Source organism: Streptomyces sp. NPDC003284 (assembly GCF_053589675.1).
The window spans coordinates 55,986-112,242 of the sequence record NZ_JBSFSI010000019.1 but is presented as its reverse complement, the minus strand read 5'-3'; the positions used below and the strand labels follow the sequence as shown (position 1 = coordinate 112,242).

The window sequence follows — 56,257 nt, the reverse complement described above, 5'->3', positions numbered from 1 at the left end:
CTCGGCGACCGCGTGGCCCTGCTCGGCAGCGGCCGGCTCGTCGCCGTACGCGAGGTGCCGCGGCCGCGCGAGCGGGCGGCGCACGACGATCCGGCGCACACCGCGCTGCGGCGCGACGTCCTGTCCTCCCTCGGTACCTGAAAGGCCCTCTGGTGGAGATCCCCGCCCTCACCGACGCCCAAGAGCTGACCTGCGACGTCCTCGTCATCGGCGGCGGCACCGCCGGAACCATGGCGGCGCTGACCGCCGCCGAGCACGGCGCGGACGTCCTGCTGCTGGAGAAGGCGCACGTCCGGCACTCCGGCGCGCTCGCCATGGGCATGGACGGCGTCAACAACGCGGTCGTCCCCGGCCGCGCCGAACCCGACGACTACGTCGCCGAGATCACCCGCGCCAACGACGGCATCGTCGACCAGTCCACCGTCCGCCAGACCGCCACCCGCGGCTTCGCGATGGTGCGGCGGCTGGAGTCGTACGGGGTGAAGTTCGAGAAGGACGAGCACGGCGAGTACGCGGTCCGGCAGGTGCACCGCTCCGGCTCCTATGTGCTGCCGATGCCCGAGGGCAAGGACGTGAAGAAGGTCCTGTACCGGCAGCTCCGGCGGCGCGAGATGCGCGAGCGGATCCGGATCGAGAACCGGCTGATGCCGGTGCGCGTGCTCACCGCGGACGCGGGCGGAGAGCGGCGCGCGGTCGGCGCCGTCGCCTTCCACACCCGCACCGGCGCCTTCACCGTGGTCCGCGCGGGCGCCGTGATCCTGGCGACCGGCCCCTGCGGACGGCTCGGCCTGCCCGCCTCCGGCTACCTCTACGGCACCTACGAGAACCCGACCAACGCCGGTGACGGCTACGCCATGGCCTACCACGCGGGCGCCGAACTGACCGGCATCGAGTGCTTCCAGATCAACCCGCTGATCAAGGACTACAACGGCCCGGCCTGCGCCTACGTCGCCAACCCCTTCGGCGGCTACCAGGTCAACCGGCACGGCGAGCGGTTCGTCGACTCCGACTACTGGTCCGGGCAGATGATGGCCGAGTTCGCCGCCGAGGTGGCCTCCGACCGCGGTCCGGTCTATCTGAAGCTGAGCCATCTGCCCGAGGAGTCGGTGGCCGCGCTGGAGTCGATCCTGCACTCCACCGAACGCCCCACCCGGGGCACCTTCCACTCCGGGCGCGGCCACGACTACCGCACCCACGACGTGGAGATGCACATCTCCGAGATCGGCCTGTGCGGCGGCCACTCCGCCTCCGGGGTCCGCGTCGACGACCACGCCCGCACCACCGTCCCCGGGCTGTACGCCGCCGGTGATCTGGCCTGTGTGCCGCACAACTACATGATCGGCGCGTTCGTCTTCGGTGAGCTGGCGGGCGCCGACGCGGCCCGGTACCGGCCCTACGCGGGTGTGCTGCCGGAGGATCAGGTGCGCGAGGCGCACGAGCTGATCTACCGTCCGCTGCGCCACCCGGAGGGCCCGCCGCAGACCCAGGTCGAGTACAAGCTGCGCCGCTTCGTGAACGACTACGTGGCCCCGCCGAAGTCGGGGGCGCGGCTGTCGCTGGCGCTGGAGGCGTTCGAGCGGATGCGCGAGGACATCGCCGCGATGGGCGCGCGCACCCCGCACGAGCTGATGCGCTGCGCCGAGGTCACCTTCATCCGCGACTGCGCGGAGATGGCCGCCCGTGCCTCGCTGGCCCGCACGGAGTCCCGCTGGGGCCTCTACCACGAGCGCCTGGACCATCCGCGGCGCGACGACGACTCCTGGTTCCACCATCTCGATCTGCACAAGTCCCCCTTGGGTGCGATGGAGTTCACGGCCCGTCCGGTGGCTCCCTATCTGGTCCCGGTGGACGGCTACGCCCCGGTGGGCGGACCGTCCCGGCTCCTCGGCGAGGTCCGCGCCGAGGACGTCGCCACGGCCGGTGCCCGCGACACCGCGCCCGCCGCACCGCCCGCCCCGCTGCCTGCCGCGCCCGCAGTGCCCGCCGCGAGCGGGGCACCCGGGGCGCCGGACGCGTCCGGTGAGCCGGGCACGGGCGGCGGCTCGGCGCGGCTGCTGGAACTCGTCTCCCTGGCCGACGCGGAACCCGGTCTCGATGTCCTCACCCCCTATCTGGACGACCCGGACGCCGAGGTGCGGCGGGCCGCCGTCGGCGTGCTCACCGAGACCGTGCCGCCCGGGACCGGTCCGGCCCTGGCCGCCGCCCTGCGCGACGGCCACGGGAGCGTCCGCGCCGCCGCCGCGGCCTCGCTGCGCGAACTGGTCGAGACGCTGCCGCCCGACCCGGCGCTGCGCGAGGGCCTGACCGGGGCGCTGGCCGGGCCCGACCCGGTGGTCCGGGCCACCGCCCTCGACGTTCTGCGCGCCCTGCGGCTGGGCGACGCCGCGGTGTTCGCCGCCGCCCTCGCCGACCCGGACACCTCGGTGCGGATCGAGGCCGTGCGCGCCCTGGTCTCGGTCGACGCCGCCGAGGCGGTGGCCGGTGCGGCCGGTGATCCGTCCCGTGAGGTGCGGGTCGCGGTGGCCAAGGCGCTGGGCGGGCTCGGCGGCGGTCACCGCGCCGTGGCCGCGCTGGACCGGCTGACCGGGGACGCGGACGTGCTGGTGCGCGGTGCGGCGTTCGCCGCGGTGGCCGCCGCCGGGGTGCCTCCGGTGTTCGCCGCGCGTGCCGTGGCGGCGCTGGGCGACGGGGCCTGGCAGGTCCGGGCGGGCGCGGCGACCGCGCTGTCCGCGGCGGACGCCGGGACCGCCGTACCCGCCCTGGCCGGGGCCCTCGGCGACCCCAACGGGGACGTCCGCAAGGCCGCGGTCCTGGCGCTGACCCGGCACACCGCGTCGGCCTCGGCCCGAGCCGCCCTGGCCACGGCCACCGCCGACCCGGACGCGGATGTCAGGGCCTACGCGTCACGAGCGCTGTGACCCGCGGGCGGGGCCGGGCCGAGGCACCTCCCGGCCGGTCCCGCCCGGCCGGCTGTCTCCGGTCGTCCTCTGTCCGGTCGTCCTATATCCAGTCGTCGTCCGGCTCCGGCTCGGGCTCCGGGCCGAAGTCCGGCTCGGGCCCGGTGTCGGAGGAGAGGCCGGGAGCGGAAGCGGGGGCGGGACGGTCGCCGGACGGGGCCGACAGCGACTTCAGCACGCCGATGACGCCCTCCCCGTAGGTCGCGAGCTTCTTCTCGCCGACCCCGCCGACCGTGCCGAGCTGCGCCACCGAGTCCGGCCGGAGCATGACGATCTCGCGGAGGGTGGCGTCGTGGAAGATGACGTACGCGGGGACGCCCTGCTCGCGGGCCTGTTCGGCGCGCCAGGCGCGCAGCGCCTCGAAGGCGGGGAGCAGCTCCGCGGGCAGCTCCGCCACGGCGGCCTTGCCCTTGCCCCGCCCGGAGGACGAGGACGACGCGGAGCGCGCGGTGGCCGGCCGCTTCGGTTCCTTGCGCAGCGGCACCTTCCGGTCGGCGCGCAGCACCTCGCCGCTGGCCTCGGTCAGCACCAGCGTGCCGTACTCGCCCTCGACCGCGAGCAGTCCCTGCGCCAGCAGCTGGCGGACGACCCCGCGCCACTCGCCCTCGGCCAGCTCCGTGCCGATGCCGAAGACGGAGAGCTGGTCGTGGTCGAACTGGATCACCTTGCCGGTGCGCTTGCCCAGCAGGATGTCGATGATCTGCACGGCGCCGAACTTCTGCCCCCGCTCGCGCTGGAGCCGGACCACCGTGGAGAGCACCTTCTGGGCGGCGACCGTGCCGTCCCAGGTCTCCGGCGGGGTCAGGCAGGTGTCGCAGTTGCCGCAGCCGCTCGCGTCGGGGTCCTGGCCGAAGTAGGCGAGGAGGCGGCCGCGGCGGCAGCCGGCCGTCTCGCACAGGGCGAGCATCGAGTCCAGGTGGGCGGCGGCGCGGCGGCGGAAGGCCTCGTCGCCCTCGCCGGACTGGATCATCTTGCGCTGCTGGATGACGTCGTTCAGGCCGTAGGCCATCCAGGCGGTGGAGGGCAGGCCGTCGCGTCCGGCGCGGCCGGTCTCCTGGTAGTAGCCCTCGACGGACTTGGGCAGGTCGAGATGGGCGACGAAGCGGACGTCCGGCTTGTCGATGCCCATGCCGAAGGCGATGGTCGCGACCACGACGAGGCCGTCCTCGCGCAGGAAGCGGGCCTGGTGCGTGGCGCGGGTGCCCGCGTCGAGGCCCGCGTGGTAGGGCACCGCGCGGACGCCGTTGGCCGACAGGAACTCGGCGGTCTTCTCCACGGAGTTGCGCGAGAGGCAGTACACGATGCCCGCGTCGCCCTCGTGCTCCGCGCGCAGGAAGGCCAGGAGCTGCTTCTTGGGGTCGGCCTTGGGCACGATCCGGTACTGGATGTTGGGCCGGTCGAAGCTGGCCTCGAAGTGCCGGGCCCGCGGCATGTCCAGCCGCTGGGTGATCTCCTGGTGCGTGGCCCGGGTGGCGGTCGCGGTGAGCGCGATCCGGGGCACGTCGGGCCAGCGCTCGCCCAGCAGGGACAGCGACAGGTAGTCGGGGCGGAAGTCGTGGCCCCACTGGGAGACGCAGTGGGCCTCGTCGATGGCGAAGACGGAGATCTTGCCGCGGGAGAGCAGGTCGAGCGTGGCGTCCAGGCGCAGCCGCTCCGGTGCCAGATAGAGCAGGTCCAGCTCGCCCGCGAGGAACTCCGCCTCGACCGTGCGGCGCTCGTCGAAGTCCTGGGTGGAGTTGACGAAACCGGCGCGCACACCGAGCGCGCGCAGGGCGTCCACCTGGTCCTGCATCAGCGCGATCAGCGGGGAGACCACTATGCCCGTGCCGGGCCTGACCAGGGCGGGGATCTGGTAGCACAGCGACTTGCCGCCGCCGGTCGGCATGAGCACGACGGCGTCGCCGCCGGTGATCACATGCTCGATGACCGCTTCCTGCTCGCCCCGGAACGCCTCGTACCCGAAGACCCGGCGCAGCGTGGCCAGCGCCTCGCTGTCCGTCACTGCCATGTCGGTGACACCGCCTGTCCCACCCATCGTCTCGTCCCCCGCCCGTCGTCCCTCGACCACTTCCTCCACGATAGGGGGCGCCGCCGACAGCGATGGACTTATCCACAGGCCGGACCCGGGGCGCCGGTCAACGACACAGGACTCGTTCACACGTACGCAGGAGACCTGCCTGTTTCCGGCCGATAGTCTGAACGCACCGGCGAGACTCCGTCCCATGGGAGCACTGATGAGCGTCGAACCGAAGACGTCCAAGCCCACCTGGCCGACTCCGCCGGAAGGCGGATGGACCGCCGACGACCTGGACCGCCTCCCGAATCTGCCTCCGCATACGGAACTGATCGACGGGAGCCTGGTCTTCGTGAGTCCGCAGACCCTTTTCCACTCGCGTGCAGTGAGTTTCTTCGAGTGGCAACTGCAGTCCGTGGCACCTGAACAGGTCCAAGTAGTGCGCGAGCTCACCATCGAGATCGACCGACAGAATCGCCCTGAGCCGGATGTGGTCGTAGTACGCAGCGACGCCGTGGAGAACGCGAAGCAGACCCGGTTCCGGGCGGAGGCAGTCGTTCTTGCCATCGAGGTTGTCTCCGATGAATCCGTCTCCCGCGACCGCGAGACCAAGCCTCTCAAGTACGCCCGAGCGAAGATCCCCCACTACTGGAGAGTCGAGAACGAGAACGACCGCGCCGTCGTGCACGTCTTCGAGCTGGAGCCCACCACCGGTACGTACACGAGCACAGGCATCTTCCGTGAGCAGCTGAAGACGGACGTCCCGTTCACGATGGACCTCGACCTGACCGGGATCAAGACCCGCCACGGAGGCACCCGGTAACCCCTCCAGGCACAGCCGAGCGGCCCGGCTCCCCACACGGGGAGCCGGGCCGCTTCGTCGTGGCGCGGCGGGACTCAGCGCACGAACACCCCCGCCTGGTTCGCCAGGTCCAGGAAGTACTGGGGGGCGACGCCGAGGACGACCGTGACGGCGACGCCCACGGCGATGGCGGTCATGGTCAGGGGCGAGGGGACCGCGACGGTGGGGCCCTCGGGGTGGGGCTCGCTGAAGAACATGAGGACGATCACACGGATGTAGAAGAAGGCGGCGACCGCGGAGGAGATCACACCGATCACGACCAGCGGGGCCGCGCCGCCCTCCGCCGCCGCCTTGAAGACGGCGAACTTACCGGCGAAGCCGCTGGTCAGCGGGATACCGGCGAAGGCCAGCAGGAAGACGGCGAAGACGGCCGCCACCAGCGGGGAGCGCCGGCCGAGCCCGGCCCACTTGGACAGGTGCGTGGCCTCGCCGCCCGCGTCGCGGACCAGGGTGACCACGGCGAAGGCGCCGATCGTCACGAAGGAGTACGCGGCCAGATAGAAGAGGACGGAGGAGACGCCGTCCTTCGAGGTGGCGATGACACCCGCGAGGATGAAGCCCGCATGGGCGACCGACGAGTACGCCAGCAGCCGTTTGATGTCGGTCTGGGTGATCGCGACGATCGCACCGCCCAGCATGGTGATGATCGCCACGCCCCACATCACCGGCCGCCAGTCCCAGCGCAGCCCCGGCAGCACCACGTACAGCAGCCGCAGCAGCGCGCCGAACGCGGCCACCTTGGTCGCCGCGGCCATGAAGCCGGTGACCGGGGTCGGGGCGCCCTGGTAGACGTCGGGCGTCCACATGTGGAACGGCACGGCGCCGACCTTGAACAGCAGTCCCATCACGACCAGCGCGGTGCCGATCAGCAGCAGCGCGTCGTTCCCGGTGGTGTTGGCCAGGGCCGGGTCGACGGTGGGCACATTGCCCTCGACGACCTGCGCGATCGTCGTGTACGACACCGAGCCCGCGTACCCGTACAGCAGGGCGATGCCGAACAGGGTGAACGCCGAGGCGAACGCGCCGAGCAGGAAGTACTTGACCGCGGCCTCCTGCGACATCAGCCGCTTGCGGCGGGCCAGCGCGCACAGCAGGTACAGCGGGAGGGAGAAGACCTCCAGGGCCACGAACAGCGTCAGCAGGTCGTTGGCCGAGGGGAAGACCAGCAGGCCCGCGACCGCGAACAGCAGCAGCGGGAACACCTCGGTGGTGGTGAACCCGGCCTTCACCGCGGCCTTCTCGCCGTCACTGCCCGGCACGGCGGACGCCTGCGCGGCGAAGGAGTCGACGCGGTTGCCGTGCACCTCCGGGTCCAGGCGCCGCTCGGCGAAGGTGAACAGGCCGACCAGTCCGGCCAGCAGGATCGTGCCCTGGAGGAACAGGGACGGCCCGTCGACGGCGATGGCGCCCATGGCGGCGATGTGCGCCTTGGTGGTGCCGTAGCCGTCCGCCGCGAGCGCGACGACCGCGGCGAAGGCGGCGCACAGCGCGACGGCGGACACGAACACCTGCGCGTAGTACCGCGACTTGCGCGGGACGAACGCCTCGACCAGCACCCCGACGATCGCCGCGCCCACGACGATGAGGGTGGGCGACAGCTGCCCGTACTCGATCTTCGGCGCGCCGATCTTGGCGATCGGGTCGGCCGCGGTTGTCCACAGGCTGTGGACGGCTGCTGCGCTCACTTCGCCGCCTCCAGGTCGGGCTTGGGGTCGGTCTTGTGTACGTCGGACATGGTCTGCTTGACCGCCGGGTTCACGATGTTCGTCACGGGCTTGGGGTAGACGCCCAGGAAGACCAGCAGCACGATCAGCGGGGCCACGACCACCAGCTCACGCACCCTGAGGTCGGGCATCGCGGAGACCTCCGGCTTGACCGGGCCGGTCATCGTCCGCTGGTAGAGGACGAGCACGTACAGCGCGGCGAGCACGATGCCCAGGGTGGCGACGATGCCGATGGCCGGGTACCGGGTGAAGGTGCCGACCAGCACCAGGAACTCACTGACGAAGGGCGCGAGCCCCGGCAGCGAGAGGGTCGCGAGACCGCCGATCAGGAAGGTCCCGGCGAGCACCGGGGCGACCTTCTGCACCCCGCCGTAGTCGGCGATGAGCCGCGAGCCGCGCCGGGAGATCAGGAAGCCGGCGACCAGCAGCAGCGCGGCCGTGGAGATGCCGTGGTTGACCATGTAGAGCGTCGCGCCGGACTGGCCCTGGCTGGTCATCGCGAAGATGCCCATGATGATGAAGCCGAAGTGCGAGATCGACGCGTACGCCACCAGCCGCTTGATGTCCCGCTGGCCGACCGCCAGCAGCGCGCCGTAGATGATGCTGATCACGGCGAGGACGAGGATGACGGGCGTCGCCCACTTGCTGGCCTCCGGGAAGAGCTGGAGGCAGAAGCGGAGCATCGCGAAGGTGCCCACCTTGTCGACGACCGCCGTGATGAGGACGGCGACCGGGGCGGTGGACTCCCCCATCGCGTTGGGCAGCCAGGTGTGCAGCGGCCACAGCGGCGCCTTCACCGCGAAGGCGAAGAAGAAGCCGAGGAACAGCCAGCGCTCGGTGCCGGTCGCCATGTGCAGCGAACCGTTGGCGCGGGCCTCGGCGATCTCGGCCAGCGAGAAGTTCCCCGCGACCACGTACAGGCCGATCACCGCGGCCAGCATGATCAGGCCGCCGACCAGGTTGTAGAGGAGGAACTTCACCGCCGCGTACGACCGCTGGGTGGCGGCCGCCTGCTCGCCGTGCTCGTGGGCCCGGTCCCCGAAGCCGCCGATCAGGAAGTACAGCGGGATCAGCATGGCTTCGAAGAAGATGTAGAAGAGGAAGACGTCGGTGGCCTCGAAGGAGAGGATCACCATCGCCTCGACGGCCAGGATCAGGGCGAAGAAGCCCTGCGTGGGACGCCAGCGGCGGCTGCCGGTCTCCAGCGGGTCTGCGTCGTGCCAGCCCGCGAGGATCACGAACGGGATCAGCAGCGCGGTCAGCCCGACCAGCGCCACCCCGATGCCGTCCACGCCCAGTTCGTAGCGGACGCCGAAGGCCGCGATCCAGGAGTGGGACTCGGTGAGCTGGTAGCGGGCGCCGTCCGGGTCGAAGCGGACCAGGGTGGCGACGGCCAGCGCGAGCGTGCCCAGGGAGACGGCCAGGGCGAGCCATTTGGCGGCGGTGCGCCGGGCCGCCGGTACGGCGGCCGTGGCGACGGCCCCGACGGCCGGGAGCACCGCCGTCGCTGTCAGCAGAGGAAAGGACATCGGTATCAGACCGCCCTCATCAGCAGGGTCGCGGCGACCAGGAGGGCCGCACCGCCGAACATCGAGACCGCGTACGAGCGGGCGAAGCCGTTCTGGAGGCGGCGCAGCCGCCCGGACAGGCCGCCCACGGAGGCCGCCGTGCCGTTGACGACCCCGTCGACCAGGGTGTGGTCGACGTACACGAGCGACCGGGTGAGGTGTTCACCGCCGCGGACCAGGACGACGTGGTTGAAGTCGTCCTGGAGCAGGTCGCGGCGGGCGGCGCGGGTGAGCAGCGAGCCGCGCGGGGCCACCGCCGGGACCGGCTTGCGGCCGTACTGGGCCCAGGCGATGCCGACGCCGATCACCAGGCAGACCATGGTGGCGCCGGTGACGGCGGCGGCGCTGAGCGGCGAGTCGCCCTCGCTGTGCCCGGTGACCGGCTCCAGCCAGTGCAGGAAGCGGTCGCCGATGCTGAAGAACGCGCCGCCGAAGACCGACCCGAAGGCCAGCACGATCATCGGGACGGTCATGCTCTTCGGGGACTCGTGCGGATGCGGCTCGGCGTGCGCGCCGCGCTCCCCGGCCGCCGGTTCGGCGCCGGGCCCGGCGGGCGAGGCGGTGGCCCGGTGGCGCCAGCGCTCCTCGCCGAAGAACGTCATCAGCATCACGCGGGTCATGTAGAACGCGGTGATGGCCGCGCCCAGCAGGGCCGCGCCGCCGAGGATCCAGCCCTCGGTGCCGCCCTTGGCGAAGGCCGCCTCGATGATCTTGTCCTTGGAGAAGAAGCCGGACAGGCCCGGGAAGCCGATGATGGCGAGGTAGCCGAGGCCGAAGGTGATGAAGGTGACCGGCATGTACTTGCGCAGACCGCCGTACCTGCGCATGTCGACCTCGTCGTCCATGCCGTGCATGACGGAGCCCGCGCCGAGGAACAGCCCGGCCTTGAAGAAGCCGTGCGTCACCAGGTGCATGATCGCGAAGACATAGCCGATCGGGCCGAGCCCGGCGGCCAGCACCATGTAGCCGATCTGCGACATCGTCGAACCGGCCAGCGCCTTCTTGATGTCGTCCTTGGCGCAACCGACGATCGCACCGAAGAGCAGCGTGACCGCGCCGACCACGGTGACGGCGAGCTGCGCGTCGGGCGCGCCGTTGAAGATCGCGCCGGAACGGACGATCAGGTAGACGCCCGCGGTCACCATCGTGGCGGCGTGGATGAGGGCGGAGACCGGGGTCGGGCCCTCCATCGCGTCACCGAGCCAGGACTGAAGCGGCACCTGGGCGGACTTGCCGCAGGCCGCGAGCAGCAGCATCAGGCCGATCGCGGTGAGCTTGCCCTCGCTCGCGTCGCCCGCGCTGCCCAGCACCGGGCCGAAGGCGAAGGTGCCGAAGGTGGTGAACATCAGCATGATCGCGATCGACAGGCCCATGTCGCCGACGCGGTTGACCAGGAACGCCTTCTTGGCGGCGGTGGCCGCGCTGGGCTTGTGCTGCCAGAAGCCGATCAGCAGGTAGGAGGCGAGACCGACGCCCTCCCAGCCGACGTACAGCAGCAGGTAGTTGTCGGCGAGGACGAGCAGCAGCATCGCCGCGAGGAACAGGTTGAGATAGCCGAAGAAGCGGCGGCGCCGCTCGTCGTGCTCCATGTACCCGACGGAGTACAGGTGGATGAGCGAGCCGACGCCGGTGATCAGCAGGACGAACGTCATCGACAGCTGGTCGAGCCGGAAGGTGACGTCCGCCTGGAAACCGGCCACCGGGATCCAGCTGAACAGGTGCTGGACCACGGTGCGGTGTTCGGCGCCCTTGCCGAGCAGGTCGGCGAAGAGGACCAGGCCGATCACGAACGAGGCGCCGGCGAGCAGGGTGCCGATCCAGTGGCCGACGGCGTCCAGGCGCCGGCCGCCGACCAGCAGGACGGCCGCTCCGAGCAGGGGCGCCGCGATCAGCAGCGCAATCAGGTTCTCCACGATTCTTCCGACCCCTTACAGCTTCATCAGGCTGGCGTCGTCGACCGAGGCCGAGTGGCGGGAACGGAACAGCGACACGATGATCGCGAGTCCGACCACGACCTCCGCCGCGGCGACGACCATCGTGAAGAAGGCGATGATCTGGCCGTCGAGGTTGCCGTGCATCCGGGAGAAGACGACGAACGCGAGGTTGCAGGCGTTCAGCATCAGCTCGACGCACATGAAGACCACGATGGCGTTGCGGCGGATGAGGACGCCGGTGGCACCGATCGTGAACAGCAGGGCGGCGAGGTACAGGTAGTTGACGGGATTCACTTCGACGCCTCCTCGGGCCGCTTGAAGGCCGCCGAGCCGGTCTCGGTGCGCTCGAGGCGCTCCTCGGCCCGCTGCTCCAGCGCCTTGAGGTCGCCCAGCGCCTCGGCCGAGACGTCCCGGATCTGACCGCGCTCGCGCAGGGTCTTGCTGACCGTCAGCTCGGAGGGGGTGCCGTCGGGCAGCAGGCCCGCGATGTCCACGGCGTTGTGCCGGGCGTAGACGCCGGGGGCGGGCAGCGGCGGTACGTGCCTGCCCTCGCGCACACGCTGCTCGGACAGCTCGCGCTGGGTCCTGGCCCGCTCGGTGCGCTCGCGGTGGGTGAGCACCATGGCGCCGATGGTGGCGGTGATGAGCAGGGCGCCGGTGAGCTCGAACGCGAACACGTACCGGGTGAAGATCAGGGAGGCCAGGCCCTCCACATTGCCGCCGGCGTTGGCCTTGCCCGCGCCCGCGAAGTCCTTCAGGGAGGCGTTGGCGATCCCGGCGAACAGCAGGATGCCGAAGCCGAGGCCGCACAGCAGGGCCAGCCAGCGCTGGCCCTTGATGGTCTCCTTCAGGGAGTCGGCGGCGGTCACACCGACGAGCATCACCACGAACAGGAACAGCATCATGATCGCGCCGGTGTAGACGACGATCTGCACGATCCCGAGGAAGTAGGCGCCGTTGGCCAGGTAGAACACGGCCAGGACGATCATGGTGCCGGCCAGGCACAGGGCGCTGTGCACGGCCTTCCTCATGAAGACGGTGCACAGCGCGCCGATCACCGCGACGGTGCCGAGGACCCAGAACTGGAACGCCTCGCCGGTGGAGGTGGTGTAGGCGGCGAGCTCGGGGCTCATACGTCCACCTCCTCGTCCGCGGGCTGCTCGCCCTTGGAGACGGCCGGCTGGCGCACCGTGCCGGGCGCGGCCTCCGTCACCAGGCCCCGGTAGTAGTCCTGTTCGTCGGTGCCGGGGTAGATGGCGTGCGGGGTGTCGACCATGCCCTCGTCGAGACCGGCGAGCAGCTGCTCCTTGGTGTAGATGAGGTCGGCGCGGCTGGAGTCGGCCAGTTCGAACTCGTTGGTCATCGTCAGCGCGCGGGTGGGGCACGCCTCGATGCACAGCCCGCACAGGATGCAGCGGGCGTAGTTGATCTGGTAGACGCGGCCGTAGCGCTCGCCTGGGGAGTAGCGCTCCTCGTCGGTGTTGTCGGCGCCCTCCACGTAGATGGCGTCGGCGGGGCAGGCCCAGGCGCACAGCTCGCAGCCGACGCACTTCTCCAGGCCGTCCGGATGGCGGTTGAGCTGGTGCCGTCCGTGGAAGCGGGGAGCGGTGGTCTTCTTCTGCTCCGGGTACTGCTCGGTCAGCCGCTTCTTGAACATGGCCTTGAAGGTCACGCCGAAGCCGGCCACGGGGTTCTGGAAACCGGGGTCGGTCCCCTTGGGCTCGTCAGCCATCGGACGCCTCCTTTCCCTCCAGAGTTCCGTCACTGACAGTGTCGGTGCCACCACTGACAATCAGCTCGCGCTCACGGCGCGGGCGGCGGCGCGGCACGGGCGGCAGCTCTTGGCCGGGCAGCGGCGGCACCGGGAAGCCGCCCGCCATCGGGTCGAACCCGGGCGGCTGCGCGGCGCTCCGCTCCGCCTCCCCGCCCTTCTCGCGGAACAGGTCGGCGACGAAGGACAGCACCAGCAGGGCCAGGACGCCGCCGCCGACGTAGAGGGCGATGTCGGCGAAGTCGTAGTGCTCGTTCCTGAGGGTCCGTACGGTCGCGACGAGCATCAGCCAGACCACGGAGACCGGGATGAGGACCTTCCAGCCGAGCTTCATCAGCTGGTCGTAGCGCACGCGCGGGAGCGTGCCGCGCAGCCAGATGAAGAAGAACAGCAGCAGTTGCACCTTGATCACGAACCAGAGCAGCGGCCACCAGCCGTGGTTGGCGCCCTCCCAGAAGGTGCTGATCGGCCACGGGGCCCGCCAGCCGCCCAGGAACAGCGTCGTCGCCACGGCCGAGACCGTCACCATGTTCACGTACTCGGCGAGCATGAACATCGCGAACTTGATCGAGGAGTACTCGGTGTTGAAGCCGCCGACCAGGTCGCCCTCGGACTCCGGCATGTCGAACGGGGCGCGGTTGGTCTCCCCGACCATGGTGACGATGTAGAGGATGAAGGAGACCGGCAGCAGCAGGATGTACCAGCGGTCGTGCTGCTGTTCCACGATGGCCGAGGTGGACATCGACCCCGAGTAGAGGAACACCGAGGCGAACGCGGCGCCCATGGCGATCTCGTAGGAGATCATCTGCGCGCAGGAGCGCAGACCGCCCAGGAGCGGGTAGGTGGAGCCGGAGCTCCAGCCCGCCAGGACGATGCCGTAGATGCCGACCGAGGCGACCGCCAGGATGAACAGCATGGCGATCGGCAGGTCGGTCAGCTGCATCGCGGTGCGGTGGCCGAAGACCGACACCTCGTTGCCCGCGGGTCCGAAGGGGATCACGGCGATCGCCATGAAGGCGGGGATGGCGGCGACGACCGGCGCGAGGACGTAGACGACCTTGTCGGCGCGTTTGACGACGACGTCTTCCTTGAGCATCAGCTTGATGCCGTCGGCCAGCGACTGGAGCATGCCCCAGGGGCCGTGCCGGTTGGGGCCGATGCGCAGCTGCATCCAGGCGACGACCTTGCGCTCCCACACGATGGAGAACAGCACGGTCACCATCAGGAAGGCGAAGCAGAACACCGCCTTGACGACGACCAGCCACCACGGGTCGGTGCCGAACATCGACAGGTTCTCTGCGGCGAGGGACGGGTTCACGCCTCCACCTCCTCAAGGGCCCCGGCCGCGCGGGGCGCCGGGCCGATACGGACGAGGGAGCCGGGCTGCGCCCCGGTGTCGGCGGCGACGCCGGCCCCGGCGGAGTTCAGCGGGAGCCACACCACCCGGTCGGGCATCTCGGTGACCTCCAGCGGGAACGCGGTCGTGCCGGCCGGGCCGGTCACGGCGAGCAGATCGCCGTCCGCGACGCCCGCCTCGGCGGCCGTGGCGGCCGACACGCGCGCGTGTGCGGCGTGCCGGGTCCCGGCGAGCGCGTCGTCGCCCTCCTGGAGGAGGCCCTGGTCGAGCAGGAGCCGGTGCCCGGCGAGCACCGCCTCCCCGGCGGCGGGCCGGGGCAGTACGCCGCCGCTCTCGCGGGGTTCGGCGGCGCGCGGGCCGCTCCAGGTGCCCAGCCGGTCCAGCTCGGCGTGTGCGGTGCGCAGGTCCGGCAGGCCCAGGTGGACGTCCATGGCGTCGGCCAGCATCTGGAGCACCCGCAGATCGGTCGGGGCGAGGCGGCGGGTCATCTGCTCGGGCTTGAGCGCGGCCTCGAAGAAGCGCACCCGGCCCTCCCAGTTGAGGAAGCTGCCCGCCTTCTCGGCGACCGCCGCGACCGGCAGGACCACGTCGGCGTGCTCGGTGACCTCGCCGGTCCGCAGCTCCAGCGAGACCAGGAACCCGGCCTCGGCCAGGGCGGCACGCGCGCGTGCCGGGTCGGGCAGGTCGGCGACCTCCACCCCGGCGACCAGCAGCGCCTGGAGTTCGCCGTCCGCGGCGGCGGCCAGGATCTGGCCGGTGTCGCGGCCGTAGCGGTGCGGGAGGGCGGCGACGCCCCACAGGGCGGCGACCTCGTCCCGCGCGCGCGGGTCGGTGGCCGGGCGGCCGCCCGGCAGCAGCGACGGCAGCGCGCCCGCCTCGATCGCGCCGCGCTCCCCGGCCCGGCGCGGGATCCACACCAGGCGGGCGCCGGTCGCGGTGGCGGCCCGGACGGCGGCGGTGAGGCCGCCCGCGACGGCGGCCAGCCGTTCGCCGACGACGATGACCGCACCCTCGGCGCGCAGCGCCTCGGCGGCCCGGCTCCCGTCGCCCTCCAGGCCGACGCCGCCCGCCAGCGCGTCCAGCCACTCGGTCTCGGTACCGGGCGCGGCCGGCAGCAGGGTGCCGCCCGCCTTCTCCAGGCCGCGGGTGGCGTGCGTGGCCAGCGAGAACACCCGCTGCCCGTGCCCCCGCCACGCCTTGCGCAGCCGCAGGAAGACGCCCGGCGCCTCCTCCTCGGACTCGAACCCGGCCAGCAGCACGGCCGGTGCCTGCTCCAGGGCGGTGTACGTGACGCCGGTGCCGTCGACGTCCCGGCCGTGCCCGGCGACGCGGGCGGCCAGGAAGTCGGCCTCCTCGCCGCTGTGCACGCGCGCGCGGAAGTCGATGTCGTTGGTGTCCAGGGCCACCCGCGCGAACTTGCTGTACGCGTAGGCGTCCTCGACGGTGAGCCGACCGCCGGTGAGGACACCGGTGCGGCCGCGCGAGGCGAGCAGCCCCTGGGCGGCGATCTCCAGGGCCTCCGGCCAGGAAGCGGCGACCAGTTCGCCCTCGGGGCTGCGCACCAGCGGGGTGGTCAGCCGGTCCTTGAGCTGCGCGTAGCGGAACCCGAAGCGGCCCTTGTCGCAGGTCCACTCCTCGTTGACCTCGGGGTCGTTCGCGGCGAGCCGCCGCATGACCTTGCCCCGCCGGTGGTCGGTGCGGGTGGCGCAGCCGCCCGCGCAGTGCTCGCACACCGAGTGCGAGGAGACCAGGTCGAAGGGGCGCGAGCGGAAGCGGTACGCGGCCGAGGTGAGCGCGCCGACCGGGCAGATCTGGATGGTGTTGCCGGAGAAGTACGACTCGAACGGGTCGCCCTCGCCGGTGCCGACCTGCTGGAGCGCGCCGCGCTCGATCAGTTCGATCATCGGGTCGCCGGCGATCTGGTTGGAGAAGCGGGTGCAGCGGGCGCACAGCACGCACCGCTCGCGGTCCAGCAGCACCTGCGCGGAGATCGGCACCGGCTTCTCGTACGTCCGCTTCTTCCCCTCGAAGCGGGAGTCGGCGTTGCCGTGCGACACGGCCTGGTTCTGTAGCGGGCACTCGCCGCCCTTGTCGCAGACCGGGCAGTCCAGCGGGTGGTTGATGAGCAGCAGCTCCATCACGCCGTGCTGGGCCTTCTCGGCGACCGGCGAGGTCAGCTGGGTCTTGACCACCATGCCGTCGGTGCAGGTGATGGTGCAGGACGCCATGGGCTTGCGCTGGCCCTCGACCTCGACGATGCACTGGCGGCAGGCGCCGGCCGGGTCGAGCAGCGGGTGGTCGCAGAACCGGGGGATCTCGATGCCGAGCTGTTCGGCGGCCCGGATGACCAGGGTGCCCTTGGGCACGCTGATCTCGACGCCGTCGATCGTCAGTGTCACGAGGTCGTCCGGCGGGGGTGCCGCCGCGCCGCCCGAGGAGGGGGCGTTGGTGGTCACGGTCATGCGAGCACCTCCGTGTGCTGGTCCGCCCAGACCGTGGACCGGGCGGGGTCGAAGGGGCAGCCGCGGCCCGTGATGTGCTCCTCGTACTCCGCGCGGAAGTACTTCAGGGAGGAGAAGATGGGGGAGGCCGCGCCGTCGCCGAGGGCGCAGAAGGACTTGCCGTTGATGTTGTCGGCGATGTCGTTCAGCTTGTCGAGGTCGGCCATGACGCCCTTGCCGGCCTCGATGTCCCGCAGCAGCTGCACGAGCCAGTACGTGCCCTCGCGGCAGGGTGTGCACTTGCCGCAGGACTCGTGGGCGTAGAACTCGGTCCACCGGGTGACGGCCCGCACCACGCAGGTCGTCTCGTCGAAGCACTGGAGCGCCTTGGTGCCGAGCATGGACCCGGCGGCGCCGACGCCCTCGTAGTCGAGGGGGACGTCGAGGTGCTCCTCGGTGAACATGGGGGTGGAGGAGCCGCCCGGGGTCCAGAACTTCAGCCGGTGCCCGGGGCGCATCCCGCCGCTCATGTCCAGGAGCTGGCGCAGCGTGATGCCGAGCGGGGCCTCGTACTGGCCGGGGCTCGCGACATGGCCGCTGAGCGAGTAGAGCGTGAAGCCCGGGGACTTCTCGCTGCCCATCGAGCGGAACCACTCCTTGCCCTGGTTCATGATGGCGGGAACCGAGGCGATGGATTCGACGTTGTTCACGACAGTGGGGCACGCGTACAGGCCCGCGACGGCCGGGAAGGGGGGACGCAGCCGCGGCTGTCCGCGGCGGCCTTCGAGCGAGTCCAGCAGCGCGGTCTCCTCGCCGCAGATGTACGCGCCCGCGCCCGCGTGCACGGTGATGTCGAGGTCGAGTCCGCTGCCCAGGACGTCCGTCCCGAGGTAGCCGGCCGCGTACGCCTCGCGCACGGCGGAGTGCAGCCGCCGCAGCACGGGGACGACCTCGCCGCGCAGATAGATGAAGGCGTGCGACGACCTGATGGCGTGGCAGGCGATGACGATGCCCTCGATCAGGCTGTGCGGGTTGGCGTACAGGAGCGGGATGTCCTTGCAGGTGCCCGGCTCCGACTCGTCGGCGTTGACGACGAGGTAGTGCGGCTTGCCGTCGCCCTGCGGGATGAACTGCCATTTCATCCCGGTCGGGAAGCCCGCGCCGCCGCGGCCGCGCAGTCCGGACTCCTTGACGTAGGCGATCACGTCGTCCGGGGACATGGCGAGCGCCTTGCGCAGTCCTTCGTAGCCCTCGTGGCGCCGGTAGACGTCCAGCGTCCAGGAGCGGTCCTCGTCCCAGAAGGCGGAGAGCACGGGGGCGAGCAGCTTCTCGGGGCTGGCGCCGCCGCCGGCCTCCGGCTGGGCCGCGCCTCCCTGCGATGTGGACACGGTCATCACTCCCCCTCCTCGGCGGCGGGTCCCGCGGGGTGCGAAGGATCGGAGGCCGAGGTCTGCTGCGGTGCGTCGTGCGAGCTGAGGTGCTCGGTCGGCGACGGCTCGTGCACGGTGTCGCGCTGCGCGTCCTGCGGGCCGCCCTCGCGGGGGTGGACCACGCGCGCGGGCGCGCTCTCGCCCCGGGCCAGGCGCAGCCCGGTCAGCGAGGCGGGTCCGGCGCTGCCGCCGGCGTCGGTGGCGCCCTCGCGCTCGTCGGGGAAACCGGCCAGGATCCGGGCGGTCTCCTTGAAGGTGCACATCGGGGCGCCGCGGGTGGGGGTGACGGGCCGGCCCGCGCGCAGGTCGTCGACCAGGCGCTTGACGCTCTCGGGCGTCTGGTTGTCGAAGAACTCCCAGTTGACCATCACGACCGGGGCGAAGTCGCAGGCCGCGTTGCACTCGATGTGCTCCAGGGTGACCTTGCCGTCGTCGGTGGTCCCGCCGTTGCCGACGCCCAGGTGCTCCTGGAGCGTCTCGAAGAGGGCGTCGCCGCCCATCACCGCGCACAGGGTGTTGGTGCAGACGCCGACCTGGTAGTCGCCGGAGGGTCCGCGCCGGTACATGGTGTAGAAGGTGGCGACCGCGGTGACCTCGGCGGTGGTCAGGCCGAGGACGTCCGCGCAGAACCGCATCCCGGTGCGCGTGACGTGGCCCTCCTCGGACTGCACGAGGTGCAGCAGCGGCAGCAGCGCGGAGCGCGAGTCGGGGTAGCGGGCGATGATCTCGCGGGCGTCGGCCTCCAGCCGGGCGCGGACGTCGTCCGGGTAGGCGGGCGCGGGCAGTTCGGGCATGCCCAGGCTGACGCCCCGCTCGGAAGAAGAGGTGGTCACCGGTCGACGCCTCCCATCACGGGGTCGATGGACGCGACGGCGACGATGACGTCGGCGACCTGGCCGCCCTCGCACATCGCCGCCATGGCCTGAAGGTTGGTGAAGGACGGGTCGCGGAAGTGGACCCGGAAGGGGCGGGTGCCGCCGTCGGAGACGACATGCACGCCCAGCTCGCCCTTGGGCGACTCGACCGCCGTGTACACCTGTCCGGCCGGGACCCGGAAGCCCTCGGTGACCAGCTTGAAGTGGTGGATCAGGGCCTCCATGGAGGTGCCCATGATCTTCTTGATGTGGTCGAGGGAGTTGCCGAGTCCGTCCGGTCCCAGGGCGAGCTGGGCGGGCCAGGCGATCTTCTTGTCGGCGACCATGACCGGTCCCGGCTCCAGCCGGTCCAGGCACTGCTCGACGATCCTGAGCGACTGGCGCATCTCCTCCAGGCGGATCAGGAAGCGGCCGTAGGCGTCGCAGGAGTCGGCGGTCGGGACGTCGAAGTCGTACGTCTCGTAGCCGCAGTACGGCTGGGTCTTGCGCAGGTCGTGCGGCAGGCCGGTGGAGCGCAGGATGGGGCCGGTGGCGCCCAGGGCCATGCAGCCGGCCAGGTCGAGGTAGCCGACGTCCTGCATCCGGGCCTTGAAGATGGGGTTCCCGGTGGCGAGCTTGTCGTACTCCGGGAGGTTCTTCCGCATCTTCTTCACGAACTCGCGGATCTGGTCCACCGCGCCGGGCGGCAGGTCCTGGGCGAGTCCGCCGGGGCGGATGTACGCGTGGTTCATCCGGAGGCCGGTGATCAGCTCGTAGATGTCGAGGATCAGCTCGCGGTCGCGGAAGCCGTAGATCATGATGGTGGTGGCGCCCAGCTCCATGCCGCCGGTGGCGATGCACACCAGGTGGGAGGAGAGCCGGTTCAGCTCCATCAGGAGCACGCGGATGATCGTGGCCCGGTCGGTGATCTGGTCCTCGATGCCGAGGAGCTTCTCGACGCCGAGGCAGTAGGCCGTCTCGTTGAAGAAGGACGTCAGGTAGTCCATGCGCGTGACGAAGGTGGTGCCCTGCGTCCACGTGCGGAATTCGAGGTTCTTCTCGATGCCGGTGTGCAGGTAGCCGATGCCGCAGCGGGCCTCGGTGACCGTCTCGCCGTCGATCTCCAGGATGAGGCGCAGCACTCCGTGGGTGGAGGGGTGCTGGGGGCCCATGTTGACGACGATGCGCTCGTCGTCGGCGCGGGCCGCGGACTGGACGACCTCGTCCCAGTCGCCGCCGGTGACCGTGTAGACGGTGCCTTCCGTGGTCTCCCTCGGGGAGGCGTGCGAAGTGCTCACGAGTACGACCTCCGCTGGTCCGGAGCCGGGATCTGGGCGCCCTTGTACTCGACGGGGATGCCGCCGAGGGGGTAGTCCTTGCGCTGCGGGTGGCCCGGCCAGTCGTCCGGCATCATGATCCGCGTCAGGGCGGGGTGGCCGTCGAAGACGATGCCGAAGAAGTCGTACGTCTCGCGCTCGTGCCAGTCGTTGGTCGGGTAGACGGGCACCAGCGACGGGATGTGCCGGTCGGCGTCGGGGGCGCTGACCTCCAGCCGGATCAGCCGGTTGTGGGTGATCGAGCGCAGGTGGTAGACGGCGTGCAGCTCGCGGCCCTTGTCGTGCGGGTAGTGGACGCCGCTGACGCCGGTGCACAGCTCGAAGCGCAGGGCGGGGTCGTCGCGCAGGGTGCGGGCGACGCGGACCAGGTGCTCGCGCTCGATGTGGAAGGTCAGCTCGCCGCGGTCGACGACCGTCTTCTCGATGGCGTTGTCCGGCAGCAGGCCCTGTTCCTCCAGGGCGCCCTCCAGCTCGTCGGCGACCTCGTCGAACCAGCCGCCGTAGGGGCGGGTGGCCGGTCCGGGCAGCCGCACCGAGCGGACCAGGCCGCCGTAGCCGGAGGTGTCGCCGCCGTTGTTCGCGCCGAACATGCCGCGCTGGACGCGGATCTCCTCGCCGCCCTCGCCGCGCTGGCCGGGGAGGTTGTCGGTGCCGAGATCCTTCTCGGGGTTCACGTCGCTCATCGCAGCAGCCCCTTCATCTCGATCGTGGGCAGTGCCTTGAGCGCCGCCTCCTCCGCCTCGCGGGCCGCCTCCTCGGCGTTCACGCCGAGCTTGGTGGTCTGGATCTTCTGGTGGAGCTTGAGGATCGCGTCCATCAGCATCTCGGGGCGGGGCGGGCAGCCGGGCAGGTAGATGTCGACGGGGACGATGTGGTCGACGCCCTGGACGATCGCGTAGTTGTTGAACATGCCGCCCGAGGAGGCGCAGACGCCCATGGAGATCACCCACTTGGGGTTGGGCATCTGGTCGTAGACCTGCCTGAGGACCGGCGCCATCTTCTGGCTGACCCGGCCGGCCACGATCATCAGGTCCGCCTGGCGGGGCGAACCGCGGAACACCTCCATGCCGAAGCGGGCCAGGTCGTAGCGGCCGGCTCCGGTGGTCATCATCTCGATCGCGCAGCAGGCGAGGCCGAAGGTGGCCGGGAAGACGGACGACTTACGCACCCAGCCCGCGGCCTGCTCCACGGTGGTCAGCAGGAAGCCGCTCGGCAGCTTTTCTTCGAGTCCCATGTCTTATATGGCCCCTCAGTCCCATTCCAGGCCGCCGCGCCGCCATACGTACGCGTACGCGACGAAGACGGTGAGCACGAAGAGCAGCATCTCCACGAGCCCGAAAACACCCAGGGCGTCGAAGGTGACGGCCCAGGGGTAGAGGAAGACGATCTCGATGTCGAAGACGATGAAGAGCATCGCCGTCAGGTAGTACTTGATGGGGAAGCGCCCGCCGCCGGCCGGCGTGGGGGTCGGCTCGATACCGCACTCGTAGGCCTCGAGTTTGGCGCGGTTGTACCGCTTCGGTCCGATCAGCGTGGCCATGACCACGGAGAAGATCGCAAAGCCTGCCCCGAGGGCTCCCAGTACGAGGATGGGCGCATACGCGTTCACCGCTCCTCGCTCCTCTCAGTCGGCACTGACTGCTGGCGGTCACTGGGCCGCACCTGCCTCGTCCGTCCCGCGAACCCCGCCTGTCCCGGCGAAGATCGGGAACATGTGAAGCAGGTCACAAGCCCAACTGGAGGGCATCCTATGCCCGACACTCTGTGATCTGCGACACGGGGTATTGCACCGGCTTTGTGATCTCCACCACCTGACGAAGGATCATGAAGCCGGATGAGGGGTGATCTTCGCACGCGAAGCACCTGAGTGATCACCACTGGTTACATTTTACCTCGTATTTGCAGGTCGGAAGGGGTCTGCATTATCAGATGAAGAGTGTCCGGCGCAAAGTGGCGACCGGCGTCAAGACCTTGATATAGGGCTGCTTTTCACACATCAGAGGGAGCCCGGAACGGGAAGTGGACACGTTCACCCGTTCACAAGCGACGCGTGGTGCCTGTGGGGACGCTGTGGCTCGTGTGGCAGATGGGGCCGACGTGGGCTCGGCGCGCGGACGCACGGCGGGGTGGTGACCGTTCCGTGACCTCCGCCACACCCGTGAGAGCTTCATGAGAACCGGGCTTGGCCAACGGTCGTTCCCGATGGTAGGCGCGGGGCAATTCGGGCGTAACTGCGAAAGAGCATGATCACAGGCATGATCATCTGTGCCCGCAATGTCCGTTACGGCGTCAATAAAGGGCGACACGCCCGGTGTTCGCAGGACCGGCACAGCAAATGTGGCGCACGCCACGTTTCTTGAAGAGTCCGAGGACCCCCTGATACCGGTTGTCCTCATGTCCCACACCGCTCACATACGCAGCCACCGGAAGCCCCGCCGCAGCGCGTCGACCATCGCGATGCGGGCCGGAGTTGCCGGTGGCGTCCTCGGCACCCTGGCAGTCGCCGGTGCGTCCGCCTCCACGGCGAGCGCCGCCGAGCCGGTCACCCAGACCCTCGAACTGCCCACGCTCACCGCCGACCTGGCCAGCCAGATCGCCCAGTCCGCGGACGCCACGCAGCAGGCCGCCGCGCACTACCAGCTCCTGGCCGAGCGCGACTCCGCCGCCGCGAACGCCGCGAAGCAGGCCAAGTCGGACCTCGCGCAGGCCAAGAAGAAGGCCGAGGCCGCGAAGAAGAAGGCCGCCGAGGAGGCCGCCGCCCGCAAGGAGGCCGCCGAGCGCGCCGCGCGCGACAGCGCCCGCCCCACCCTCACCACCCAGTCGGGCACCGGCACCTCCACCGGTTCCGGCAGCAGCACCGGCGCCACCACGGGCACCGGCACCTCCACCGGCTCGTCCACCGCGACGGGTTCGGCCGCCAGCATCGTCTCGTTCGTGAAGTCCCAGGTCGGCAAGGCGTACGTCCCCGGCGCCACCGGCCCCTCCGCCTACGACTGCTCCGGCCTGGTGCAGACCGCCTTCAAGCAGGTCAACATCAGCCTGCCGCGCGTCTCCCAGGACCAGTCGATGGCCGGCACCCAGGTGTCGCTCTCCAACCTCCAGCCGGGCGACATCCTGTACTGGGGCGGCCGCGGCAGCGCGTACCACGTGGCCGTGTACGTCGGCGGCGGTATGTTCGTCGGAGCGCAGAACTCGTCCACGGGCGTCGTGGAGAGGCCGCTGTCGTACGACCCGCCCACCGGGGCCGTCCGGGTGCTCTGAGGCACCGCACAGCGCCGTACGGGGTGAAGGGCCGCAGCCGCTCGGGGGCAGCGGCCCTTCCGGCGCGGCCGGTTCGCCCGATTCACCCCGGATGATCACAAAGGTGCGCCCCGAATCCGGGGGCGCCCGCACACGGCTGAGGCTGGCTCAGGAATGAGCCGGCCTCGTCGTCGTTCCGGGCCCTCGCCGGGCCCCCGGGGGTCACGCCTTGGGCGCCACCCGGCTCAGGCCGTTGATGATGCGGTCCATCGCGTCGCCGCCGGTCGGGTCGGTGAGGTTGGCCAGGAGCTTGAGGGTGAACTTCATCAGCATCGGGTGGGTCAGACCGCGCTGCGCGGCGATCTGCATGACCTTCGGGTTGCCGATGAGCTTCACGAAGGCGCGGCCCAGCGTGTAGTAGCCGCCGTAGGTGTCCTTCAGGACGCGCGGGTAGCGCTGGAGGGCCAGTTCGCGCTGGGCGGGCGTGGCGCGCGAGTGCGCCTGGACGACGACCTCGGCGGCCAGCGCGCCGGACTCCATCGCGTAGGCGATGCCCTCGCCGTTGAACGGGTTGACCAGGCCGCCCGCGTCACCGACGAGCAGCAGGCCGCGCGTGTAGTGCGGCTGGCGGTTGAAGGCCATCGGCAGGGCGGCGCCGCGGATGGGGCCGGTCATGTTGTCCGGGGTGTAGCCCCAGTCCTCGGGCATGGAGGCGCACCACGCCTTCAGGATCTCCCGCCAGTCCAGCTCCTTGAAGGCGGCCGAGGTGTTGAGCACGCCGAGGCCGACGTTGGACGTGCCGTCGCCCATGCCGAAGATCCAGCCGTAGCCGGGCAGCAGGCGGTCCTGCGCGCCGCGCCGGTCCCACAGTTCGAGCCAGGACTCCAGGTAGTCGTCGTCGTGCCGGGGCGAGGTGAAGTAGGTGCGCACGGCGACACCCATCGGGCGGTCCTCGCGGCGGTGCAGGCCCATCGCCAGGGAGAGCCGGGTGGAGTTGCCGTCGGCGGCGACCACGAGCGGCGCGTGGAAGATGACCTCGCGCTTGTCCTCGCCCAGCTTGGCCGTCACCCCGGTGATGCGGCCGGTGCGGTCGTCCACGACCGGACCCGAGACGTTGCACCGCTCGTAGAGCCGGGCGCCCGCCTTCTGCGCCTGCCGGGCGAGCTGCTCGTCGAAGTCGTCGCGCTTGCGCACGAGTCCGTAGTCCGGGAAGGAGGCCAGGTCGGGCCAGTCGAGCTGGAGCCGGACGCCGCCGCCGATGATGCGCAGGCCCTTGTTGCGCAGCCAGCCCGCCTCCTCGGAGATGTCGATGCCCATGGCGACGAGCTGTTTGACGGCGCGCGGGGTGAGCCCGTCGCCGCAGACCTTCTCGCGCGGGAACGCCGTCTTCTCCAGCAGGAGGACGTCGAGACCGGCCTTGGCGAGGTGGTACGCGGTGGTGGAACCGGCCGGTCCCGCGCCCACGACGATGACGTCCGCGGTGTTCCCGGAGAGGGGATCGGAGAGAGACTCGGTCACGACGGTCACGGCGGGATCTCCCCAGGTTCGAAATCTGCGTGCCGACCGGCACTGGACATGGGCAGTCTATGCAGCGGCACTGATCACCCGGCTGAAGGGCCTGTCCCCGTGAACCGAGCACTGCCCGTCGTACGGCTGCGTGTCCCCACCGACGAGGACGCGCACACCTGGCACCGCCTCTTCGACGACCCGGACGTCATGGAGTTCCACGGCGGCCGGTCCGCCGAGCCGTCCGTCTACGAGGAACTGACCGCCCGCCAGCGCCGCCACGACGCCGAACACGGCTTCTGCCTGTGGACGGTCCTCGACGCGTCCGGCCGTCCGGTCGGCTTCACCGGCGCCCAGCCCTGGCCGCACGCCTGGGGCCCGGCGGGCGAGGTCGAGATCGGCTGGCGCCTGGGGCGGGAGCACTGGGGCCGCGGGTACGTCACGGCGGCGGCCCGGCTGACCCTCCAGCGGCTGCGGGCGGCCGGACTGCCGGGCGTGGTCGCCATGGTCGACCGCCGCAACACCCGCTCCATAGCGGTCACCCGGCGCCTGGGCATGCGGCACGCCGAGACGTTCTTCACCCCGCAGACCCGGCGCATCGGCCACTGCTACCGGCTGCCGCTGGGCCCCGAGGACGCCTTCTGTGACGTAGAGTAACCGAATATCACGGAAAGACACAAAAACCTTCCGGCCGCGGTGTCCGGCGGTTACGCTGCCGGTATCGCTGGGGGGTGACGCCGTGTACCCGACTCCCAAGTCACCACAAGTGCGCGTGCCGCGCCTGGTCGGTCTGATGGCCGTCGACGCGCACGAGACCGCGCGGGCCCGCGGCCTGCTCCTGGTCGCGCCCGACCGTCCCGACTTCCCGCGCCCCGCCGTCGACCACGTCGTACGCCAGTACCCGCAGCCCGGCGCGGAACTGCCCCGCGACGCGCGGGTGTACGTGTGGTTCGACTTCGGGCCGGGCGAGGGCGGCGGCGGGGTACGCGAGCCGCGCGTGCCCGAGCCGCCGCCGGGCGGCGCGCGCCGCGCCCTGGACGAGCCGGGCGACCCGGACGGACCGGACGGCTCCGGCGACCCCTGCGCCGTCGCCGGGCTCAGTCCTTGAAACCGCGGTGCAGTGTCACGATCCCGCCGGTGAGGTTGCGCCAGGCCACCTTCGACCAGCCCGCCTCGCGCAGCCGTCCGGCCAGCGCGGGCTGGTCGGGCCAGGCCCGGATCGACTCGGCGAGATAGACGTACGCGTCCGGGCTGGACGACACCGCGCGCGCGACCGGCGGCAGCGCCCGCATCAGGTACTCGGTGTAGAGCGTCCGCAAGGGCGCCCAGGTCGGGTGCGAGAACTCGCAGATCACCACGCGTCCGCCGGGGCGGGTCACGCGGTGCATCTCGCGCAGCGCCGCGTCGAAGTCCTGGACGTTGCGCAGCCCGAAGGAGATCGTCACCGCGTCGAACGTGTCGTCCTTGAACGGCAGCCGGGTCGCGTCCCCCGCGGTGAACGGCATCCAGCTGTGCCGCTGCTTGCCCACCTGGAGCATGCCCAGCGAGAAGTCGCACGGGACGACGTAGGCGCCGGCGCGGGTGAAGGGCAGCGAGGAGGTGGCCGTACCGGCGGCGAGGTCCAGGATCTTCTGCGCCGGGCGCGCGTCGACGGCCCGTGCGACCTCCTTGCGCCAGCGCCGGTCCTGTCCCAGGGACAGCACGTCGTTGGTCAGGTCGTACCGTTCCGCCACGTCGTCGAACATCGAGGCGACTTCGTGCGGCTGCTTCTCCAGGGATGCGCGGGTCACCCGGCCATTGTTGCAGCCGCCCGCACGGGACCTACAGCTCGCCCCGCGCAGCGGCCCCCACGAACCGGGAGAACACCTCCGGCGCCACGGCGAGGTGCCCTCCGGCCGGGTTCTTGCTGTCGCGCAGGGCGATGTGGGCGGTGAGGTGCGCGTATTCGACGCACTCACCGCCGGTGTTACCGCTGTAGGAGGACTTACGCCACCGGATCGCCGACAGGTTCAGATCCGAGCCCATACTGTTCCTCCATCACGCGCTTGATCAGCTTCGCTGAATCCTCCTCGGAGAGGGCAGCGGCCTGCAAGCTAGCGTAACGGCGGGCGCCTTCGCGAACGGTATCCGCATCGGCGGTCATGTGCCCGGAGATGAGGTCCTCGGTGTACACGAGTTCGTGGTCGTTGGTGAACCTCAACGCGGTGAACGATCCAGCCAGACTCGCGTGTTGACCGACGGAGTTGGGCAGCACCTGGATCTGCACCCAGGGGCGTTCCGCGTACTCCAGGAGGTGGGCCAGTTGCTCTCGCATGACCTCGGCGCCCCCGATGGGGCGATGCAGCACGGCTTCGTCCAGAACCACCAGCGCCAAGGGCGGTCTGCCGGCCTCCAGGATCCGCTGCCGCTCCATGCGTCCGGCAAGCAGTTCCTCGACGCGTTTCGCATCGCCGGTTTCCAGCACAGCGCGGGCGTACCCAGATGTCTGCAAAAGCCCGTACACCAGTTGCGCCTGGTACGTGGAGATGTATGTCGCCTTCGCTTCCATCTCCGCGAACGGTTGGAACCATGTGGGCAACTGGTTGCGCAGCACCAAGCTCACCAGCCGCGAGAACATGCCGTCCGTGTTGAACGCGGCATCCACCCGTGCCGAGAAGTCCCGTGTCGGCACCTTCAGGGCCGTTTCGACCTGGCCTACCAGCGAACCCGTGCAGAAGATCGACTCGCCGAGTTCGTTCAGGGTCATCTTCGCCGCCTCGCGCAGGCGGCGCAGCTCGGCGCCGTAGTAGTCCAACGGCGACGCGCTGGGGTCCAGTTGTTTGACGTTCGCCATGCGGCATCCGCTCCTCTCGCTCCGTTGCCGAGAGTAAGCGCGCTGTCGCTGATCCGTAGGGTCAACAACCGAAATCGTATTTATGCCCGCCGGTGGACGAGACGGCCGCCCACGACGGTCGCCAGGCAGTCCCCGTCCGCCCCGAGGACGGCGAAGTCCGCACGGGCGCCGGGAGCCAGGGCCGGGGCGGCGGAGCCGACGAGGATCCCGGACCGCTGCACCGCCGTCCGTACCGGCGCCCGCGTGAACGGTCCCGCCACCGCCGTCACCCCGCGCGCCAGCATCCGCTGGAGCCCGCGCCGGGCGCTCGCGCCCCAGCGGGGGTCGGGCATGCCCTCGGGGCCCACGGGCAGCGGCTCGGTGCCCAGTTCGTCCGCCTCGCGCGGGTCGGGCCAGTACAGCGTCTCCAGGAGGCGCGCCGCGTCCGGTTCGTACCGGCCGGGGACGGGCGTCCCGGCCCACTCGCGGACGCGGGCCCGCTCGCCGTACGCGGCGCGCAGCTCCTCGTACGGGCCGAGGGCCGCGATCCGGGCGCCGTCGACCGCGACGCAGCGGGACGCGTCCGCCGACGAGCGGTGGAGGGTGAGCATCAGTCGGCGGCGAGCAGCTTCAGCTCCGGGTGGGCGGTGCCGCCCGCGAGGGCCGTGGAGGAGATGTGGGACATCACGCGGTCGTCGACGGGGTCGTTCGCCGGGTCGTCGTGCACGACCAGGTGCTCGTAGGTCGTCGCGCGCTGCGCGGGCACCCGGCCGGCCCGGCGGATCAGCTCGATGATCTCCATGCGGTTGGAGCGGTGCTTGGCACCGGCGGAGGAGACGACGTTCTCCTCCAGCATGATCGAGCCGAGGTCGTCGGCGCCGTAGTGCAGGGTGAGCTGGCCGACGTCCTTGCCGGTGGTCAGCCAGGACCCCTGGATGTGCATGACGTTGTCCAGGAACAGCCGGGCGATGGCGATCATCCGCAGGTACTCGAAGAGCGTGGCCTGCGTACGGCCCTTCAGGTGGTTGTTCTCGGGCTGGTAGGTGTACGGGATGAAGGCGCGGAAGCCGCCGGTGCGGTCCTGCACGTCCCGGATCATCCGCAGGTGCTCGATGCGCTCGGCGTTGGTCTCGCCGGTGCCCATCAGCATGGTGGAGGTGGACTCCACGCCCAGGCGGTGCGCGGTCTCCATGATCTCCAGCCAGCGCTCGCCGGACTCCTTGAGCGGCGCGATGGCCTTGCGGGGGCGCTCGGGGAGCAGTTCGGCGCCGGCGCCCGCGAAGGAGTCGAGACCGGCCTCGTGGATGCGGGTGATCGCCTCCTCCACGGAGACCTTGCTGATACGGGCCATGTGCTCGACCTCGCTCGCCCCCAGGCTGTGGATGACGAGCTGCGGGAACTCCCGCTTGATGGCCGCGAAGTGCTTCTCGTAGTACTCGACGCCGTAGTCCGGGTGGTGGCCGCCCTGGAACATGATCTGCGTGCCGCCCAGCTCGACGGTCTCCGCGCAGCGGCGCAGGATGTCGTCGAGGTCGCGGGTCCAGCCCTTGGCGGTGTCCTTGGGAGCCGCGTAGAAGGCGCAGAACTTGCACGCCGTGACGCACACGTTCGTGTAGTTGATGTTCCGCTCGATGATGTACGTCGCGATGTGCTCCGTACCGGCGTACCTGCGGCGGCGCACGGCGTCGGCGGCGGAGCCCAGCGCGTGCAGCGGCGCGTCCCGGTAGAGGGAGAGCGCTTCCTCCGGGGTGATCCGTCCGCCCGCGGCGGCACGGTCGAGGACGGACTGAAGGTCGGCCTTCTCGGTCACCGGCGTCCCTTTCGCAGAGGAGCTGAGGAGCTTGAGGATTCGTGAGGATTGTGGATCGGACGGACCGAAACAGCCTACGCCAGCGCCGTCCGCGGGCCGACGCCAGGCCGTACGGCCGCGTCAGTCCACCCGTTCAAGACGCGCCTTGGGGTTGCCCGCCTGCGGGTCGACGGACCGGAAGCGCAGCGCGTCGGTGCCGTCCGGGCTCAGGCGGACCTCGTGGGCGTCGGGGACGCAGTGCGAGGGGTTGCCTGCCTTGCCGCGGCCGGTGGCCACGAGTTCCCTGGCGGTGACCGACTTGAGGGTGAGGACGTCGACGCAGCCGCCGCCGAGGGGGTCGGTCTGGGTGACCGAGCCGATCACCTTCGCGGAATCGGCCCGCTGGATCACGACCGTGAAGGTGCCGCCGGGGAGGTCCTGGCCGAGGGCGCTGACCGTGCCGGTGCCGCGCCAGGTGCCGACGTAGACCTCGGGCACGGCGCCGGAGGCGGGCGCGGGCGTACGGCCGGGGGTCGGGGTGGCGGCGCTTCCGGCGCTGTCGCCCTTGTGGCCGCCGCGGAACTGGTCCAGCACCAGCACCCCGGTGGTCGTCGCCACGGCCAGCGCCCCGGCGACCGCCAGCACCACACTGCAACTCAGCTTCCGCCCGCGACCGCCGCCGCCGGGTCCGGTCCCGGCCGCCACGCTGACGGAGAACCGGCCGGGGCGGGCCGGGCCGTCCGGCGTCCCGCCCTCCGGGAGCGGCGGGACGCCGTCACGGGGCGCGGGGACGGCGGGCGGGGTGCCGGGGCGGACGCCCGGCATCACGGGCGGCGGGCCGAACACCCCGGTGACGGCCGGGGGTTCAGGCGCCGGGGGGACGGAGGACGCGGACACGGGCGGCGCGGTGACCGTTCCGGGCGCGGGGCCCTCGGAGGCGTACGCGGGCGCCGTGAAGGCGATCGGGCCCGAGGGCCGGTCCGGGGCGGGCTCCAGGTTCAGCAGGTGTACGGCGCCACGGCTGACCTGTTCGACCAGGGGGCCGGGGAGCCAGCCCCCGGCGACGAGGCGGGCCGCGCCCCCGGGGGCGAGGCGGCGGGCGATCTCGCCGGGCGCGGGCCGGGCGGCGGGGTCCTTGGCGAGGCAGGCGCGGGCCAGCTCGCGCAGGTCCGCGTCGGCCAGGGCGTCCAGCTCGGGTTCCTCGTGGACGACCTTGTAGAGCAGCGCCGCCGAGGAGTCCCCCGGGAACGGGGACGCGCCCATCGCGCCGTACGCGAGGACCGCGCCCAGCGAGAAGACGTCCGCCGCGCCGGTGACGGCCTTGCCGAGGATCTGCTCGGGCGCCATGTAGCCGGGTGACCCGATGGAGACGCCGGTGGAGGTCAGGGAGGCGGTGCCGTCGGTGGCGCGGGCGATGCCGAAGTCGATCAGCACCGGGCCGTCGAGGGTGAGCAGCACGTTGGACGGCTTGACGTCCCGGTGCACCAGGCCCAGATCGTGCACCGCGGCCAGCGCCTCCGCGAGGCCCGCGGCCAGCACCCGCGCGGTGTGGGCGGGCAGCGGGCCGCCGTGCGCGACGGCGGCGGCCAGGGAGGGTCCGGCCGCGTAGGCGGTGGCCACCCAGGGCACGGCCGCCTCGGGGTCGGCGTCCAGGACGGGCGCGGTCCAGGCGCCGCCGACCCGGCGCGCGGCGGAGACCTCGCGCCGGAAGCGGGCGCGGAACTCCTCGTCGAGCGCGAAGTGCGGGTGCACGATCTTCACCGCGACCGTGCGGCCGCCGGGACTGCGGCCCAGATAGACGCGGCCCATGCCACCGGAGCCCAGCCGGCCGAGCAGCCGGTAGGGCCCCACGGCAGCGGGCTCGTCGTGTGCGAGCGGCTGCATGGCGGTCCCCTCCCCCGTGTCCCCGTGGCCCACGTGGCACCCGTGGCCCCCGCGTGCCGGACTCCGGCCTTGTCGGCAGGGTCCTCGCCAGCAGAGTAGTGCCGGGAGCCGGGTCGCGGGCGGGGCCGGATGTCAGAGGTCCAGCAGGTCGACCTTCACGTCCGCGGGGAAGCCCGTCGTGGGGCCGACCCGGCGGGCGAACTCCGCGACCGCCTTGAGCTGCGGGGCGCCGAAGCTGAAGTCGAGGGTGGTGAAGTAGCTCTCCAGGACCGGCTCGTCGAAGGACTCCCAGCGGGCCGCCTGCTCGGCGACCTTGTGGACCTCCTCCAGGGAGAGGTCGCGGGAGGCGAGGAACGCCTCGTGCACCTTGCGGGTGATGCGCGGCTCGCGCTCGGCGTAGTCGCGGCGCGCGGCCCAGACGGCGAAGACGAACGGCAGGCCCGTCCACTCCTTCCACAGCCGGCCGAGGTCGTGCACGTCGAGGCCGTAGCGGGGGCCGTCGTGCAGGTTGGCGCGCAGCGCCGCGTCGCCGATGAGGACCGCCGCGTCCGCCTCCTGCATCATCAGGCTCAGGTCGGGCGGGCAGGTGTAGTAGTCCGGGCGCACGCCGTACCGCTCGGCCAGGAGCAGCTGGGCCAGGCGCACCGAGGTGCGGGAGGTGGAGCCGAGCGCCACCCGGGCGCCGTCGAGCCGGTCGAGCGGGACCTGCGAGACGATCACACAGGACATCACCGGGCCGTCGCAGCCCACGGCGATGTCGGGAAAGGCCAGCAGATCGTCCGCGTTCCTGAGGAACTCCACGAGGGTGATCGGGGCGATGTCCAGCTCGCCGCGGACGAGCTGCTCGCTGAGCTTGTCCGGGGTGTCCTTGCGGAGATCGAAATCGAGGAGCGTGCCCGTTCTCGCGAGCCCCCAGTACAGGGGCAGGCAGTTGAGGAACTGGATGTGGCCGACACGCGGCCGGGTGCGAGAATTGTCCACATCGCGAGACTAGACCCTGGTCGCCCGGGTGCTGCCGCCGCCCCCTCGGCCGCCGGGGCGCGGGGGCCCGCCCGGGGGGCGGTTCACCCGGTCGGCCCTGCCGTCATCTGCCGTCCACCGGGCGTTTGCGTCCGTCTGTGTCAACCTCTGACCAGAGCTTTCAAACATCCGGGTGACGTGATCTTGGCCTCTATTGCGTTCGGGGGCCCGCATGCTAGGCTCGCCATCAAGTTGCAGTTTTGGTTTCCCTTGCAGTACAGAGCCTGCGGAGCATGTAACCGCGGGCTCTGGTCGTTTTCAGACGTATGCAGTTGTGCGGCGATATCGTTTTCACATTTGCAGGTTCTGGAGCAGGGCGACCCTTTGAGCCCAAGGAGGGCTTATGGCTACCGGAACCGTGAAGTGGTTCAACGCCGAAAAGGGCTTTGGCTTCATTGCCCAGGAAGGCGGCGGCCCCGACGTCTTCGTTCACTACTCCGCGATCAACGCCACCGGTTTCCGCTCTCTCGAAGAGAACCAGCAGGTGTCCTTCGACGTCACCCAGGGCCCGAAGGGCCCGCAGGCGGAGAACGTCACCCCGGTCTGAGCGTCGCGCGCGCAGTAACCGTTCTGATTGCAGTACCCAAGGAGCCCCACGCCATCCGGCGACGGGGCTCCTGCCCTTTTCTGCTCTTTCCCGCCCCGGCGCGCTCCGCCCGGGGCGGGTCGGCACCCGCCGCACCCCGCCTCGGGTCCGGATCCCCGCGAGGTGGGACGGGTTGCCGCCCTGGGCCCCGCAAAGATCGTCGTACGCGGACAGGGCCCAGTCAATCCTGGGAATGTCTGCCCATCTCCAAGCAATCCCTTGGGTGTTGGCCCTCTGCCGGGCTAGCTTGTCCGCGTGACTCTCGATGATCTGCGGGTGTTCGTCGCCGTGTGCCGGGCGGGCAACCTCAGCGCCGTGGCCCGTGACCTCGGCTGCACCCAGTCGGCAGTGAGCCAGCACGTGAAACGGCTGGAGCGGGAGGCCGGCGTCAGCCTGCTGGAACGCCAGCCGCGCGGGGTCGCGCCCACCGAGGCCGGACGGATCCTGCGGACGGCCGCGGCCGAGTCGCTGGCCGGTCTCGACGGCGCGCTGCGGCGGCTGCGGGATCTCACCGAGGGGGAGACCGGCTCGGTGCGGATCGCGACCGGCGCGACGACCGTACGGCACTTCATGGCGGACGCGGTCGTCGCCTTCCGCCGCCGGTATCCCAAGGTCAACCTGGAGTTCTTCACGGAGAGTTCGAGCCGGGGCTGCTTCGACGCGCTCGGCGGCGGCGAGCTGGACCTCGCCTGGGTCACGCTGGGCGCGCCGGTGCGCGGCATCGAGCAGCGCGGTGTCCTCGACCTGCCGTGGGTGCTCGCGCTGCGCGCCGAGGATCCGCTGGCCGCCCGTACGTCCGTGGACGCGGCCGAGCTGCGGGAGCTGCGGCTGATCCGGCTCCCGCCGAACTCCACCTCCGCCGCCCACCTCGACGCCGCCTGCGCCGAGCTGGGCGTCCGCTTCGGCTCCGACACCAGCGTCGCCGACTGGGACACCGCGTTCCTCCTCGCCGAGCTGGGCGTGGGCCGCGCGGTCGTCCCCGCCCTCCCCGGCCACACCACCCCCTCCAGCCCCCTCCGCCTCATCCCCGTCCCCGCCCTCCGCCCCCTCACCGTCGGCTGGGCGGTCCGCCGCTGGGACGCCCTGTCCCCGCTGGCCCGCGCTTTCGCGGAGACGGTGATGGAGTGCTGCCGCGGGCTGGAGGGGGCACCGGGGGCGGGGGCGACGCCCGGTGCGGGAGCGGGAGTCCTGGGCGGAGGCGTCCCGGGTGCGAGGGCACCGCGTGCGGGCGCGGCGGGAGCGGGAGCAGTGGGCGCGGGAGGCCCGGGTGGTGCGCCGGGCTCCGGGGCGGGGCCGGATCCGGTGCCGCGCAGGCCCGTTGGGCCGCCGCGGCCGTTCGCGCCTCCGGCGCCGGCCGTGCCGCCGGTACCCGTCGTGCCGCCTGGGCCTTCGGCGGTCCCGGACACGCCGGAGGAGCCGTACGGTCCGGACGGCCCGCACGACCCGGAGGCTCCGTACAGGCAGCCCGGCCCGGTCACCCCGGTCGGTTCGGGCTCTCCGGACGCCGCCCAGGCCCCGTAGCCCCGCCTCCCCGGTCCCGTAGCCCGCCGGTCAGCTCTCGTACAACGCCTCCACCTCGTGGGCGAAGTCGCGCAGGACGGCCTGGCGGCGGAGTTTCAGGGTGGGGGTGAGGTGGCCGGCGGACTGGGTGAAGTCGGTGGGGAGGACGGTGAAGCGGCGGATGGACTCGGGGCGGGAGACGAGGCGGTTGGCCTCGTCGACCGCGCGCTGGAGGACGGCCGTCAGGGCGGGGTCGTGCGTGAGGAGTTCGGGCGGCACCGGATGCCGGCCGTTCATCCGGCACCAGTGGGTGATGCCCTCCGGGTCGAGGGTGATCAGCGCGGCGACGTAGGGGCGGCCGTCGCCGAGCACCAGGCACTGGGAGATCAGCGGGTGCGCGCGCAGCCAGTTCTCCAGGGGCGCCGGGGCCACGTTCTTGCCGCCCGCGGTGATCAGGATCTCCTTCTTGCGCCCGGTGATGGTCAGATACCCCTCGTCGTCCAGGCGCCCGATGTCCCCCGTCGCGAACCAGCCGTCGCGGGTCGCCGGGACCACTCCCCCGGCGTTCGGGTCCCAGTACCCCCGGAACACCTGCCCGCCGGCGAGCAGCACCTCGCCGTCCGCCGCGATCCGGACCCCGGTGCCGGGCAGCGGCCACCCCACCGTGCCGAGGCGGGGCCGGTGCGGCGGCGTCACCGTGGCCGCGCCGGTCGTCTCGGTCAGGCCGTAGCCCTCGTAGATCTCCAGGCCCGCCCCGGTGAAGAAGGCGGCCAACGGGCGGCCCAGCGGGGAGCCGCCGCAGATGACGTGCCGCAGCCGCCCGCCGAGGGCGGCGCGGAGGCGGCGGTAGACGAGCGGGTCGTAGCAGGCGCGCGCGGCCCGCAGGGACCGGCTCGGCCCCGGCCCCGTGCCGAGCCTGCGCGCCTCCGCCGCCTCGCCCCAGCGGCGCGCCACCGCCGCCGCCCGGTCGAAGACCGCCGCCCGGCCGCCGCGCTCGGCCGTCGCCCGCGCGGTGTGGTGGATCTTCTCCAGCATGTACGGGATGGCCAGCAGGAACGTCGGCCGGAAACTCGCCAGATCGGCCAGCAGATCGGGCGCGGCCAGGCTCGGCGCATGCCCCAGGCGCACCCCGGCGCGGACGCAGGCGACGGCCACCATGCGGCCGAAGACATGGGAGAGCGGCAGGAAGAGGAGTGTGGAGGGCTCCTCGGCCTGGCTCCTGGTCGCCTCGCTCCTGGCCGCGCCGCTCCTGGCCGCCCCGTCCCGGCCGTCCTCGCCCCGGAAGACCGGGTGGAGGAGTTCGATCGCGTTGTCGACCTCGGCGAGGAAGTTGCCGTGGGTCAGCACGCAGCCCTTGGGGCGGCCCGTGGTGCCCGAGGTGTAGACGAGGGTGGCCGGTGTGCCGGGGCCGAGGACACCCCGGCGTACGTCGGTCTCCTGGTCCGGCACGGACGCCTCGCCCCGTTCGGCCAGCCGGTCCAGATGGCCGTGGTCGAGGACCCACAGATGGCGCAGTCCCGGCAGCCGGTCGCGCTCCGGGCCGAGGGCGGCGGCCTGCCCCGCCGTCTCGGTCACCAGGGCCGCCGCGCCCGAGTCGTGCAGGATCCAGCGGATCTGGAAGAGGGAGGAGGTCGGGTAGACGGGGACGGTGACCAGCCCCGCGGCCCAGGCGGCGAAGTCGAGCAGCGTCCACTCGTAGCGCGTGCGCGCCAGCACCGCGATCCGGTCGCCCGGCGCCAGGCCCTCCGCGATCAGCCCCTTGGCCAGCGCCCGCACCTCGGCGGCGAACCCGCGCGCCGTGACGTCGTGCCAGCCGCCGTCCGCCGTACGGCGGCTGAGGACGCGGCGCTCGGGGTCGGCGGCGGCGTTCTCGAAGGGCAGGTCGGCGAGCGATCCGTGGGTCACCCGGGCCACCAGCGGCGGCACGTACGCCTCGCGCACGACGCCGTCCGCCCACCGCACCAGCGGCACGACGGACCCGGTGTCGCCGGGAGTGCCGGGGATATCGGGGATACCCGGGCCCCCGCCGCCGTACGGGCTGCGGACGGCCGGGACGTAGCCGTCCGGGCCGGGCCCGTGCCGCTGTCCGGGCCCGTGCCGCTGTCCGGGGCCGTCGGGCGGCCACGGCGAGGAGGCGGAGGAGGCGTACGAGAGAGGCATGGCGGCTCCTGGGTCCGGCCCCGGCGGCTCGGGCGAGGCGGCTGGTTCGGCTCAGGCGGTTCGGCTCAAGTGGCTCGGCTCAGGCGGTTCGGCTCAGGCGGGTCTGTGCAAGTGGCTCGGCTCAAGTGGTCCCGCTCGGGCGGGTGCCCGGGGCTCAGGCGCGTTCCAGGATCGCCGTCACACCCTGGCCGCCGGCCGCGCAGACGGAGATCAGGCCGCGCGCGGGCCCCTCGCGCTCGGCGAGCAGACGGGCCAGGGTCGCCACGATGCGGGCGCCGGTCGCGGCGAAGGGGTGCCCGGTGGCGAGGGAGGACCCGGCGACGTTGAGGCGGGCGTGGTCGACCGGGGCCAGCCCGCGCTTCTCCCAGGCCGCCAGGGTGGCCAGGACCTGGGAGGCGAACGCCTCGTGGATCTCGACCAGGTCGAAGTCCTCGATGCCGAGCCCGGCGCGCTCCAGCATGCGCGGGACGGCGTACGCCGGTGCCATCAGCAGCCCGTCCTCGCCCTCGGCGACATCACCGTGGACGAAGTCGACGGCGGCCGTCTCGTACGCCGTCAGGTGGGCGAGGGGTTCCAGGCCGCGGGCGCGCGCCCACTCCTCGGACGCCAGCAGGACCGTGGCCGCGCCGTCCGTCAGGGGCGTGGAGTTGCCCGCGGTCATCGTCGCGCCGGGCCGGTCCAGGCCGAACACCGGCTTGAGCGCGGCGAGTTTCTCCACCGTGGAGCCGGGACGCAGGTTCTGGTCGCGCTCCAGGCCGCGGAAGGGGACCACGAGATCCGCGAAGAAGCCCCGGTCGTAGGCGGCGGCGAGCCGCTGGTGGCTGGCGGCCGCCAGCGCGTCCTGCGCCGCGCGGCCGATGCCCCAGGCGCGGGCGGTCACGGCGGCGTGCTCGCCCATGGACAGGCCGGTGCGCGGCTCGGCGTTGCGCGGGATGTCGGGCACCAGGTGGCGGGGCCGTATCCCGGCGAGGGCCTTGAGCCGGGCGGCGGTCGTCCGGGCGCGGCGGGCGGCAAGCAGGATGCGGCGCAGCTCGTCGTTGACGCCCAGCGGCGCGTCGCTCGCCGTGTCCGCGCCGCCCGCGACCGCCGACTCGGTCTGGCCCAGCGCGATCTTGTTGGCGGCGGCGATCACCGCCTGGAGGCCGGTGCCGCACGCCTGCTGGATGTCGTAGGCGGGGGTGCGCGCATCCAGCCGCGAGCCGAGGACGGTCTCGCGGGCGAGGTTGAAGTCGCGGCTGTGCTTGAGGACCGCCCCGGCCACGAACTCGCCCACCGCGCCCGGCTCCTGGAGCCCGTACCGCTCGACGAGGCCGTCCAGCGCGGCGGTCAGCATCTCCTGGTCGGAAGCGGTGGCGTACGGGCCGTCGGAGCGGGCGAAGGGGATGCGCGCACCGCCGACGACCACCACCCGCCGGATGCCGCGCGACTCGGTCCGAAGAGGACTCATCTCGACCTGCTCCTCACCCGTGACGTAGTATTACCCCCGGTAACCTTACTCCACAGTAAGCACTTGCGACCCGTGGGAGACGGCACATGGCCGACCGTTATCTGCGCTTCACCGGCACCGCGCCCGGCCGCTTCCTGACCCGGCGTCTGGGGCTGCCCCAGCCCGCGCCGCTGCGCCGCTGGTCAGCCGGGCACCCCGCGCTCGACGGCCCGCTGCTGCACCTGACGGCCGGGACGTCCGCGCTGGATCTGGGCCCGGTGCTCGCCCGCACCGGCCTGCCCCTCGGCGACCGCGATCCGGCGGCCGTGGTCCTGGACGCGACCGGCGTCCGGGACGTCGACGGGCTCGGCGCGGTGCACGTCGCCCTCCACCCGGTGGTCCGCACGCTCGCCGCGAGCGGGCGCGTGGTCGTCCTCGGCGCCCCGCTCGACCCGGACGACCACCACCAGGCCGCCGCCCAGCAGGCGCTGGAGGGCTTCACCCGCTCGCTCGGCAAGGAGATCGGCCGGGGCCGGACCGTCAACCTCGTCCGGCTCACCGACGCCGGAGCCGCCGGGACCACCCTGGACTTCCTGCTCTCCCCCAGGTCGGCGTACGTCAGCGGCCAGGTGGTCCACGTCGCCGGGCCGGACGCGGGCGGCCCCCGCGACGAGCGGACCGCCGGTGAACCGGGGCAGCCGCTCGCCGGGCGCACCGCCCTCGTCACCGGCGGCGCGCGCGGCATCGGCGCGGCCGTCGCCGAGACCCTCGCCCGGGACGGCGCCGAGGTCGTCGTCCTGGACGTCCCGGCCGCCGAGGCCGACGCCCGCGCGGTCGCCGGCCGCCTCGGCGGCACCGCCCTCGCCCTGGACATCACCGCCGCCGACGCGGGCGAGCGGATCGCCGCCGCGCTGCCCGACGGCCTCGACATACTGATCCACAACGCGGGCATCACCCGCGACCGGCGCCTGGTCAACATGTCCGCCGAACGCTGGGGCCAGGTCCTGGACGTCAACCTGGCGAGCGTGCTGCGCACCACCGACGCGCTGCTCGCGGCCGGCACCCTGCGCCCCGGCGGCCGGATCGTGGCCACCGCCTCCATCGCGGGCCTGGCCGGGAACGCGGGCCAGACCAACTACGGCGCCTCCAAGGCGGGCGTCGCCGGACTGGTCCGCGCCCTCGCACCGCACGCGCGCGAGCGGCACGGGGTCACGGTGAACGCGGTCGCGCCCGGCTTCATCGAGACGAAGATGACCGCCGCCGTCCCGCTGTTCATCCGCGAGGCGGGCCGCCGGATGAACTCCCTCGCCCAGGGCGGTCTGCCCGTCGACGTCGCCGAGACCACCGCCTGGCTCGCCCACCCGGGCTCCGGCGCGGTCAACGGCCAGGTCGTCCGCGTGTGCGGGCAGAGCCTGCTGGGGGCGTGACGCCGCCATGGCCCGCACCGCACCCGAGGAGCGCCCCGCACCGCAGGAGCGCCCCGCCGTCCTCCTCACCCGCGCCCCCGCCCTCGGCCCGCTGCTCGCGCGCGGCGCGCTGCGCTCCCCCTTCCGGCGGCCCCGGTCCGACGCGCCTGTGCCGCGCACCCGGCTCGTGCTGCCGTCCGCCCGCGCCGACCTGGCCCGGCTGGCGGCCTACGAGCGGGTGTGCGGCTTCCCGAGCGGCGCGGACGCGCTGCCGCTCACCTATCCGCACGTCCTCGGCTTCCCGCTCGCGATGCGCCTGATGAGCGGCGGCGGCTTCCCGCTGCCGCTGCTCGGTCTTGTGCACACCTCGATCGCCCTCACCCGGCACACCGCCCTGCGCGCCACCGAGGCGTACGAACTCTCCGTGCACATCGCGGGCCTGACGCCCCATCGGCGCGGCACCGAGGCCGTCGTCGTCACCGCGCTGCGCGCCGGGGGCGCGGCGGTGTGGGAGTCCACCAGCACCTATCTGTCCCGCCACCGCACGGCCGGGACCACCGGTGAGCCCGGCCGGTCCGCTCCGGAGGCGGCCCCGCCGCCCGCCGTGGCCGAGTGGCGGCTGCCCGCCGATCTCGGACGGCGCTACGGTGCCGCCTCCGGCGACCGCAACCCGATCCATCTGCACCCGCTCACCGCCCGTCTGTTCGGCTTCCCCCGGCCCATCGCCCACGGCATGTGGACCGTGGCGCGCTGCCTGGCCGCCCACGGGGTCCCCGAGGCCGTCTCGGTCCGGGCCGCGTTCAGGGCGCCGGTGCTCCTGCCGGGCACGGTGGTGTACGCGGCCGACGACCGGGGCCGCTTCGCGCTGCGCGCGCCGGAGGGGGCGGCGGGCGGGGCAGCGGGTGGGACACCGGACGGGGCGGCGGGGCGGGTGCATCTCGTGGGCGAGGTGGCGGCGCCGGGCGGCTGAGCACGGCGGCCGAGCACGGCGGCCGAGCACGGCGGCCGAGCACGGCCCCGCGCCGGTGGGCCCCGCGTCCGTGGGGGCCCGCGCCCGTGGGGGCCCGCGTCAGGCCCCCGGCGCGGGCGGGGTCCAGGGGCGGCCCTCCATGAGGTTGCCGAGGCCCGCCCAGGCGAAGTTCATCAGGGTGGTGGCGGCCTGGCGGGCCGTGACGCCCGGGGTGGTGTTGGCCCAGGCGGCGAGCGACTCGGCGGCGCCGACCAGGGCCTCGGCGAGTCCGGCGGCCTCGTGCTCGGGCAGCCGGCCGGGGCCGCCCTCCGCCTCCCCGGCGCAGGCGGCGGCCCGTGCCGCCTCGGCGATCAGCTGCTGGACGAAGGTGACGATCTCCGTGCGCATCGCGGCGGTCTCGGCGGCGAACGGCTCGCCGTGGGTACGCGCCTGGAGGTGCAGCACCGCCCAGCCGTCCGGGTGCCGCGCGGTGTGCGTGAAGAAGGCCCGCAGCCCCTCCCAGAGCTGCCGGTCGGCGGGCAGACCGAGGCGGGCACCGGCCCGGACGGCGGCGGTCAGCGCGGCGGCCTCGCGGCGGATGCAGGCGCTGAAGAGGTCGTCCTTGGAGTTCAGATACAGATAGACCAACGGCTTGGAGACGCCCGCCAGTTCGGCGATCTCGTCCATGGAGGCGGCCCGGTAGCCACGCCTGCCGAAGATGCGCACGGCGGCGTCGAGCATCTGCTGTTCACGAACCGCGCGCGGCATCCGCTTGGTCTTCACGGCACCCATGGCGGCAAGCCTACGGTTCGCCCGGCCGCCCGCCGACCCGTCGGCCGGGCGGGGCCCCGGCGCGCAGGCGGGTCCGGAGGGTCAGGACGCCTTGGAGGTGCCCCGCGCCTCTTCCCCGGCCAGTTCCTCTTCGAGCGCGCTGGCCTGCATGTTCGCCTTCATCCGGTCGACGCGCGCGACGACCTGCTCGGAGGCCCGGTCACGCTCCTTGCGCAGCACGACGAAGCTGATCGGCGCCGAGAGCACCAGGGCGAGCAGAGGGATCCACAGGCCGTTGGAGCCGTTGCGGCCGCTCGGCACGATGCCGACGTACACGAGACCCCAGGCGACCACGAGGCAGCCCGCGAAGATACCGAGGCGCATCAGCGTGTAGCGGAGCATCCCAAACCACTCTTCCGTTCCGAACAAGGCCAAAGGGCACCGTCCAGTGAAGCACGCTGGGGGCCCGTTCCCGTAGGCGGGTCGCGCGGGCGCACGAAGCCTCAGGTCAGCGGCATGAGCATGATCACTTCATCGCGGTCGTCGTCCGGCGCGACCCGGGTGGCGCCGGGGATCCGGCCGACCTCCTTGTAGCCGCAGGAGGCGTAGAACCGCTCCAGCCCCTGGCCGCCCCGGCAGCTGAGCCGGAGCGCCTCGATGCCCCCGAGCCCGCGGGCCGCGTCCGCCGCGGCGGCCAGCAGCTCGCGGCCGTACCCCTTGCCCTGGTGGCGGGGGTGGACCATCACCGTGTAGAGCCACAGCCAGTGGGCGGAGAGGGCGTCCCGGTTGAGGGTCAGGAACGCCGTCGCCGCGACCCGGCCCGCCTCGTCGCGCCCCACCAGCAGCCGGGACCGGCCCTCGGCCATCGCCACGAACTGCTTCACCAGCTCCGGCCGGATCGCCTCCCGCGAGGCGGGCGCCACGAAGCCGACCGCGCCGCCCGCGTCCGTGACGTCCGCCCAGAGGTCGAGAATGCCGTCGCGCAGAGCGCGGTCGACGGAGGGATCCAGGGTGAAGGTAAGAGGCATAGTGCAAGACTACCTATTACCATCTGGGAGAGGAAGGGCCGTCGTCCCAGCGGCCCGGGGCACCGCCGAGGGATGGGGCACCGGGCGCCCGGGGCGTCCGTGGATCTCGTGTTCGAGGAGGGTGCCGCGCACCTGGGTCACCCCGCAGGGGGCGATGCCCGCCTCGGCCGGCGCCGATCCCGCCCCGAACACGGTGCGGGTGGCATCCCGGTGCAGCGGGCAGCCCCGGGAGCGCGCCGCGGCGTCGCGCGGCGCGGCCGGATCCGCGCAGGCCTGGGCGAAGGGCGCGGCGGAGCAGGCGCCTCGGTCGTCTTCGCCCGCCGTCCGCCCCAGGGCGCCCACGAATGCCCACGAATGCCCACGAATGGGTCCGCCGAGCCCTCGTACCGGCCCTGCCGGGCGGATACGAGGACTCGGCGGTCGGCTCACCGCTCGCGGGCGGTCACACCCGCATGGGCTGCGGCGACTCGCGGCGCCCGGCGTCCGGGCCGTCGTACTCGCGGATGATCTCGTAGCGCGTGTTGCGCTCGACCGGGCGGAAGCCCGCGTCGCGGATCAGCTCCAGCAGGTCGTCGCGGGTCAGCTTGTTCGGCGTGCCGAAGTTGTCCGCGTCGTGCGTGATCTTGTACTCGACGACCGAGCCGTCCATGTCGTCCGCGCCGTGCTGGAGGGCGAGCTGGGCGGTCTGCACGCCGTGCATCACCCAGAACACCTTCACGTGCGGCACGTTGTCGAACAGCAGCCGGGAGACGGCGAACGTCTTCAGCGCCTCGGCGCCGGTCGCCATCGTGGTCCGCGCCTGGAGGCGGTTGCGGACCTTGCCGTCCTTCATGTCCACGAAGTCGTGCTGGTAGCGCAGCGGGATGAAGACCTGGAAACCGCCGGTCTCGTCCTGGAGCTCGCGCAGCCGCAGCACGTGGTCCACCCGGTGGCGGGGCTCCTCGATGTGCCCGTAGAGCATGGTGCACGGGGTCTTCAGACCCTTCTCGTGCGCCAGCCGGTGGATGCGGGACCAGTCCTCCCAGTGGGTGCGGTGGTCCACGATGTGCTGCCGGACCTCCCAGTCGAAGATCTCCGCGCCGCCGCCGGTCAGCGACTCCAGACCGGCGTCGATCAGCTCGTCCAGGATCTCGCTCGCGCTCAGTCCGGAGATCGTCTCGAAGTGGTGGATCTCGGTGGCCGTGAACGCCTTCAGCGACACCCCGGGCAGCGCCGCCTTCAGCTCGCGCAGCGAGCGCGGGTAGTAGCGCCACGGCAGGTTCGGGTGCAGCCCGTTGACGATGTGCAGCTCGGTGAGGTTCTCCGCCTCCATGCCCTTGGCGAGCTTGACGGCCTCCTCGATGCGCATCGTGTACGCGTCCTTCTCGCCCGGCTTGCGCTGGAAGGAGCAGTAGGCGCAGGACGCGGTGCACACGTTCGTCATGTTGAGGTGGCGGTTGACGTTGAAGTGGACGACGTCGCCGTTCTTCCGCGTCCGCACCTCGTGCGCGAGCCCGCCGAGCCAGGCCAGGTCGTCCGACTCGTACAGCGCGATGCCGTCCTCGCGGGTCAGCCGCTCGCCGGAGCGGACCTTCTCCTCCAGCTCGCGCTTGAGCCCGACGTCCATACCCATACCTCTGCTACCTCTTCCTCTTCCTCCACCGACTCCTGCACACCGTACGCCCGGACCGGACACCCCGGCCGTCAGACCTCCTCGGGCAGCTCTCCCACCCGGTTCTCCCACTTCGTGGACAGCACGATGGTCGTACGGGTCCGGGAGACGCCCTTGGTGCCGGACAGCCGGCGGATGATCCTCTCCAGTCCGTCGACGTCCGTGGCGCGCACCTTGAGCATGAAGGAGTCGTCACCGGCGATGAACCAGCAGTCCTCGATCTCGGGCAGGTCCTTCAGCCGCTGCGCCACGTCCTCGTGGTCGGCCGCGTCCGAGAGGGAGATGCCGATCAGGGCGGTCACGCCCAGGCCGAGCGAGGCGGAGTCCACCGTCGCCCGGTAGCCGGTGATGACCCCGGCCGCCTCCAGCCGGTTGATGCGGTCGGTGACGCTCGGTCCCGACAGGCCGACGAGGCGCCCCAGCTCGGCGTAGGAGGCCCGGCCGTTCTCCCTCAGGGCCTGGATGAGCTGCCTGTCCACCGCGTCCATGCGATCGAAGCCTTCCGCTGAAAGAAGTTCCTGAAGTCCCAGTGATGCTGTTCTCAAGTGGTACGGGTACTGCTGCTAACGCCGGGCGCCGCCGCCGAGTTCGCCTTCCCAGCGGCGGTAGAGCCGGTGCGGCACGCCCACCGCGTCGAGGGCGCGGCCGGCGACGAAGTCCACCAGGTGCTGGATGTGGGTCGCACCGGCGTAGAAGGCGGGCGAGGCGGGCAGGACGGTGGCGCCCGCGTCGTCCAGGGCGACGAGCTGCCGCAGCGTCGGGCCGTTCAGCGGGGTCTCCCTGACGGCCACCACCAGCGGCCTGCGCTCCTTGAGGGTCACGCTCGCCGCCCGCTGGAGCAGGTCCTTCGACAGACCGAGCGCGACCCCGGCCACGCACGCCGTCGAGGCCGGCACGATCAGCATCCCGCGCGCGGGGTACGACCCCGAGGACGGCCCGGCCGCCAGGTCACCGGCGCCCCAGTGCCGCACGTCCGCGAGGTCCGCCTCGAAGGTGCCGGGCTTCCCGTCGGCCCCCAGCGCCAGCCACTCCCCCAGATCCTCCCGCCAGTGCGCGTCCCGGAAGGAGATGCCCGTCTCGTCGAGCAGGGTGAGCCGCGAGGCCCGGCTGACCACCAGGTCGACACTCTCCCCGGCGTCGATCAGCCCGCGCAGCACAGCAGCCGCGTACGGCGTACCGGACGCGCCGGAAACCCCCACGATCCAAGGCTCGCGCTGCGTTTTCCCTGCGTTCACATATCGAGCCTATCCGGCCGCCTGACATGGATGTCAGGCGGCCGTGCCGACGGACTACGGCCGCAGGCCCCGTACCAGGAGGTCGAGCAGTGCGAAGACGAACAGGCTGATGCCGATGAACCCGTTCGTCGAGAAGAACGCCCGGTTCAGGCGGGACAGGTCGTGGGGGCGGACGATGGTGTGTTCGTAGAGGAAGGCACCGGCGACGACGACCAGGCCGAGCCAGAAGAAGACGCCCGCGCCGGTGGCCAGGGCGAACCAGACGAACAGGGCCGTGGTGACGGTGTGGCAGGCGCGGGCGCCCCAGATCGCGGCCGGGATGCCGAAGCGGGCCGGGACCGAGCGGACGCCTACCTGCCGGTCGGTCTCGACGTCCTGGCAGGCGTAGATCAGGTCGAAGCCGCCGATCCAGATGCCGACGGCCAGGCCCAGGATCACCGCCTTCCACGACCACTCGCCGCTGATCGCCAGCCAGCCGCCGATCGGGCCCATCGCCTGGGCCAGGCCCAGGATGGCCTGCGGGAAGTTCGTGAACCGCTTGCCGTAGGGGTAGACGACCATCGGGACCACCGCGATGGGGGCGAGGGCCAGGCAGAGCGGGTTCAGCAGGGCGGCGGCGCCCAGGAAGACCGCCAGGGCGATCAGCGCGCCGGTCCAGGCGTGCCGTACGGACATCGCGCCGGTGACCAGCTCGCGGTGCGCGGTGCGCGGGTTGCGGGCGTCGATCTCCCGGTCGATGATCCGGTTCACCGCCATGGCGAAGGTGCGCAGCCCCACCATGCAGACGGTCACCAGGAGCAGCCGCGCCCAGTGGATGTTCTCGTCCCACTCGTACATCGCGGTGAGCGCGGCGATGTACGCGAAGGGCAGCGCGAAGACCGAGTGCTCGATCATGACCAGGCGCAGAAAGGCTTTCGTGCGTCCCGGCTGGGGCACCGCGGCGGCGGAGGCGCTCACAGGCCGTACTCCTTCCAGCGGCGGTCGACTCTCGCCGCCGTATCCGGGTCGGAGACCACCATCTCCGGCCAGCCGCCGTCGCGGGTGTACCCCTCCTGCGGCAGCTTCTTCGTGGCGTCGATGCCTGCCTTGCCGCCCCAGAACTGCTGGTAGGAGGCGTGGTCGAGGTGGTCGACGGGGCCTTCGACGACGGTGAGGTCACGGGCGTAGTCCGTGTTGCCCAGGGCCCGCCAGGCGACCTCGTGCAGATCGTGCACGTCGCAGTCGGCGTCGACGACCACGATCAGCTTGGTCAGCGACATCATGTGCGCCCCCCAGATGGCGTGCATCACCTTCTGGGCGTGCTTGGGGTACTTCTTGTCGATGGAGACGATCGCGCAGTTGTGGAAGCCGCCCGCCTCGGGCAGGTGGTAGTCCACGATGTCCGGCACGATGATCTTCAGCAGCGGCAGGAAGAAGCGCTCGGTGGCGCGGCCGAGCGGGCCGTCCTCCGTGGGGGGCCTGCCGACCACGATCGACTGGAGCAGCGGGCGCCTGCGCATCGTCACGCAGTCGATGGTGAGCGCCGGGAAGGGCTCCTGCGGGGTGTAGAAGCCGGTGTGGTCGCCGAAGGGGCCCTCCGGCAGCATCTCGCCCGGCTCCAGCCAGCCCTCCAGGACCACTTCGGCCTGGGCCGGGACCTGGAGCGGCACGGTCTTGCAGTCGACCATCTCGATCCGCCGGCCCGCGAGGAACCCGGCGAACAGGTACTCGTCGATGTCGCCGGGCAGCGGCGCGGTGGAGGCGTACGTCACGGCGGGCGGGCAGCCGAAGGCGATGGCGACCGGCAGCCGCTCGCCGCGCCGGGCCGCCACCTGGTAGTGGTTGCGGCTGTCCTTGTGGATCTGCCAGTGCATGCCGATGGTGCGCCGGTCGTGGCGCTGGAGCCGGTACAGGCCCAGGTTGCGGATGCCCGACTCCGGGTCCTTGGTGTGGGTCAGGCCGAGGTTGAAGAAGGAGCCGCCGTCCTGGGGCCAGGTGAACAGCGCGGGCAGCGCGTCGAGGTCGACGTCGTCGCCGCGCAGCACGACCTCCTGGACGGGCGCCTCCTTGACCTTGCGCGGCGGCACGTGCGCCATCGCGCCGAGCTTGCCGAACGCCTCGCGCACCCCCACGAAGCCGTGCGGCAGCTCGGGCCGCAGCAGCCCGCCGATCCGCTCGCTGATCTCGGCGTAGGACTTCAGGCCGAGCGCCTTCAGCAGCCTGCGGTCGGTGCCGAAGACGTTCATGGCGAGCGGCATCGCCGAGCCCTTCACGTTCTCGAAGAGCAGTGCGGGGCCGCCGGACTTCTGCACCCGGTCGACGATCTCACCGACCTCCAGATACGGGTCGACCTCGGCCTTGATGCGCTTGAGGTCGCCCTCGCGCTCCAGCGCCCTGAGCAGGGAGCGAAGATCGTCGTAAGCCATGGGGTCCAGTATCGCCGAGGCGGTCGCGCGTCCCGCGACCGCCCCGTGCCCGGCGGGGGCGTGGCGCCGTCCCGGTGCTCCGGCCGGAGCCGGTGCTAGCTCTTGGACCAGCGCTGGACCGAGGAGCCGGAGGAGCAGGCGGCGGTGTCCACGGTGCCGTTGGCGAGGACGGCGAGGCAGCGGCCGTTGTAGTCGCTCCTGAGGGTGCCGCCGGAGCCGTAGCGCCAGCTGATGTCCGCGTCGCTGCTGCCGTTGCGGGCGCAGGACATAGCCATGAGGCCGCCGGCCGGCAGGCTGGCGCTCAGACAGGCGCCGGTCGCCTTGTTGAAGAGCTGGACGCCGCCGGAGGCCGCGCTGCGGAACTCCCAGTCCGCGCGGGCGGACGTGCAGCTCTCCACGATCGCGCCGTAGCCGTAGGAGACGGACAGGCAGGTGCCGCTGGAGCCGTTGCGCAGGGTGAAGATGCCCGAGGCGGGCGGCTTGCCGGTGCTGCCGCCGGAGCCGCCGCTCGCACCGGAGCCGCCGCTTCCGCCCGAGCCCCCGCTCCCGCCCTTCCCGGAGCCGCCGCCCGAGGGCTTGGTGCTCCCGCCCCCGCCCCCGCCACCACCGCCGTTCCCGGAGCCGCCGCCCGCGCCGCCCGCGCCCTCCTTGCCGGTCGTGCCGCCGCCCCCGGCCTTGCCGCCGCCGCCCGGCTGCCCGTCCCGGCCGTCCGTGCCGTCCGTGCCGTCCGCGCCCTTCTCCCCCGGCTGCCCGGCCGCGCTGTCCCTGCCCTTGCCGTCGTCCTCGCCCTCGCCCTTGCCCTTCTTCGCGCCCTTGCCCGGCGACGCGGATCCGGACGGCGTCGCCGTCGCCCGAGCGGAGGCGCCGGAGGCGGACGGGCCGCCCGGTCCCGTGACCGACACCGAGACGGTGGGGGCGGCCTGCGCGCCGTCGCTGGTGGCGGCCGTGTAGGGCAGCAGTTGCAGGGCGAGGGTGGCGCCGGTCGCCGTGACCACGACCGGGACGAGCGCCAGCAGCACGCGCCGTCGGCCCCGGTGGGCCGGTTTGCGGTCCGGCGCGGTCTCCTTGCCGCCGGACCCGGAACCGGAACCGGTGCCCGCCCCGGAGTCCGAGCCGGGCCCGGCGCCCCCGCCACCGCCTGCGCCGCCCGCGCCGCCGCCCTCCCCCGCCGCCGCGACCGGCCCCCCGGCCGTGGTGGCGGACCGCGCGAGCTTCTCCAGCTCCGCCAGTTCCGCGCCCCGGGGCGGGGCCGCGGCGAACGCGGCCCGCTCGGCGAGCCGTTCCCCGGCGCCCTCGGGCCAGGCGGCCCGCTCGGGCAGGTCGCGCCCGCGCGACCGCTCCAGCAGCTCCGCCGCGGCCGGGCGGCCCTCGGGGTCCTTCTCCAGGCAGCTCGCCACCAGGTCCGCGAGGCCCGCGTCGACCGCGCGCAGACCGCTCAGGTCGGGCGCGTCGTGCACGATCCGGTAGAGCAGGTCGACCCCGGCGCCCTCGCCGAACGGGGAGTGCCCGGTCGCCGCGTACGCGAGCAGGGAGCCCAGCGCGAAGACGTCCGTGGCGCCGGTCAGCCGCCGGGCCCCGGACGCCTGTTCGGGTGACATGTAGGACGGGGTGCCGACGACCACGCCGGTGCGGGTCAGCCGGCTCTGCTCGGCGGCGCGGGCGACGCCGAAGTCGATGAGGGTGACGCCGTCGCCGGTGAGCATGACGTTGGACGGCTTGAGGTCGCGGTGCACCATGTCGGCGTCGTGCACCGCGGCGAGCCCGGCCGCCGCCTCGCGCAGCAGTAACCACAGGGCGTCGGCGCAGAGCGTGCCGTGCTCCTCGACGACCTCGCTGAGCGTGAGCCCGGGGATGTACGCGGTGGCCAGCCACGGCGGGCGGGCCTCGCGGTCGCTGGCCAGCAGCGGCGCGGTCACGTCGGCGGGCAGCCGGGCCAGGTTGTCCAGCTCCTGCCCGAACCGGCGCAGGAAGCCGGGGTCCTCGGCGAAGACCGAGGGCAGCACCTGCTTCACGGCGGCGTACTCCCCCTGGTGCACGCCCAGGTACACGCGGCCCATGCCGCCGGCGCCGAGCCGTCCGACCAGCGGGATCGCGCCGATCCGCCGCGGGTCCTCCTCCGACAGCGGCTCGGCCCCGCCGCCGCTCAGCTCCACCACGTCTCTCCCCGTCCGGCCCTCGGCAACAAGCGCTGTCAGTCTGCCGCCGCACCCCCCGGAATTGGAAGAGTTTTCTAGAAAGTTACACTGGAAACCATGAGCCCCAAGCAGCAGCGCGGGGAGGCCACCGCCGACCTGCTCCTGGACGCGGCGCTGCGCGTGTACGCGGTGACCGGCGACAACGGCCTGACCGTCACCGCGGTCACCGCTGCCAGCGGGGTGAGCATGGGCAGCCTGTACCACCACTTCGGCAGCATCGAGGGGCTGTCGACCGCGCTGCACACCCGCTGGAACTCCCGTCTGCTGGACGCCCTGCTGACGGCGCTGCTCCCCACCCGCACGCTGCACACCGGCGTCCGGGCGCTGGTGCGGGCGTATCTCGCCTTCATCCAGGAGCACCGGGACGCGGCGCTGTTCCTGCACTCCTCCGGGACGTCGCGGGACGCGATGCGCCACGGGCGGCAGGTGCACGAGACGCAGGAGGCGCGGCTGGCGGAGCTGGCGGGCTGGCTGGGGCCGCGCGTCGCCGCCGGGGAGATCGCGCCGCTGCCCGCGCCGCTGATCGAGGCGCTGGTGATGGGTCCGGTGGTGGCCACGGCGCGGCGCTGGCTGTCCGGGGCCGGCGAGGTCGACCTGGAGGAGGCGGTCCGGCTGCTGCCCGACCGCATCTGCCGCTCGCTGGCCCCCTGAACGGCCCCGGGCCGCGGCAGCCCCCGGGGCCGGGGCCGCGGACGCGCCGTTGCCGCAGCGCACCGGCTGCCCGCACAGTGGGTCCATGGACGAGGCCCAGGCACGCGCATGGCTCGGTACGGCGCTCGCCGAGGCGCGCGCCGGGCTCGCGGAGGGCGGCATCCCGGTCGGCGCGGCGCTCTACGCGGCCGACGGCACCCTGCTGGGGCGGGGCCGCAACCGGCGGGTGCAGGACGGCGACCCGTCGCTGCACGCGGAGACGGCCGCGTTCCGCGCCGCGGGGCGGCAGCGGTCCTACCGGGGCACGACGATGGTGACCACGCTCTCGCCCTGCTGGTACTGCTCCGGTCTGGTCCGCCAGTTCGGGATCGGCCGGGTCGTGGTCGGGGAGGCGGTCACCTTCCGCGGCGGGCACGAGTGGCTGGCGGAGCACGGCACGGAGACCGTGGTCCTCGACGACCCGGAGTGCGTGGAGCTGATGCGCGGCTTCGTGCGGGACCAGCCGGAGCTGTGGCGGGAGGACATCGGGGAGTGATCCTCCGGGGGGCTACTCCCCCGGCGCCAGCTTTTCGATGAGGTGTTCGAATCGGGTCCGCCAGGCCCGCTCCGAGGAGCCCTCGCCGCCGAACTCATGGGTGAAGCGGAGCACACAGCCGTCCGCGCCGTCCCGTTCCAGGTGGAAGCGGATCCGGCCGCCGTCCGCCAGGGTGTACTCGGCGACCCGGTCGACGTCCCAGGCGGTGACCTGGCCGCTGCCCAGGCCGCGCAGGCTGACCGCGCCGCCGAGCCGGGGTTCCAGCTCGTCGGCGGGGGTGAACCAGCCCGCGAGCCCGTCCGGGGTGGACAGCGCGGGCCAGACGGCCTCCATGGGCCGCGGGAAGCGGACCAGGAAGCCCAGGATGTGCGTGCTGCCGTGCGTCTGGCTGGTGCCCTGTTCGATGGAACCGCCGATGGAACCGGTCATACCGGCCGGGTTCCCCGCGGCGGCCGGTCAGACGCCCGCGTACGAGTGCTTGCCGCCGACGAAGATGTTCACGCCGTAGTAGTTGAACAGGTAGCAGGCGAACGCGATCAGCGCGATGTACGCCGCCTTGCGGCCCTTCCAGCCGGCCGTGGAGCGGGCGTGCAGATAGCAGGCGTAGGCGACCCAGGTGATGAAGGCCCAGGTCTCCTTGGGGTCCCAGCCCCAGTAGCGGCCCCAGGCCGACTCGGCCCAGATGGAGCCCGCGATGATCGTGAACGTCCACAGCGGGAAGACGGCCGCGTTGATCCGGTACGCGAACTTGTCCAGCGAGGCGGCGGCGGGCAGCCGCTCCAGCACCGACTTCGCGAAGGAGCCCGGCTCGCCGCCCGAGGCCAGCTTGTTCTCGTAGGAGTCCTTGAAGAGGTAGGCGAGCGTGCCGACCGCGCCGACGTACAGGGCCGCGCCGCAGAAGATCGCGGTGGAGACGTGGATGTACAGCCAGTACGAGTGCAGGGCCGGGACGAGCTGGTCGCTGGCCGTGTACAGGACGGTGACCGCGAGGCCCAGGTCCAGCAGGACCGTGGTGGTCAGGAACAGGCCGATCCAGCGCACGTTCTTCTTCAGGGCGAGCAGCGCGAGGTACACGCCGACCGCGACCGTGGAGAAGGTGATGTTGAACTCGTACATGTTGCCCCACGGCGCCCGCTCCACGGAGGCCGCGCGGGCGACGACGCCCGCCAGCTCCACCAGGAAGGCGAGCACGGTGAGCGAGACGGCGATCCGGCCGTACAGGTCGCCCTGCACGTCACCGCCGTGCGCGCCGGGCCCGTCGGGCACGTCGCGGGCGCCGGCGGCGGACCGCACGACGACCTGGGGGCGCTCCAGTACGGCGGTGCCCCCGGCGGACTTCACCGCCACGGCCGGGCCCGCGGCCCCGGCCGCCTTCTGGTCGCCGGCCGTCAGCGCGGCGGCCGTGCGGGCCACCTTGCTGCGGCTGCCGAAGAGCCATTCCGCGATGTAGGCGAGGAAGGCCAGGGTGTAGACGGCCATCGAGGAGTAGATCAGCGCGTTGCTGGTGTGCGCCAGGTTTTCGTTGGTCGCCGTGGCGAGCTCGGTTGCGGCGGCGAGAGTCACTTCTTCTCAGCCCCTTCGGCGGGTACGGGGGTGGCGGCGCTGCGCTCCGGGTCGGAGCCGGCGTCGGGCTGTGTGGGTGCCTTGTCGTGGACCAGGGCGGCCAGGGCGCCGATCTCCTCGGGGAGCTTCGCCGACTCGCTGCGGCCCAGACCGGCCACCTCGACGACCGTCACCCCGTCGGCGCCCGCCACCGCCCGCACCCAGACCCGGCGGCGCTGGATGAACAGCGATCCGGCCAGGCCGAAGATCGCGGCGACGGCTCCGGTCAGCGCCCAGCCGGTGCCCGGCTGCTGGACGATCTGGAAACCGGCCCACTCCTTGATGTCCTTGTCGAACGTGATGGAACCGGCGCCGCCGGGCAGCGTCAGCGTCTCGCCGGGCAGCAGGCGGCTCTTGAGGATGTTGCCCTTGGCGTCCTTGAACGGCTTCAGCTTCGGGTTCTTGGTGTCGAGCTGGTAGATGCTCTGCGGCGTGCCCGCGTCCACGCCCAGGTCGCCGTGGTAGGCGCCCAGCGACAGCACGGGGAACTGGAGCGCGGGGAACTGGGAGAACATCGTGCCCTTGCCGGCCCCGGCGAAGGTCGGCACGAAGAACGCGGCGAAGCCGAGCTGCTCGCTCTTGCCCTGCGCGTTCCGGTAGCCGTCCATCACCTTGATCGCGCCCTGCGAGGTGACGTTGGGGTCCAGCGGCAGCAGCGGCACGGCCTGGCGGTAGACCACCCGGCCCTTGCCGTCGCGCACGGTGACGGTGGGCGCGTAGCCGTGGCTGACCAGGTAGACCTTGGCGTCGTCGATCTCCAGCGGCTCGTTGACCTTGACGGTCCGGTGCCGCTCCTTGCCGTCCGCGCCGACGCTGTAGTCGATGTCCGCCTGGTAGGTGCGCGGGGTGCCCTTGTTGGGGCCGCTCGGCTCGTAGGTGCCGGTGAACTTCTTCAGGGTGAAGCTGAACGGGACGAGGTCGTCGTCGTCGAAGAGGTTCCCGGACTTGAAGTCGTCGTACTGGGTGAGGGTGTTGGCGAAGCCGTCGCCCTCGACGATCAGCTTGTTGCCCTCGGTCTTGAACAACTGGCCCCAGGCGAAGGCGATCAGCATCACGATCAGCGCGATGTGGAAGAGCAGGTTGCCCGCCTCGCGCAGATAGCCCTTCTCGGCGGCGACCGCGTCACCGGAGAGGTGGGCGCGGAAGCGGCGCTGCCGCAGCGTCCTCAGCGCGGCCTCGCGGACCTCCTCGGGCGCGGCGGAGGTGCGCCAGGTGGCGTACGCGGGCAGCCGGGTCAGCCGCTTGGGCGCGCCCGGCGGGCGGCTGCGGAGCTGGCCGGTGAACTGCCAGGTGCGCGGCACGATGCAGCCGATGAGGGAGACGAACAGCAGAATGTAGATCGCGGAGAACCACACCGAGCTGTAGACGTGGAACAGGCCGAGCCGGTCGTAGACGGGCCCGAGCGTGGTGTGGGCCTGGCGGAACGCCTCGACCTTCATCGCGTCGCTGCCGGTCTGCGGGATCAGCGAGCCGGGGATGGCGCCCAGGGAGAGCAGGAACAGCAGCAGCAGCGCGACCCGCATGGAGGTCAGCTGCCGCCAGAACCAGCGGACCCAGCCGACGGTCTCGCGGCCGGTCCAGGCGAGCCACCCGGCCGCACCGGGGGCGCGGCGGCCGCCGAAGGAGCCGGGCACGGCCGTCTCGGCGGGCGCGGTGGACAGCTGGGAACCGGCCGCGCCGAGGTCGTCCTCACCGGGGGGCGGCGCGGCCGGCTTCTCGTCGGCGCGCGTACCGGGTGTCGTCTTGCTCATGGATCAGATCCCCACAGTGAAGCCGCTGGACCAGGTCTGCATCTCCTGCACCAGCCGGTCCCAGGCGCCGGTGAGCAGCAGCACACCGGTCACGATCATCATCGTCCCGCCGAGGCGCAGCACCCACACATAGTGGCGCTTGACCCAGCCGAACGCCCCGAGGGCCTTGCGGAAGGCGATGGCGGTGAGCACGAACGGTATGCCGAGCCCCGCGCAGTAGGCGACGGTCAGCAGGGCGCCGCGCCCGGCGCTGGCCTGGTTGGAGGAGAGCGCCACCACGGAGGCCAGCGTCGGGCCGATGCACGGCGTCCAGCCGACGCCGAACAGGGCGCCGAGCAGGGGTGCGCCGACCAGGCCGGTGGCCGGCCGCCGGTGGAAGCGGAACTCACGCTGGGTCAGCCAGGGCATCAGGCCCATGAAGAAGACGCCCATGAGGATCATGAGCACACCCAGCACCTTGGATAGGGTCCCCTTGTACTCCTGGAGGGTCTGCCCGAAGAAGCCGAACATCGCACCGCCGCTGACGAACACGACGGTGAAGCCGAGCACGAACAGCGAGGCGCCCACGGCCATCCGGCCGCGCCGGGCCTCGGCCAGGTCGGTGCCGGTGACCCCGGTCACGTACGAGAGGTAGCCGGGGACGAGCGGCAGGACGCACGGCGAGAAGAAGGAGACGAGTCCGCCGAGGACGGCGACGGGCAGCGCGAGCAGCAGGGCCCCGCTGAAGACCGTCTGGTTGGGATCAGTGGCTGCGGCCAGTAGCACGGCGGCTCACTTCTCCGCGAGGACCGGGTCGAGCATCTTGCGCAGCTTCTCCTCGCTGAGCGCCTGGAGGGCGCGCGCCGCGATGTTCCCGTCCCGGTCGATGACCAGGGTGCTCGGGATGGCCTGCGGGTTGAGGGTGCCCTTCTTGAAGCGGAGCATCAGCTTGCCGGTGGGGTCGTACAGGCTCGGGTACGGCACCGCGAAGCTCTTCTCGAACTGCTGGGCCGGCTGGGTGCTGGTGTCGCGGGTGTTGATGCCGACGAACTGCACGCCCTTGGCGGCGGTGTCCCCGGCGACCTTGACCAGGTTGGGCGCCTCGGCGCGGCACGGCGAGCACCAGGAGCCCCAGACGTTGAGGACGACGACCTTGCCCTTGTAGGAGGCGAGGTCGAGTTCCTTGCCGTCGATGGTCTTGCCGGACAGCTCGGGGGCGGGCTTGCGGTCGCCCTTCTTCACCGTGGCGATGCCGTCGGAGCCGGTGATGAAGTTGGTGTTGCCCGAGCCGCCGGAGGTGCCCCCGGAGCCGCAGGCGGTCAGCACGAGTGCCGCGGCCGCGGTCCCGGCGGCGAGCAGGACGGCGCGGCCGCGGGCACGGGAGGTGCGCGTGCGGTGCGGTGCGGACGTACGGTTCGCCCGGCGGGAGCACTGGGGGGCGCGGCTGGCGGCACTCATGTGAAAAGTTTCGCATGCCTGTTCCGGGGATCTTGCCCGCCCCCCTCCCGGGCGGAAAACCGCATATCAGGCGCCGCCGGCGGTGCCCTTCCCGGTCCCGGTGCCCGTACCGGCGGGAGCCTTCAGGAACTCCTTCCAGCCGCCTGCCGGCTGCTGCCCGACCTCCAGGGTGCGCAGCTTGGCGAGCACCTCCGGCTTCTGCACGTCCATCCAGTCGACGAACTGCCGGAAGGAGACCAGGCGCACATCGGCGCCCTTGTCGCGCTCGGCGGCGATGTGCTTGAAGGCCTCCTCGACGGAGTCCATGTAGATGCCGCCGTTCCACTGCTCGAAGTGGTTGCCGATGAAGAACGGCGCGCGGTTGGTCCGGTACGCCCGCTCGAAGCCCTGGATGTAGGCCTGCGCGGACTGCTTGCGCCAGCCGGGGTAGTTGACCGGCGGGGCCTTGGTGGAGTTCAGGGACTGGTTG

The 56,257-nt window shown here is 72.2% G+C and carries 51 protein-coding genes and 1 pseudogene (2 of these 52 only partly in view); 12 read left to right on the top strand and 40 right to left on the bottom strand.

The window, feature by feature from the left end; all coding sequences use genetic code 11:
* Window positions 1-141, top strand: partial view of an ABC transporter ATP-binding protein gene (locus tag ACWDYF_RS30565; protein WP_389470782.1) — the 3' portion only. 669 nt of this gene lie to the left of the window's left edge; 141 of the gene's 810 nt are visible here — the last part of the coding sequence; the start codon falls outside the window, past its left edge; it ends in the stop codon at window positions 139-141.
* An 11-nt stretch (window positions 142-152) separates the two neighbouring features.
* Complete coding sequence (locus tag ACWDYF_RS30560; RefSeq protein ID WP_389470785.1) at window positions 153-2,918, top strand: fumarate reductase/succinate dehydrogenase flavoprotein subunit; 2,766 nt, start codon at window positions 153-155, stop codon at window positions 2,916-2,918.
* A gap of 82 nt (window positions 2,919-3,000) precedes the next feature.
* Here the strand turns inward: ACWDYF_RS30560 and recQ are convergent, their stop codons facing one another.
* Window positions 3,001-4,965 carry a DNA helicase RecQ gene (gene recQ, locus ACWDYF_RS30555; protein ID WP_381736770.1) on the bottom strand — a complete coding sequence of 655 codons (1,965 nt, stop codon included), beginning with the start codon at window positions 4,963-4,965 and terminating at the stop codon, window positions 3,001-3,003.
* 226 nt (window positions 4,966-5,191) lie between these two features.
* Here recQ and ACWDYF_RS30550 point away from each other — a divergent pair, with 226 nt between their 5' ends.
* A complete protein-coding gene (locus ACWDYF_RS30550) occupies window positions 5,192-5,794 on the top strand; it encodes a Uma2 family endonuclease (RefSeq protein WP_389470986.1) in 603 nt (200 codons plus the stop codon).
* A 74-nt stretch (window positions 5,795-5,868) separates the two neighbouring features.
* Here ACWDYF_RS30550 and nuoN read toward each other — a convergent pair whose 3' ends face one another.
* The 14 genes from nuoN to ACWDYF_RS30480 are packed head-to-tail and all read right to left on the bottom strand — an operon-like array spanning window position 5,869 to window position 21,858.
* Window positions 5,869-7,518 carry an NADH-quinone oxidoreductase subunit NuoN gene (gene nuoN, locus ACWDYF_RS30545; RefSeq protein ID WP_381736771.1) on the bottom strand — a complete coding sequence of 550 codons (1,650 nt, stop codon included), beginning with the start codon at window positions 7,516-7,518 and terminating at the stop codon, window positions 5,869-5,871.
* Window positions 7,515-9,086: an NADH-quinone oxidoreductase subunit M gene (locus tag ACWDYF_RS30540; protein WP_018568279.1), complete on the bottom strand. Its 1,572-nt coding sequence runs from the start codon at window positions 9,084-9,086 to the stop codon at window positions 7,515-7,517. Before ACWDYF_RS30540 ends, nuoN begins: the two co-directional genes overlap by 4 nt.
* Window positions 9,087-9,091: 5 nt before the next feature.
* Window positions 9,092-11,038, bottom strand: coding sequence for an NADH-quinone oxidoreductase subunit L (gene nuoL, locus ACWDYF_RS30535; protein ID WP_389470790.1), 1,947 nt, complete (start codon window positions 11,036-11,038; stop codon window positions 9,092-9,094).
* 15 nt (window positions 11,039-11,053) lie between these two features.
* Complete coding sequence (nuoK, locus tag ACWDYF_RS30530; protein WP_018568277.1) at window positions 11,054-11,353, bottom strand: NADH-quinone oxidoreductase subunit NuoK; 300 nt, start codon at window positions 11,351-11,353, stop codon at window positions 11,054-11,056.
* Window positions 11,350-12,192, bottom strand: coding sequence for an NADH-quinone oxidoreductase subunit J (locus tag ACWDYF_RS30525; RefSeq protein ID WP_018568276.1), 843 nt, complete (start codon window positions 12,190-12,192; stop codon window positions 11,350-11,352). The genes nuoK and ACWDYF_RS30525 overlap by 4 nt, the downstream gene beginning before the upstream one ends.
* Complete coding sequence (gene nuoI / locus ACWDYF_RS30520) at window positions 12,189-12,791, bottom strand: NADH-quinone oxidoreductase subunit NuoI (RefSeq protein ID WP_389470793.1); 603 nt, start codon at window positions 12,789-12,791, stop codon at window positions 12,189-12,191. The genes ACWDYF_RS30525 and nuoI overlap by 4 nt, the downstream gene beginning before the upstream one ends.
* A complete protein-coding gene (gene nuoH, locus ACWDYF_RS30515; RefSeq protein WP_389470796.1) occupies window positions 12,784-14,148 on the bottom strand; it encodes an NADH-quinone oxidoreductase subunit NuoH in 1,365 nt (454 codons plus the stop codon). The genes nuoI and nuoH overlap by 8 nt, the downstream gene beginning before the upstream one ends.
* Window positions 14,145-16,649, bottom strand: a complete 2,505-nt coding sequence (locus ACWDYF_RS30510) for an NADH-quinone oxidoreductase subunit G (RefSeq protein ID WP_389470799.1) — start codon at window positions 16,647-16,649, stop codon at window positions 14,145-14,147. The genes nuoH and ACWDYF_RS30510 overlap by 4 nt, the downstream gene beginning before the upstream one ends.
* Complete coding sequence (gene nuoF, locus ACWDYF_RS30505) at window positions 16,646-18,022, bottom strand: NADH-quinone oxidoreductase subunit NuoF (RefSeq protein ID WP_018568272.1); 1,377 nt, start codon at window positions 18,020-18,022, stop codon at window positions 16,646-16,648. The genes ACWDYF_RS30510 and nuoF overlap by 4 nt, the downstream gene beginning before the upstream one ends.
* The gene (gene nuoE, locus ACWDYF_RS30500) at window positions 18,022-18,891 is read right to left on the bottom strand and encodes an NADH-quinone oxidoreductase subunit NuoE (RefSeq protein ID WP_037887624.1); all 870 of its coding nucleotides are present in this window, start codon (window positions 18,889-18,891) and stop codon (window positions 18,022-18,024) included. The genes nuoF and nuoE overlap by 1 nt, the downstream gene beginning before the upstream one ends.
* Complete coding sequence (locus tag ACWDYF_RS30495) at window positions 18,888-20,210, bottom strand: NADH-quinone oxidoreductase subunit D (protein WP_389470803.1); 1,323 nt, start codon at window positions 20,208-20,210, stop codon at window positions 18,888-18,890. Before ACWDYF_RS30495 ends, nuoE begins: the two co-directional genes overlap by 4 nt.
* Window positions 20,207-20,932, bottom strand: coding sequence for an NADH-quinone oxidoreductase subunit C (locus tag ACWDYF_RS30490; protein ID WP_018568269.1), 726 nt, complete (start codon window positions 20,930-20,932; stop codon window positions 20,207-20,209). Before ACWDYF_RS30490 ends, ACWDYF_RS30495 begins: the two co-directional genes overlap by 4 nt.
* Complete coding sequence (locus ACWDYF_RS30485; RefSeq protein WP_389470804.1) at window positions 20,929-21,483, bottom strand: NuoB/complex I 20 kDa subunit family protein; 555 nt, start codon at window positions 21,481-21,483, stop codon at window positions 20,929-20,931. Before ACWDYF_RS30485 ends, ACWDYF_RS30490 begins: the two co-directional genes overlap by 4 nt.
* A 15-nt stretch (window positions 21,484-21,498) precedes the next feature.
* Complete coding sequence (locus ACWDYF_RS30480; RefSeq protein WP_007383963.1) at window positions 21,499-21,858, bottom strand: NADH-quinone oxidoreductase subunit A; 360 nt, start codon at window positions 21,856-21,858, stop codon at window positions 21,499-21,501.
* A gap of 785 nt (window positions 21,859-22,643) precedes the next feature.
* Between ACWDYF_RS30480 and ACWDYF_RS30475 the strand changes: the two genes are divergently transcribed.
* Window positions 22,644-23,510 carry a C40 family peptidase gene (locus ACWDYF_RS30475; RefSeq protein WP_389470807.1) on the top strand — a complete coding sequence of 289 codons (867 nt, stop codon included), beginning with the start codon at window positions 22,644-22,646 and terminating at the stop codon, window positions 23,508-23,510.
* 201 nt (window positions 23,511-23,711) lie between these two features.
* Here the strand turns inward: ACWDYF_RS30475 and ACWDYF_RS30470 are convergent, their stop codons facing one another.
* Window positions 23,712-25,016 carry a geranylgeranyl reductase family protein gene (locus ACWDYF_RS30470; protein ID WP_389470809.1) on the bottom strand — a complete coding sequence of 435 codons (1,305 nt, stop codon included), beginning with the start codon at window positions 25,014-25,016 and terminating at the stop codon, window positions 23,712-23,714.
* A 99-nt stretch (window positions 25,017-25,115) separates the two neighbouring features.
* On the opposite strand from ACWDYF_RS30470, the gene ACWDYF_RS30465 reads away from it, so the two are divergent.
* Both ACWDYF_RS30465 and ACWDYF_RS30460 read left to right on the top strand, forming a co-directional pair.
* Entirely contained in the window at window positions 25,116-25,652 is a 537-nt protein-coding gene (locus ACWDYF_RS30465) for a GNAT family N-acetyltransferase (RefSeq protein WP_381736777.1), read from the top strand.
* A gap of 109 nt (window positions 25,653-25,761) precedes the next feature.
* Entirely contained in the window at window positions 25,762-26,103 is a 342-nt protein-coding gene (locus tag ACWDYF_RS30460; RefSeq protein ID WP_381736856.1) for a PASTA domain-containing protein, read from the top strand.
* On the opposite strand, the gene ACWDYF_RS30455 is transcribed toward ACWDYF_RS30460, so the two are convergent.
* From ACWDYF_RS30455 to ACWDYF_RS30425, 7 genes are all read right to left on the bottom strand, one after another.
* Window positions 26,093-26,785 (bottom strand): demethylmenaquinone methyltransferase, encoded by a 693-nt coding sequence (locus tag ACWDYF_RS30455; RefSeq protein ID WP_389470813.1) that lies wholly within the window; start codon window positions 26,783-26,785, stop codon window positions 26,093-26,095. The genes ACWDYF_RS30460 and ACWDYF_RS30455 overlap by 11 nt on opposite strands.
* Window positions 26,786-26,816: 31 nt before the next feature.
* A complete protein-coding gene (locus tag ACWDYF_RS30450; protein ID WP_389470817.1) occupies window positions 26,817-27,020 on the bottom strand; it encodes a DUF397 domain-containing protein in 204 nt (67 codons plus the stop codon).
* A complete protein-coding gene (locus ACWDYF_RS30445; protein ID WP_389470820.1) occupies window positions 26,980-27,828 on the bottom strand; it encodes a helix-turn-helix domain-containing protein in 849 nt (282 codons plus the stop codon). Before ACWDYF_RS30445 ends, ACWDYF_RS30450 begins: the two co-directional genes overlap by 41 nt.
* A gap of 80 nt (window positions 27,829-27,908) precedes the next feature.
* Window positions 27,909-28,418, bottom strand: a complete 510-nt coding sequence (locus ACWDYF_RS30440; RefSeq protein WP_389470822.1) for an imidazolonepropionase-like domain-containing protein — start codon at window positions 28,416-28,418, stop codon at window positions 27,909-27,911.
* Entirely contained in the window at window positions 28,418-29,617 is a 1,200-nt protein-coding gene (gene mqnC / locus ACWDYF_RS30435) for a cyclic dehypoxanthinyl futalosine synthase (RefSeq protein ID WP_381736781.1), read from the bottom strand. Before mqnC ends, ACWDYF_RS30440 begins: the two co-directional genes overlap by 1 nt.
* A 120-nt stretch (window positions 29,618-29,737) precedes the next feature.
* Window positions 29,738-31,480, bottom strand: a complete 1,743-nt coding sequence (locus ACWDYF_RS30430) for a protein kinase domain-containing protein (protein WP_389470825.1) — start codon at window positions 31,478-31,480, stop codon at window positions 29,738-29,740.
* Window positions 31,481-31,612: 132 nt separating this feature from the next.
* Window positions 31,613-32,461 carry a menaquinone biosynthetic enzyme MqnA/MqnD family protein gene (locus ACWDYF_RS30425; protein WP_381736783.1) on the bottom strand — a complete coding sequence of 283 codons (849 nt, stop codon included), beginning with the start codon at window positions 32,459-32,461 and terminating at the stop codon, window positions 31,613-31,615.
* Between the two features lie 382 nt (window positions 32,462-32,843).
* Between ACWDYF_RS30425 and ACWDYF_RS30420 the strand changes: the two genes are divergently transcribed.
* Together ACWDYF_RS30420 and ACWDYF_RS30415 are read left to right on the top strand one after the other, a co-directional pair.
* On the top strand, window positions 32,844-33,047 hold the full coding sequence (locus ACWDYF_RS30420) for a cold-shock protein (RefSeq protein ID WP_004984723.1): 204 nt from the start codon (window positions 32,844-32,846) through the stop codon (window positions 33,045-33,047).
* A gap of 294 nt (window positions 33,048-33,341) precedes the next feature.
* A pseudogene (locus tag ACWDYF_RS30415) lies at window positions 33,342-34,217 on the top strand (LysR family transcriptional regulator); the annotation flags it as partial.
* A gap of 420 nt (window positions 34,218-34,637) precedes the next feature.
* Here the strand turns inward: ACWDYF_RS30415 and ACWDYF_RS30410 are convergent.
* A complete protein-coding gene (locus tag ACWDYF_RS30410) occupies window positions 34,638-36,746 on the bottom strand; it encodes an AMP-dependent synthetase/ligase (protein WP_389470830.1) in 2,109 nt (702 codons plus the stop codon).
* 154 nt (window positions 36,747-36,900) lie between these two features.
* A complete protein-coding gene (locus tag ACWDYF_RS30405; RefSeq protein WP_389470833.1) occupies window positions 36,901-38,193 on the bottom strand; it encodes an acetyl-CoA C-acetyltransferase in 1,293 nt (430 codons plus the stop codon).
* Window positions 38,194-38,279: 86 nt separating this feature from the next.
* On the opposite strand from ACWDYF_RS30405, the gene ACWDYF_RS30400 reads away from it, so the two are divergent.
* Both ACWDYF_RS30400 and ACWDYF_RS30395 read left to right on the top strand, forming a co-directional pair.
* Entirely contained in the window at window positions 38,280-39,599 is a 1,320-nt protein-coding gene (locus ACWDYF_RS30400) for a 3-oxoacyl-ACP reductase (RefSeq protein ID WP_389470835.1), read from the top strand.
* Window positions 39,600-39,606: 7 nt separating this feature from the next.
* Window positions 39,607-40,548, top strand: coding sequence for a MaoC family dehydratase (locus tag ACWDYF_RS30395; protein WP_389470837.1), 942 nt, complete (start codon window positions 39,607-39,609; stop codon window positions 40,546-40,548).
* Window positions 40,549-40,647: 99 nt separating this feature from the next.
* On the opposite strand, the gene ACWDYF_RS30390 is transcribed toward ACWDYF_RS30395, so the two are convergent.
* From ACWDYF_RS30390 to ACWDYF_RS30350, 9 genes are all read right to left on the bottom strand, one after another.
* Window positions 40,648-41,319 (bottom strand): TetR/AcrR family transcriptional regulator, encoded by a 672-nt coding sequence (locus tag ACWDYF_RS30390; protein ID WP_018568250.1) that lies wholly within the window; start codon window positions 41,317-41,319, stop codon window positions 40,648-40,650.
* A gap of 81 nt (window positions 41,320-41,400) precedes the next feature.
* Window positions 41,401-41,700, bottom strand: coding sequence for a DUF4229 domain-containing protein (locus ACWDYF_RS30385; protein WP_018568249.1), 300 nt, complete (start codon window positions 41,698-41,700; stop codon window positions 41,401-41,403).
* 101 nt (window positions 41,701-41,801) lie between these two features.
* Window positions 41,802-42,326, bottom strand: coding sequence for a GNAT family N-acetyltransferase (locus tag ACWDYF_RS30380; RefSeq protein WP_037887603.1), 525 nt, complete (start codon window positions 42,324-42,326; stop codon window positions 41,802-41,804).
* A 442-nt stretch (window positions 42,327-42,768) separates the two neighbouring features.
* A complete protein-coding gene (gene mqnE / locus ACWDYF_RS30375) occupies window positions 42,769-43,932 on the bottom strand; it encodes an aminofutalosine synthase MqnE (protein ID WP_018568247.1) in 1,164 nt (387 codons plus the stop codon).
* A gap of 77 nt (window positions 43,933-44,009) precedes the next feature.
* Window positions 44,010-44,465: an Lrp/AsnC family transcriptional regulator gene (locus ACWDYF_RS30370; RefSeq protein WP_037861223.1), complete on the bottom strand. Its 456-nt coding sequence runs from the start codon at window positions 44,463-44,465 to the stop codon at window positions 44,010-44,012.
* A gap of 75 nt (window positions 44,466-44,540) precedes the next feature.
* Window positions 44,541-45,212: a UbiX family flavin prenyltransferase gene (locus ACWDYF_RS30365; protein ID WP_389470842.1), complete on the bottom strand. Its 672-nt coding sequence runs from the start codon at window positions 45,210-45,212 to the stop codon at window positions 44,541-44,543.
* Window positions 45,213-45,266: 54 nt separating this feature from the next.
* Window positions 45,267-46,169 (bottom strand): menaquinone biosynthesis prenyltransferase MqnP, encoded by a 903-nt coding sequence (mqnP, locus tag ACWDYF_RS30360; RefSeq protein WP_037887599.1) that lies wholly within the window; start codon window positions 46,167-46,169, stop codon window positions 45,267-45,269.
* The gene (locus ACWDYF_RS30355) at window positions 46,166-47,617 is read right to left on the bottom strand and encodes a menaquinone biosynthesis decarboxylase (RefSeq protein ID WP_381736789.1); all 1,452 of its coding nucleotides are present in this window, start codon (window positions 47,615-47,617) and stop codon (window positions 46,166-46,168) included. Before ACWDYF_RS30355 ends, mqnP begins: the two co-directional genes overlap by 4 nt.
* 95 nt (window positions 47,618-47,712) lie before the next feature.
* The gene (locus tag ACWDYF_RS30350) at window positions 47,713-49,773 is read right to left on the bottom strand and encodes a serine/threonine-protein kinase (RefSeq protein WP_389470846.1); all 2,061 of its coding nucleotides are present in this window, start codon (window positions 49,771-49,773) and stop codon (window positions 47,713-47,715) included.
* A gap of 96 nt (window positions 49,774-49,869) precedes the next feature.
* Between ACWDYF_RS30350 and ACWDYF_RS30345 the strand changes: the two genes are divergently transcribed.
* Window positions 49,870-50,463: a TetR/AcrR family transcriptional regulator gene (locus ACWDYF_RS30345; RefSeq protein ID WP_381736790.1), complete on the top strand. Its 594-nt coding sequence runs from the start codon at window positions 49,870-49,872 to the stop codon at window positions 50,461-50,463.
* A gap of 85 nt (window positions 50,464-50,548) precedes the next feature.
* Complete coding sequence (locus ACWDYF_RS30340; protein ID WP_389470851.1) at window positions 50,549-50,998, top strand: nucleoside deaminase; 450 nt, start codon at window positions 50,549-50,551, stop codon at window positions 50,996-50,998.
* A gap of 12 nt (window positions 50,999-51,010) precedes the next feature.
* Here the strand turns inward: ACWDYF_RS30340 and ACWDYF_RS30335 are convergent, their stop codons facing one another.
* From ACWDYF_RS30335 to ACWDYF_RS30310, 6 genes are all read right to left on the bottom strand, one after another.
* Window positions 51,011-51,427: an SRPBCC domain-containing protein gene (locus ACWDYF_RS30335; protein WP_381736792.1), complete on the bottom strand. Its 417-nt coding sequence runs from the start codon at window positions 51,425-51,427 to the stop codon at window positions 51,011-51,013.
* Between the two features lie 27 nt (window positions 51,428-51,454).
* Window positions 51,455-52,561: a c-type cytochrome biogenesis protein CcsB gene (ccsB, locus tag ACWDYF_RS30330; protein WP_389470855.1), complete on the bottom strand. Its 1,107-nt coding sequence runs from the start codon at window positions 52,559-52,561 to the stop codon at window positions 51,455-51,457.
* Window positions 52,558-54,351 carry a cytochrome c biogenesis protein ResB gene (gene resB, locus ACWDYF_RS30325; protein WP_389470860.1) on the bottom strand — a complete coding sequence of 598 codons (1,794 nt, stop codon included), beginning with the start codon at window positions 54,349-54,351 and terminating at the stop codon, window positions 52,558-52,560. The genes ccsB and resB overlap by 4 nt, the downstream gene beginning before the upstream one ends.
* A 3-nt stretch (window positions 54,352-54,354) precedes the next feature.
* Window positions 54,355-55,116, bottom strand: coding sequence for a cytochrome c biogenesis CcdA family protein (locus tag ACWDYF_RS30320; protein ID WP_018568232.1), 762 nt, complete (start codon window positions 55,114-55,116; stop codon window positions 54,355-54,357).
* 6 nt (window positions 55,117-55,122) lie between these two features.
* Window positions 55,123-55,788, bottom strand: coding sequence for a TlpA family protein disulfide reductase (locus tag ACWDYF_RS30315; RefSeq protein WP_381736795.1), 666 nt, complete (start codon window positions 55,786-55,788; stop codon window positions 55,123-55,125).
* A gap of 66 nt (window positions 55,789-55,854) precedes the next feature.
* Window positions 55,855-56,257, bottom strand: partial view of a hypothetical protein gene (locus ACWDYF_RS30310; protein WP_389470867.1) — the end only. 896 nt of this gene lie beyond the right edge of the window; 403 of the gene's 1,299 nt are visible here — the last part of the coding sequence; the start codon falls outside the window, past its right edge; the stop codon is at window positions 55,855-55,857.

Bases quoted from the DNA above. Each gene is read 5' to 3' on its own strand.
- recQ (WP_381736770.1), bottom strand. From the start codon at position 4,965: ATGGCAGTGACGGACAGCGAGGCGCTGGCCACGCTGCGCCGGGTCTTC.
- ACWDYF_RS30550 (WP_389470986.1), top strand. From the start codon at position 5,192: ATGAGCGTCGAACCGAAGACGTCCAAGCCCACCTGGCCGACTCCGCCG.
- ACWDYF_RS30540 (WP_018568279.1), bottom strand. From the start codon at position 9,086: ATGTCCTTTCCTCTGCTGACAGCGACGGCGGTGCTCCCGGCCGTCGGG.
- ACWDYF_RS30525 (WP_018568276.1), bottom strand. From the start codon at position 12,192: ATGAGCCCCGAGCTCGCCGCCTACACCACCTCCACCGGCGAGGCGTTC.
- nuoI (WP_389470793.1), bottom strand. From the start codon at position 12,791: ATGGCTGACGAGCCCAAGGGGACCGACCCCGGTTTCCAGAACCCCGTG.
- ACWDYF_RS30510 (WP_389470799.1), bottom strand. From the start codon at position 16,649: ATGACCGTGACCACCAACGCCCCCTCCTCGGGCGGCGCGGCGGCACCC.
- nuoF (WP_018568272.1), bottom strand. From the start codon at position 18,022: ATGACCGTGTCCACATCGCAGGGAGGCGCGGCCCAGCCGGAGGCCGGC.
- ACWDYF_RS30490 (WP_018568269.1), bottom strand. From the start codon at position 20,932: ATGAGCGACGTGAACCCCGAGAAGGATCTCGGCACCGACAACCTCCCC.
- ACWDYF_RS30485 (WP_389470804.1), bottom strand. From the start codon at position 21,483: ATGGGACTCGAAGAAAAGCTGCCGAGCGGCTTCCTGCTGACCACCGTG.
- ACWDYF_RS30475 (WP_389470807.1), top strand. From the start codon at position 22,644: ATGTCCCACACCGCTCACATACGCAGCCACCGGAAGCCCCGCCGCAGC.
- ACWDYF_RS30450 (WP_389470817.1), bottom strand. From the start codon at position 27,020: ATGGGCTCGGATCTGAACCTGTCGGCGATCCGGTGGCGTAAGTCCTCC.
- ACWDYF_RS30445 (WP_389470820.1), bottom strand. From the start codon at position 27,828: ATGGCGAACGTCAAACAACTGGACCCCAGCGCGTCGCCGTTGGACTAC.
- ACWDYF_RS30440 (WP_389470822.1), bottom strand. From the start codon at position 28,418: ATGCTCACCCTCCACCGCTCGTCGGCGGACGCGTCCCGCTGCGTCGCG.
- ACWDYF_RS30430 (WP_389470825.1), bottom strand. From the start codon at position 31,480: ATGCAGCCGCTCGCACACGACGAGCCCGCTGCCGTGGGGCCCTACCGG.
- ACWDYF_RS30420 (WP_004984723.1), top strand. From the start codon at position 32,844: ATGGCTACCGGAACCGTGAAGTGGTTCAACGCCGAAAAGGGCTTTGGC.
- ACWDYF_RS30410 (WP_389470830.1), bottom strand. From the start codon at position 36,746: ATGCCTCTCTCGTACGCCTCCTCCGCCTCCTCGCCGTGGCCGCCCGAC.
- ACWDYF_RS30405 (WP_389470833.1), bottom strand. From the start codon at position 38,193: ATGAGTCCTCTTCGGACCGAGTCGCGCGGCATCCGGCGGGTGGTGGTC.
- ACWDYF_RS30400 (WP_389470835.1), top strand. From the start codon at position 38,280: ATGGCCGACCGTTATCTGCGCTTCACCGGCACCGCGCCCGGCCGCTTC.
- ACWDYF_RS30395 (WP_389470837.1), top strand. From the start codon at position 39,607: ATGGCCCGCACCGCACCCGAGGAGCGCCCCGCACCGCAGGAGCGCCCC.
- ACWDYF_RS30390 (WP_018568250.1), bottom strand. From the start codon at position 41,319: ATGGGTGCCGTGAAGACCAAGCGGATGCCGCGCGCGGTTCGTGAACAG.
- ACWDYF_RS30385 (WP_018568249.1), bottom strand. From the start codon at position 41,700: ATGCTCCGCTACACGCTGATGCGCCTCGGTATCTTCGCGGGCTGCCTC.
- ACWDYF_RS30380 (WP_037887603.1), bottom strand. From the start codon at position 42,326: ATGCCTCTTACCTTCACCCTGGATCCCTCCGTCGACCGCGCTCTGCGC.
- mqnE (WP_018568247.1), bottom strand. From the start codon at position 43,932: ATGGACGTCGGGCTCAAGCGCGAGCTGGAGGAGAAGGTCCGCTCCGGC.
- ACWDYF_RS30370 (WP_037861223.1), bottom strand. From the start codon at position 44,465: ATGGACGCGGTGGACAGGCAGCTCATCCAGGCCCTGAGGGAGAACGGC.
- ACWDYF_RS30355 (WP_381736789.1), bottom strand. From the start codon at position 47,617: ATGGCTTACGACGATCTTCGCTCCCTGCTCAGGGCGCTGGAGCGCGAG.
- ACWDYF_RS30345 (WP_381736790.1), top strand. From the start codon at position 49,870: ATGAGCCCCAAGCAGCAGCGCGGGGAGGCCACCGCCGACCTGCTCCTG.
- ACWDYF_RS30340 (WP_389470851.1), top strand. From the start codon at position 50,549: ATGGACGAGGCCCAGGCACGCGCATGGCTCGGTACGGCGCTCGCCGAG.
- ACWDYF_RS30335 (WP_381736792.1), bottom strand. From the start codon at position 51,427: ATGACCGGTTCCATCGGCGGTTCCATCGAACAGGGCACCAGCCAGACG.
- resB (WP_389470860.1), bottom strand. From the start codon at position 54,351: ATGAGCAAGACGACACCCGGTACGCGCGCCGACGAGAAGCCGGCCGCG.
- ACWDYF_RS30315 (WP_381736795.1), bottom strand. From the start codon at position 55,788: ATGAGTGCCGCCAGCCGCGCCCCCCAGTGCTCCCGCCGGGCGAACCGT.